A 43,549-nucleotide genomic window follows, 5' to 3' on the forward strand; every position below is an offset into this window, starting at 1 on the left:
GAGTCTCGGGAGAGATGGGGGTTCGCTGACGACCGAGAGACGGAAGCCCGCGTCGGTGAACGCATCCGTCATCGCATGCAACGGCCGGTGCCAGTAGGTCAGCTCCGTGCTGTGCCCGTCGAACGTGCACTCGTCTGACCAGCGCGAGAGGGCGAAGTAGTCGGAGCCCGGGTTCACTGCAGTGTGGACGATCGGGTGGTTCACGGACAGGAGGAGGCGGCCGCCTGGCCTCAGGACTCGTCGCAGCTCAGCCAAGGGCGCAGTCCAGTCCTGCAGGTAGTGCAGACCAGGGACACGACGACGTCGTCGAACGCACCGTCGGCGAAGGGAAGCGGCTCGCTGAGGTCGGCCACCAGCAGCGTGGCGTCCTCGCCCAGCCGCCGTTCGGCCAGCTCGACCATCGCCGGGCTGGAGTCGAAGCCGGCCACGATGGCCCCTCGCTCGCGAAGCGCCGCGGACAAGGGACCTGAACCGCAGCCGGCATCGAGGATTCGTCGACCGGAGTAGCGCTCCGCGAAACCGTCGTAGTGATCGGCCTCCACAGGCTGCCTCCCAAGCAGGACGGGAGCACGATCCTGCCATGCAGGCCGAGACACCCCTACCCTGCCGCGCAGCGTCGCAGTCGGACGCGTGCTCATGCCGCTGATCAGGCCTCCGTCGACAACCATCGTTGTCCGGGCGACGTGCCCCGAGCAACCGGCCGAGGACTACGGGCCGCCCGACGGTCAGGCCGTCAGCGCCGCGGCCACCCGGCGGACCCGCTCCGGGTGGGTGAGCACGTCGACGCCGTCCACGTACTGGTCGACCGCGCCGAGCGGCGGGCGGGCGCGCAGGGCCGGGTCGCCGATCGCGGCCCGCAGCGCGGCGGCGAACCGGCCGGCGTCGAGCACCAGGAACGGCCGGGAGTGGAACGGCCGCGCCGTCGGGTCGACCGGCGCGGTCAGCCCGGTGTCGTTGGTCCAGCCCGCCGCGGTCTCCCACGCCCGGACCAGCCCGGCCTGCCGGTCCGGCCAGCCGCCCGGACCGAGGGCGTCGGCCAGCGCCGCCACCACCGGCGCCGCCGCCGGCAGCCCGGCGAAGACGGTGCCGAGCCACTTGTCGTACGGGGGCCAGCGGCGGTGCAGCAGCAGGCCCAGCCGCATCAGGTCACGGGCCAGCCCGGCGGCGACCACCCGACTGCCCAGCTCGTCGCCGACCTCCGCGCACCGGCCGGCGAGGTGCTCGGCCTGCCCGACCCGGGCCCAACCGGCGGCCAGCACGTGCCGCCACACGTCGTCCGGGTACCAGGCCAGCCGGGCCCGGGCGGCGGTGAGCGCGCCGTCGAGGCCGTCGTGGAAGACCGCGCCGCCGGTCAGCTCGGCGAGCCGCTGGGTCGGGGTGGCCAGCCAGTCGTCGACCGTGACGCCGGCGGCCGGGTCGAAGCCCAGCCGGCCGCGCAGCCAGCCGGCGCGCTCGTCGACCGTGATTCCGTGCCGCTCTCCGGCGGCGTCGGCCGCGCCCAGCCGGGTGTCCGGGCCGCCGGCGAAGCGGGTCGGCCAGCCGAGGAACTCCGCCGGCAGGTCCGCGTCGAGAACGGCGCGGACCGCCGCGACGTCGCCGGGCTCGCCGACGAGGAGCTGCAGGCGCGGACCCCAGTCGTGGTCGGTGGAGCGCGCGGTGTCCAGGCCGAGCAGCTCCGAGCCGCCGTCGAGCAGCGCGGCGGCGTACCGCAGGCCGGGCAGCCGGCGGCCGAGCAGCGGCGCGACCACCTCGTCGTGGAAGCGGCGGGCCAGCGTCAACCCGGGTACGAACGCCATCCCCGCAGTCTGCCCCCCGCGAACCGGCCGGCCCACCCGTTATCGGCTCCGGCCCGGGTCGCCGCCGATAGCCTTGAATCCGGCGGCTGACGGGAGGACGACGGTGGCGGTGGACCGGGCGGTGCTACGGCGACGCCGGCTGCTCGGCGCCGGCATCCTCGCCCTGGTCGGGCTGGCCCTGCTCGCGCTCGGCCTCACCGTCGCCAACGGTCCGCTCGCCGGGGTCGAGGTGGTGGTCGCGATCGTGCTGCTGGTGGCGAGCTACGCCGTGCAGTGGCTGGCCCGACGCGAGACGCTCTACCGGCACGACGACGAGGGTTGAACCGGCCCGTCCCGGCGTCCCCCGTGTCGTCGTAGGGCTGTGCCAGGCTGTCCGGGTGGCAGACCAATCCCCGATCCTGCTGATCGACGCGCCCAGCCTCTACTTCCGGGCCTACTTCGGCATTCCCGAGTCGGCCGCGAGGGATGCCGACGGCCAGCCGGTCAACGCCGTCCGCGGCTTCCTCGACATGCTCGCCCAGCTCGTCCGCACCCGACGGCCGGACCGGATGGTCTGCGCGCTGGACCACGACTGGCGGCCGGCGTGGCGGGTGGAGCTGCTGCCGTCGTACAAGGCGCACCGGGTGGCGCCGGAGGGCGGCGAGGAGGTGCCGGACACCCTCTCCCCGCAGGTGCCGGTGATCCTGGAGGTCCTCGAGGCGATCGGGATCACCGCGACCGGCGCGACCGGCTACGAGGCCGACGACGTGCTCGGCACGCTCTCGGTGACCCAGCCGGGCCCGGTGGAGGTGGTCTCCGGCGACCGGGATCTGTTCCAGCTGGTCGACGACGCCCGCCGCGTGCGGCTGCTCTACATCGGGCGCGGGGTGGCCAAGCTGGAGGACTGCGACGACGCGGCGGTGCGGGCCCGCTACGGCGTCCCCGCCGACCGGTACGCCGACTTCGCGGCGCTGCGCGGCGACCCCAGCGACGGGCTGCCCGGGGTGCCCGGGGTGGGCGAGAAGACCGCCGCCCGGCTGATCGACCGGTACGGCGGACTGCCCGGCATCCTGGCCGCGCTGGACGACCCCGCGTCGGGCTTCGCCCCCGGGCTGCGCGCCAAGCTGCTCGGGGCGCGGGACTACCTGGCGGTCGCGCCGAAGGTGGTCGAGGTGGCCCGGAACGTACCGCTGCCGGAGCTGCCCACCGCGCTGCCGCACGCGCCGGCGGACCCGGAGCGGCTGCTGGCGCTGGCGCAGCGGTGGAACCTGGCCGGTTCCTGCCGGCGGCTGGTGGACGCGCTCGCCGTCCGTTCCTGATCACCCGCGGGCACGCCGAATCACCCGCGGGTACGCCGAGGGGCGGCGGTCCCGACGACCACCGCCCCTCGCCACGCACGCGGGTCAGCGCCGGGGGGTGTCCGCACTCCGGCGGGACGGGAACGGGGTGCCCGGCTGTCCGAGGGTGCCCCGGCCGCGCAGGCCCACCGGGTCCGCGGTCGGCTCCGGCGTGACCGTCGCCGGCGCTCCGGCGGCCCGGCCGTCCAGGTACGCCGCCCCGGCGAGGTCGTCGTCGGTGGGCGCGGCGAGCAGGGCGTAGACCAGACCCACCACCACGAAGATCACCGCGAGGACGATCGGCACCAGCAGGGTGCTGACCCCGGCGCCGGCCAGCTCGCCGCGCCGGTCGTGCAGGTGCACCGAGAGCGCGCTCATGCCGGTGAAGTGCATGCCGTTGACCGCGATCCCCATCAGCAGCGCGGACGCGGCGATGGCGAGCCCTCGGCGCACGGTCATCGCCAGCCAGAGCGCCACCGTGGCGGCGACGATCGCGATGAGCACCGAGAGGGCGACCCGGCCGCCGTCGTAGTCCAGGTCGCCGTCCAGTCGCATGGCGGCCATGCCGGTGTAGTGCATCGCGGCGACGCCCGCGCCGGTGAACAGGCCCCCGACGAGCACCCGCGCCGCGTTGAGCCGGCCGGTGCCGACGATGGACAGGCCGATGCCGACCGCCACCACGGCGATGACCGTGCTGGCCACGGTGAGCGGCACGTCGTACCGGATCCGGGTGCCGTCCACGGCGAAGCCGAGCATCGCCATGAAGTGCATCGCCCAGATCGCGGTCCCGCCGATCGCCCAGGCCGCGAGCAGGCCCCACCAGATCCGCTGGCCCGAGGTGGACGCGGTGCGGATCCGGCCGGCGCAGACCAGACCGAGGGACGAGCCGAGCACGGACAGCGCGTAGCTCAGCGCGGGCGTGATCCACCCGTACTCAAAGTGATTGATTTCCGCCACGACGGCTATTCCCCCCACTCGTTACCGGCGCGTAGAAACCGCGCCGCAGCAATGATCAGGGAGGCCCGGAGCAGGCACGACAGCACCCCCCACAGTGTTCGGGGGGCGCTGTCGTGGTGACCGTGCGATGCGTCGATTGACCGCTGGCGGTGACCGAAAGTGACGGTCAGGCGGAGGTGTGGTAGGCCAGCACGCCCCGGTTGACCGCGGCGATCGCCTGCCGCGCGGTGGCCCGCAGCTCGGTCGACGCGCCGCCGGAGTCGGCGAGCTGACCGAGCAGGTCGACCACCTGCCGGGACCAGCGGACGAAGTCCCCGGCCGGCATCTCCCCGTCGATCTCGTGCCCGCTCGCCAGCACCTTGGCCAAGGCCTCGCCCCGGGCCCACCGGTAGATCGGCCAGGCGAAGCCGAGGTCCGGTTCCCGGGTGACGGCGAGGCCCCGATTGGCCTCGTCCGCCTCGATGTCGCCCCAGAGCTTCAAAGTCTCGTCGACCGCGTCGGCGACCGGGCCGCGCGGCAGCGACGCCCGCTCGTCGACGTCGCGGCGGGCCTCGAAGACCACCACCGACACCGCGGCGGCCAGCTCGGACGGGGAGAGCCCGTCCCAGACGCCCCGGCGCAGGCACTCGGCGACCAGCAGGTCCGCCTCGGTCCAGATCCGGCCGAGCATCCGGCCGGCGTCGGTCACCGCGCCGTCGGCGGCGAGGTAGCCCCGGGCGGTGAGCAGCGCGACGATCCGGTCGAAGGTGCGGGCCAGCGAGCCGGTCCGCCCGGCCACCCGCTGCCGCAGTTCCTCGGTGTCGTTCTCCAGCCGGCGCCGCCGCTCGGCCCAGCGGGCGTGCTCCTCCCGCTCCGGGCAGCCGTGGCACGGGTGGTTGCGCAGCTCGGTGCGGAGCTGGCTGAGCCGGTGGTCCTCGCCGGCGGCCTGCCGGCTCCGGCCGCCACGCCGCCCGCCGTGCCGGTCCAGACCGGTCCCGCTGACCTCGGCGGCGAGGTCCCGCCGGGCGCCGGGCGAGCGGTGGTTGAAGTGCTTCGGCACCCGGATCCGGGCCAGCACCTCCGCCGGGGTGGTGAAGTCGCCGGGGCTGACCCGCCCGGCCCAGCGGTCCTGGGTGAGCACCAGTGGGCGGGGCTCGCCGAAACCGCCGGTGGCCGGGTCGAGGACCACGGCCAGGCCGGCGCGGCGCCCGGACGGCACCCGGATCACGTCGCCTACCCGCAGCCGTTCCAGCGACGCCACCGCGGCGGCCTTGCGCTGGGTCTGCCCCTGCCGAGCGATGGCCCGCTCCCGGTCGGCGATGGCCATCCGCAGGCCGAAGTACTCGTCGAAGTCGCCGTGGTGGCAGGCCGACTCGGCGGCGTACGCCTCGATGGTCTCGGTGTTGCGCTGCACCTGCCGGGCCAGGCCGACCACCGACCGGTCCGCCTGGAACTGCGCGAACGACGATTCCAGCAGCGCCCGGGCCGGCTCCGCGCCGACCGTGCCGACCAGGTTGACCGCCATGTTGTACGACGGCCGGAAGCTGGACCGCAGCGGGTAGGTGCGGGTGGAGGCGAGCCCGGCCACGTGCCGCGGGTCGGTCTCCGGCGACCAGACCACCACGGCGTGCCCCTCGACGTCGATGCCCCGCCGCCCGGCCCGGCCGGTGAGCTGGGTGTACTCCCCCGGGGTCAGGTCGACGTGCGCCTCGCCGTTGTACTTGACCAGCCGTTCGAGCACCACGCAGCGGGCCGGCATGTTGATGCCCAGCGCCAGCGTCTCGGTGGCGAAGACCGCCTTGACCAGGCCGCGGACGAAGAGCTCCTCGACGACCTCCTTGAACACCGGCAGCATCCCGGCGTGGTGGGCCGCCAGGCCGCGCTCCAGCCCGTCGAGCCACTCCCAGTAGCCGAGCACGGTCAGGTCCTCGCCGGGGATGGCGGTGACCTTGCTCTCCACCACCTGGCGGATCTCCGCGCGCTCCTCCGCGGAGGTGAGCCGCAGGCCGGCGGCGAGGCACTGCTGCACGGCGGCCGCGCAGCCGGCCCGGCTGAAGATGAACAGGATCGCCGGGAGCAGCCCCTCCCGGTCGAGCCGGTCGACGATGTCCGGCCGCATCGGGCCGCGCCAGCGCGGGCCGCGCCGCCCGCTGCCGGGGCCGGCGCTGCGCCCCTCGCCCAGCTCCAGCCGGCGCATCGTGTCCCGGGTGTAGCGCAGCAGCTCCGGGTGCACGTCGTGCTTGCGGGCCGCGTCGGCGTCGTGGAACAGGTCGAACATCCGCTTGCCGACCAGCATGTGCTGCCAGAGCGGCACCGGCCGGTGCTCGCTGACCACCACGGCGGTCTCGCCGCGCACGGTGACCAGCCAGTCGGCGAACTCCTCGGCGTTGGACACGGTCGCCGACAGCGAGACCAGGGTGACCGAGGCGGGCAGGTGGATGATCACCTCTTCCCAGACCCCGCCGCGGAACCGGTCGGCGAGGTAGTGCACCTCGTCCATCACCACGTAGGCGAGGCCCCGCAGGGTGCTGGAACCGGCGTAGAGCATGTTGCGCAGCACCTCGGTGGTCATCACCACCACCGGGGCGTCGCCGTTGATCGCGTTGTCGCCGGTGAGCAGGCCGACCTGCTCGGCGCCGTACCGGTCGACCAGATCGTGGTACTTCTGGTTCGACAGCGCCTTGATCGGGGTCGTGTAGAAGCACTTGCGCCGGGTGGTCGGGCCCGCGGCGCCCTCGGCCGCCGCCGGCTCGCCGGGCGTCCCGCGCAGGGCCAGGTGTACGGCGAACTCGCCGACCACGGTCTTGCCGGCGCCGGTCGGGGCGCAGACCAGGACGCCACTGCCCCGCTCCAGGGACTGGCACGCCTCCCGCTGGAAGTCGTCGAGATCGAACCCCAGATCGGAGGCGAACTCGTCCAGCGCCGGGAACTGTGAGGCCTGCGCGGCCCGGCGGCGCGCCGCGGCGTACCGCTCGGCGGGGCTCGACATGTCTCCAAGATTAGTTGGTACCGCCGACGAACACCGGCCAAGGCCGTCCGGCAGGGCGGTCGGAGGGGATCGGTAGGGTGCACGACGTGCCGGATCATGCCGAACCGACCGATGCCTCGCGCGGCGCCGACGACGCCGTCCGCCCGGGCGCGTCCCGTCGCCCCGTGGAGGCAGTCCTCTTCGATTTCCACGGCACCCTCGCGCAGGTGGAGGAGCCCCGCGACTGGGTGCTGGCCGCCGCGGCGGCGTGCGGGGTGGAGCTGGACCGGGTGCGGGCCACCGCGCTGGCCGACCGGCTGCTGACCGCGGGGCGGGCCGGCGGGCCGCTGCCCGCGCGGGTGCCGCCCCGGCTGGCCGAGCTCTGGGCCGACCGGGATCTCTACGAGCACGCCCACCGGGGGGCGTACACCGGGCTGGCCGAGACGGTGGACGCCGGCATCGACGGGTTCGCCGAGGCGCTCTACGAGCGGGTGCTGGTCCCGGAGGGCTGGGTGCCCTACCCGGACACCCCGGCCACCCTGACGGCGCTGCGCGAGCGCGGGGTACGGGTGGCGGTGGTGAGCAACATCGGCTTCGACATCCGGCCGCACTTCGCCGCCTGGGGGCTCGACGGGCTGGTCGACGCGTACGCCCTGTCGTACGAGGTGGGGCGCTGCAAGCCGGATCCGGGGATCTTCCTGCGGGCGTGCGGGATGGTGGGGGTGGATCCGGAGCGCGCGCTGATGGTCGGCGACACCCCGGCCGACGCCGGCGCGGTACGGGCGGGGTGCGCGGTGCTGGTGCTGCCCTGCGCCGAGCCGGGGCGGGCCAACGGCCTGGGCGCGGTGCTCGACCTGGCCCTGCCCTCCTGAGCAGCCCTTATCACCGCTAACCCGATCTTGTTGCTCGCGTTACTGCGCGCCGCTAACAGCCGGAGGTTACCGTCGTTGTCGTGACGGACACGTCGTCCCGGGACCGGATCGTGCGGGCCGCCGCCGCCCTGCTCGCGGAGGGCGGCCGGGCGGCGGTCACCACCCGAGCGGTGGTGCGGACCGCCGGCGTGCAGGCCCCGACCATCTACCGCCAGTTCGGCGACATGGCCGGGCTGCTCGACGCGGCGGCCAGCTACGGCTTCGCCGCGTACCTGCACGCCGAGGCGGCGCGCGAGCCGGCCGACGACCCGGTGGACGACCTGCGTCGCGGCTGGGACCTGCACGTCGGCTTCGGGGTGGCCAACCCGGCCTTCCACGCCCTCATGTACGGCGACCCGCGCCCGGGCGTGCGACCCACCGCCGCCCGGGTGGCCGCCGACATCTTCGGCCAGCTCGTCGCGCGGGTCGCCGAGGCGGGCAGGCTGCGGGTCGGCGTCGACCGGGCCGCCGAGATGGTGCACGCGGCGAGCTGCGGGGTCGCCCTCACCCTGATCCAGGGCGGCGACCCGGGTCTCTCCCCCGCCACCCGGGAGGCGGTGCTCGCCGCCGTCTGCGCCGACAGCCCGGCCGCTCGCGCCGTCCGCCCGCCGGACCGGGCGGTCCGGCACGCCGTCGCGCTCCGCACGGCCCTGCCCGAGCTGGCCGGCGACCTGACCGCCGCCGAGCGGGCGCTGCTCGCCGAGTGGCTGGACCGGCTCACCGGGGCGTAGTCCACCGCCCGCCCGGCCCGCGCACCCGGATCCCTCTCCGGTCGAACCCCGCGACGAGTGTCGTAGCATGCGGTCTCCAGGGCCAGCGGTCACCGGGAGGACGCGATCCTGCCACGTCAGGTGCTCGACACCGCGCTCGTCCCCGAGGCCGACCGTTTCGACCGGTGGATGGACGTCGCCGTCGGCGACAACCCGATGAGTATCGCGGTCGACGCGGACGGGCCGTTCGAAGCCTTCGCGCAGCTGATCGACCTCGGCGGGGTGCACCTCGCCTCGTTCCGGTACCCCACGCTGCGACTGAAGCGGACCGCCCGGCAGATCCGGCAGGCCGACCCGGGGCTGTTCCAACTCGCCCTCCCGATCGCCGGCTTCAGCGCGATCAGCCAGGCCCGCAACACCGCCAGCATCGAGCGGACCGGGTTCACGTTCTTCGACACCTCCCGGCCGTACGAGGCGGAGCACCGGGCGGGCGACGCCCGGCCGACGTCGACGATCTGCCTCAACATTCCCCATGACCTGCTGCCCCTGCCCGCCGCCACGGTGAACCGGCTGCTGGCCACCGCGATGCCGGCCGACCGCGGGATGGGTGTGCTGCTGGCGCAGTTCCTCCGGCAGGTGGCCGGCCACCCCGACCAGTACGGGCCGGACGACGTCGCGCAGCTCGGCAGGACCGCCCTCGATCTGGTGAGCGCCATCCTGGTACGCCATGCCGACGCCGAGGGCGAGCTGACACCCGACACCCGCCACCATGCGACCCGGCTGCGGATCGAGGCCTTCATCGAGCGGCATCTCGCGGACCCCGCGCTCGATCCCCGCGCGGCCGCCGCCGCCCACCACGTCTCCCTGCGGACCCTGCACCGCCTCTTCGCCGACGGCGACGAGACCGTCGCCCAGTCCATCCGCCGGCGTCGCCTCGAACGCTGCCGGCGTGACCTGCGCAATCCGCTGTTGGCGGGCCAGCCGATCCAGGTCGTCGCCGCCCGCTGGGGCTTCCCCGACCCGGCACACTTCAGCCGAAGCTTCCGCGCCGCGTACGGCGTCTCCGCGCGGGACTACCGCGCCGGAGCGGCGCCCGCCACCGTGCCGGACGCCGGCCGGGGCCCGGATCGGGCGGCGGACTAGCGTCGCCGCCATGACGACCAGCCGAGCCACGTCCCCGCCCGCCGCCCGCCCCCGGACCGACGGTCACCTCGGGGCGGTCGCGCTGGTGCTCGGCGGGGCGCTGTCGGTGCACACCGGCTCGGCGCTCGCCGCGCTGCTCTTCCCCCGCGTCGGGGTGGCCGGCACGGTCACCCTGCGGCTGGCCATCGGTGCGCTGCTGATGCTCGCGGTGTGCCGACCCCGGCTGCGCGGCCACGACCGGGCCGCCTGGCTCTCCGTGGTCGCCTTCGGGCTCGCCCTGGCCGGGATGAACTCGGTCTTCTACCAGGCCATCGAGCGGATCCCGCTCGGCCCGGCGGTGACCCTGGAGGTGCTGGGACCGCTCACCCTGTCGGTGCTGACCGCGCACCGGTGGACCGCCTGGTGCTGGGCGGGGCTCGCCCTCGCCGGGGTCGCCCTGCTCGGCCAGGGCGGCTTCGACCGGTTGAACCCGCTCGGCGCGGGCCTGGCGCTCGGCGCGGGAGCGCTCTGGGCGGCGTACATCGTCTGCTCGGCGCGGGTCGGCGGCCACTTCCCCCGCGCCGACGGACTCGCCCTGTCCCTCACCCTGGCGGCCGTGGTCACCCTGCCGATCGGCCTGGTCGACGCCGGGACCCGGCTCTGGCACCCGGGAGTGCTGGGACTCGGCGCCGGGCTGGCGTTGCTCGCCTCAGTGCTGCCGTACACCCTGGAGCTGCTGGCCCTGCGCCGGCTGGCCACCTCGACCTTCGCGGTGCTGATGAGCCTCGGCCCGGCACTCGCCGCGCTCGCCGGCTGGCTGATCCTCGACCAGGCGCTGCATCCGGTGGAGGTGCTGGCGATCGGCCTGGTCGTCGCCGCCAGCATCGGCGCGGTACGGGCCGGCGCGCCCCGCGGGAACGCCGCGCCGGTCGCCGAAGGGCCGGTCGCCGAAGGGCCGGACGGGCAGCTCAGCGCAGCAGTCGCACCGCCGCCGGCACGGCGCTGATCCGCACCGGCAGGTCCAGCGCCCGTTCCCCGTCGGCGTACGTGGTGATGCCCTCGGCCGCCAGCTCCACGGTGCGGGCGCGGTAGCTGGTCACCAGCGGGTGCGCCACGTGCGTACCGGCGTAGATGCGCGGCTTGACCCGCATCAGGGTGCGCCGGTCGAACCGACCGCCGACCACCACGTCGAGCAGCCCGTCGGTGGGGTCGGCGTCCGGGCAGATGCGCATCCCGCCGCCGTAGCTGGCGCAGTTGCCGACGGCGACGAGGACCGCGTCCAGGCGGTGCTCCTCGCCGTCGAGGCGCAGCGTGTAGGCGCGCGGGCGCAGCCGGGCCAGCTCGACCAGGATGGCCAGGTCGTAGCGGCGGGGACCACGCGGCCAGCGCATCCGGTTGGCCCGCTCGTTGACGATCGCGTCGAAGCCGGCGGCGAGCACCGCCCCGTACCAGCGGTCGGCGCCGGCGGCGGTGGTCATCCGGGCCAGGTCGACCGGGCGGCTGCGGCCGTCGCGCAGCGCCGCGGCGATGACCCCGACCGCGGCGAGCGGGTCGGCGGGGAAGCCGGTGTCGACCGCGAAGTCGTTGCCGGTGCCGGCCGGGACCGGCCCGAAGGGCACCGCCGTACCCGCGACCGCCTGCAACGCCCGGTGCACGGTGCCGTCGCCGCCCACCGCGATCACCGCACCGGCGCCGTCGGCCACCGCGGCGTGGCACGCCGCCTCGGCCTCGTCCGGGGTACGCGCCGTCAACAGCTCCACCGGCCGGCCGGCGGCGGCGAGCCCGTCCAGCAGCCGGGGCAGCAGGCCACGGTGCCGACCCCGGCCCGCGGTGGGGTTGGCGAGCACGGCGACGGGGCCGGCGGCAGGGTGATCGTCTGCGGTCACGGCGAGCACGGTACCGGTACGGCGGACGCCGCCTACCAGGGGCGGCGTCACGCGATGTGGTCACCCCTGGCTGTGCCGCCGCGCGGCAGCCTGGCGACGGAGTTCGTGCCGGGCCAGGGCGTTCTTGTGCACCTCGTCGGGTCCGTCGGCGAAGCGCAGGGTCCGGATGTGGGCGTACGCGGCCGCGAGCGGGAAGTCCTGGGAGAGGCCGGCGGCGCCGTGCACCTGGATCGCCTTGTCCAGGATCCACTGGACGGTCCCGGGGGTGGCGATCTTGATGGCCTGGATCTCGGTGTGCGCGCCCTTGTTGCCGACCGTGTCCATCAGCCAGGCCGCCTTGAGCACCAGCAGGCGCAGCTGCTCGATCCGCACCCGGGACTCGGCGATCCAGTCCCGGATCACCCCCTGCTCGGCCAGCGGCCTGCCGAAGGCGATCCGCTGCTCGGCGCGGGCGCACATCAGCTCGACGGCCTGCTCGGCGACGCCGATGGAGCGCATGCAGTGGTGGATGCGGCCGGGACCGAGCCGGGCCTGCGCGATCGCGAAGCCGTCGCCCTCGGCCCCGATCAGGTTCTCGACCGGCACCCGTACGTCATGGAACTCCAGCTCGGCGTGCCCGCCGTGGTCGTGGTCGTCGTACCCCAGCACCTCAAGGCCCCGCTTGATCACCAGGCCCGGGGTGTCCCGCGGAACCAGCACCATGGACTGCTGACGATGCCGCTCGGCGTCCGGGTCGGTCCTGCCCATGACGATGAGGACCCGGGCGTTCGGGTTCATCGCGCCGGTGATCCACCACTTGCGGCCGTTGATCACGTACTGGTCGCCGTCCCGCTCGATCCGGGTGGCGATGTTCGTGGCGTCGGAGGACGCGACGTCCGGCTCGGTCATGGCGAACGACGACCGGATCCGGCCCTCCAGCAGCGGCTCCAACCACTGCTTGCGCTGCTGCTCGGTGCCGAACATCGCCAGCACCTCCATGTTGCCGGTGTCCGGGGCAGCGCAGTTCAGGGCGGCGGGCGCCAGGTGGCTACGTCCGGTGATCTCCGCCAGCGGGGCGTACTGCAGGTTGGTCAGACCGGCCCCCTGCCCACCCGGCAGGAAGAGGTTCCACAGCCCGCGCTTCCGCGCCGCGGCGCGCAGCTCCGCGAGCACGGGCACCGCGTCCCAGGCCCAGCGGTTGCCGAGCTGCCCGAGCTGCTCGTGGAAGGCGTGCTCGGCCGGGTAGACGTGGCTGTCCATGAAGTCCAGGAGGTTGTCGCGCAGCCCCTCGGTCCTCGGGTCCAGGGCGAAGTCCATCAGTGCTCCTTGAGGTAGGTCAGGCCCGCGTCGAGCAACAGCTCGGTCACCTCGCCCACGCGCTCGAAGCCGGAGCCGACGGTCTGGCCGCGCAGGTGGCGGTAGTGGATGCCCTCGAGGATCGCGGCCAGCTTGAAGGCCGCCAGCCCGAGGTGGAAGCCGAGCGGCGGGAGGGGACGGGTGCTGCTGGCGGCGTACCGGGCGAGGATCTCGTCCTCGGTGAGGAAGCCGGGCGCGGAGGAGGCGTCGGCGACCGCCCCCTCGACGAGCCGCCCGAGACGCTGGTAGAGCACCAGCAGCGCCAGGTCGGTCAGCGGGTCGCCGAGGGTGGCCATCTCCCAGTCGATGACGGCCGCGAGGTGGTCGCGGTCGTCGGTGAGGACGTTGTCGAGGCGGTAGTCGCCGTGCACGATGCCCGGCGCCGACCCGGTCGGCACGCCGGACGCCAGGCGGGCGGCCAGTTCCTCGGCGGCCGGCAGGTCCCGACAGTACGACGCGTCGAGCTGCCTCCTCCAGCGACTCACCTGCCGGGCCAGGAAGCCGTCGGGCCGGCCGAAGTCGGCCAGCCCCACGGCCGCCGGGTCGACCGCGTGCAGGGCGGCCAGGGTGTCGACCAGCCGGGTCGAGATGACCCGGGTACGTTCCGGACCGAGCCGCTCGAGTTCGGCCGCCTGCCGGTACGCCGTACCGCCGACCCGCTCCATCAGGTAGAACGGTGCGCCCAGCACGCCGACGTCCGTACAGAGCGCGTAGGTCGTCGGCACCGGCACGTCGGTCGTCCGCAGCGCCGACATGACGCGGTACTCCCGGGTCATGTCGTGCGCGGTGGCCAGCACATGCCCCAGTGGCGGCCGCCGGAGGATCCAGGTCTGCCGCCCGTCACCGATCTCGTAGGTGAGGTTGGACTTCCCACCCGCGATCAGCCGGGCGGTCAGGTCCCCGGCCGCCCCGGGGACCGAGGCGGCCAACCAGTCCGCGAGCCGGGCCAGGTCGACACCGGGTGGATCCGGTGGTGCGGAGGCGGTCACGGCACCAGGATGCTGACGGTCTCGACCACGCAGGCCGGCTTCTCGGCGCCGGCCCGCTCGACGGTCACCTTCGCCGTCAGCTGGTAGCCACCGCCGCCGGGCACCAGCGACAGCAGCTCCACCCCGGCACGCACCTCGGAGTCGACGGGGACCGGCGAGGGGAAGCGGAGCTTGTTGGCGCCGTAGTTCACGCCCATGGTCAGCCCCTCGATCTTGTACACCTGCCAGACCAGCATCGGCACCAGCGACAGGGTGAGGTAGCCGTGCGCGATGGTGCTGCCGAACGGGCCGTGCGCCGCCTTCGCGGGGTCCACGTGGATCCACTGGCGGTCACCCGTCGCCTCGGCGAAGGCGTCGATCTGCTGCTGGGTGACGGTGTGCCAGTCGGAGTAGCCGAGGTGGGTGCCGACGGCCCGCTCCAGCTCTGCGATGCCCTGGAAGACCTTCATCATCTCTCCTTTCCCGGTCGGGCCGTCGGCCCGCCGGCGACGTACACCACCCGGCCGACGGTGACGCCGTCGGCGAGCTCCTGCACCCCGTCGGCCACCTCGTCGAGCGCGAGGCGTCGGCTGACCAGGGGCCGGACGGCGCCCCGGGCGGCCAGCGCGGTGAGGTCCCGATGGCATTCGGCGACGGCCGCCGGGTCGTGGCGGTGGTACAGGCCCCAGTGCAGGCCGACTATCGAGTAGTTCTTCACCAGGGCGTGGTTGAGCGCGGCGGACTGGATCTGACCGCCGGCGAAGCCGACCACGAGGATCCGGCCCTCGAAGGCGACGCACTTGGTCGACCGCTGGTAGGTCTCGCCGCCCACGGGGTCGTAGACGACGTCGGCGCCCCGACCACCGGTCTCGGCCTTGACCACCTCGACGAAGTCCTCGTCTCGACGGTCCACCACCACGTCGGCGCCGAGCGCCCGGGCCACCGCCGCCTTCTCCGGACCCCCGACGACGCCGATCACCCGGGCGCCGGCCGCCTTGCCCAGCTGGACGGCGGCGCTGCCGACGCCGCCGGCCGCGGCGTGCACCAGCAGCGTCTCGCCCGCGCGCAGCCCGGCCCGCCGGTGCAGGCCGAACCAGCCGGTCTGGTATCCGATGTAGAGCGAGGCCGCCTCGGCGTCGTCGAGCTCCGCGGGCGCGGGGAACGTGGTCGCCGCATCCAGCAGCGCGAACTCACCGAACCCGCCGAACGGGAGCACCGGGCCGCCGAGCACCCGGTCGCCGACGGCGAACCCGTCGACACCCGCGCCGAGCGCGACGACCTCGCCACACAGCTCGACGCCCGGGGTGAACGGGAGCTCCGGCTTGACCTGGTACGTGCCACGGCACATCAGGACGTCCGGGAAGTTGGCCGGACAGGCCAGCACCCGTACCACGAGCTGCCCCGGACCCGGCTCCGGGTCGGCCACGTCGACGAGCCGCAGCACGTCGCGGGGCTCACCGAGCTCGCCTACCCGCCATGCTCTCATCGGGATGCCCCCTGGTCCTCGAGTCGCCGCTGGAGCTTGTTCATGCCATCGAGCCAGCGGTCGGTGTCGGCGGCGCGGTGTGCGTAGTAGCTGGCCACCTGGGGATGCGGCAGGACGAGGAACCGGTCGTCGTGCAGGGCCTGCCACGTCGCCTCGGCGACGTCCTCGGGGGTGAGCGCCGCGTCGTGGCTGAGCAGTTCCTGCAGCGGCCCGGCGTCGTCGAGCATCCGGGTCCGCACACCCTGCGGGCAGATCGCCTGCACCACGACGCCGCGGTGCCGGTAGGTCGCCGACAGCCACTCGGCGAACGCCACGCAGGCGTGCTTGCTGACCGAGTACGTCGGACTCCCGAGCATCGTGAGCAGCCCGGCCGCGGACGCGGTCACCACGAACCGACCGGAGCCCCGCTCGACCCAGCCGGGCAGCAGCAGTCGCGCGGCCCGCACGTGGGCCATGACGTTGACCTCGTGGCTGGCGGCCCAGTCCTCCTCGGTGGCCCCCAACCCGTCGCCACGGTCGATTCCGGCGTTGCCGATCCAGACGTCGATGCCGCCCAGGTGGCCTCGGGCCGTCTCGACCAGCGCCGCGACGCCCTGTTCGGCGGCGGCGTCGCCGGGAGCGGGGTGGCCACCGATCTCCTCGGCGACCCGGATAGCCGCCTCGGCGTCGAGGTCGTTGACGACGACCCGCGCGCCCTCGGCCGCGAGTCGGGTGGCCAGCGCACGGCCGATGCCGCGGCCGGCGCCGGTGACGACGACGCCCTTGTCCCGTACCGGCATCAGACACCTCCGGTCAGGGTGACGCCGCCGTCGACCACCAGCAGCTGACCGGTCATCCAGGCGGCGTCCGCGGAGAGCAGGAACGCGACGACGCTGCCGATGTCATCGGGGACGCCGAGCCGTTTGAGCGGGTACGCCGCGGCCACCTGCTCCTCGCGGCCCTCGTACAGGGCGGTGGCGAACCTGGTCTTCACCACGGCCGGGGCGACCGCGTTCACCCGGATGTCCGGGCCGAGCTCCACGGCGAGCTGCTGGGTGAGGTGGGCGAGCATCGCCTTGCTGGCCCCGTAGAAGCCGATGCCGGGCGCGGGCCGGATGCCGGCCACCGAGGAGACGTTGACCACGGCGCCGCCGTGCTCCTTCATCCAGCGCCGATGGGCCTGCTGCACCCAGGACAGGGCGGCGAGGCAGTTCACCTCGAAGATCTTGCGGGCCACGGCCAGGTCCAGCTCGACCATCGGGCCGTACGTCGGGTTGATGCCGGTGTTGTTGACCAGCAGGTCGACGCTGCCGAAGGTGTCGACCGCGCGGGTGACGACCTCGGCCTGGTGGTCGGCATCGTCGGCGTGGCCGGCGATGCCGAGCGCGTGCTCCGGGCCCAGCCGGGCGACGGCCTGGTCGAGCGCCTCCTGCCTGCGGCCGGTGACGACGACCTTGGCGCCTTCGGCGACCAGCCGCTCGGCGATGGCCAGGCCGATGCCCCGGCTGGCACCGGTGACGATCGCCGTTCGTCCGGTGAATCTCGTGGAGATCGCTGCGGCTTCGGACACGGGCCTCCCCTTCGGGGTTACTAAGCGCTTGCTTACGTTAGGCTCGGTGAAGTGTGCGACGCCACAGTGGCCGCCGTCAACAGGTCCGGCCCGCCGGCCGGCGCCCGGCGCCGTGGTATCAATGCCCGACCAGGCAGGACAGGACGGAGGCGCGTTGACCGACACCGCCGAGCACTCCCGCGCCGACGCGACCCGCGCCCGGCTGCTCGAGGCGGCCGTCAGCGCGTTCGCCGAGCGCGGCTTCCACGGCACGACGACGCGCGACATCGCCGCCGCGGCCGGGCTCAGCCCGGCCGCGCTCTACGTGCATCACAGATCCAAGGAGGAGCTGCTCTACCTGATCTCACGGTCGGGACACGACCACGTGCTGCGGCTGGTGCAGGACGCGATCGCGTCGTCCGAGGACCCGGCCACGGCGCTGCGGCGGGTGGTCCACGCCTTCGTCGTCTCGCACGCCCGCGACCACACCCGTACCCGCGTCGTGAACTACGAGCTCGCCGCGCTCAGCCCCGAGCATCACGCCGAGATCCGTGCCCTGCGCCACCGCATCGAGCAGGCGTTCCGCCAGCTCGTGGAGGCGGGCGTCGCCGCCGGGGTCTTCGACACGCCGGACCCGCGGATGGCGGGAGCGGCCCTGCTGTCCCTCGGCGTCGACCTCGGCCGGTGGTACCGGGACGACGGCGGCTGGAGCCCGGAATACATCGCGGGCCAGTACGCCGAGATGGCGCTGCGCATCGTCGGCGCCCGCTGAGTCGATGTCGACGCGTTGGCGCAACGGTTCCTCGAGAGTCGCCATGTTTCGGCCACACCGTCAGGGAACGCGTTCGCCTGCACTCTTTGCTGCATGAGCCGGTACCGGCCCCCGACAGCGTTCGAGGTGCAGAGGCGCCGACTTGTCCGGTTGCGACACGCCACGCCGAACAACTCATTGGCCCGCTCACACCAGGACGCGCCAAGGGCACACGAACAGTGGCGAACGCGAAGCCTTATCTTTATTCAGTTGCTTGGCGGCTGTTGATCTTAGAGGGCCCCCGTTCATGCTCGCCTTCGCGCTGCTCCGTGGACCCGGACACCACGAGTCGGTTCGCCGAGGTTCATCTACGAGAGAAAAAGCGTTGGACGGCCATGTCGAGAACTGGCGACTGGCTCCGTCCCCGCAGTGAACCTGACCAAGATGGGTCGCACCAGCACAGAGGAGAAGCACCATGGCCAAGTACTTGCTGCTCAAGCACTACCGCGGCGCTCCGGCTCCGGTCAACGACGTGCCCATGGACCAGTGGACGCCGGAGGAGATCTCGGCGCACGTGCAGTACATGAACGACTTCGCGGCCCGGCTCGAGAAGACCGGCGAGTTCGTCGACGGCCAGGCGCTCGCCCCCGAGGGGACGTTCGTCCGGTACGACGGTGAGGGACGCCCGCCGGTCACCGACGGCCCGTTCGCCGAGACCAAGGACCTCATCGCCGGCTGGATGGTGATCGACGTCGACGGCTACGAGCGCGCCCTCGAGCTGGCCGGGGAACTGTCAGCCGCCCCTGGGGCGGGCGGGAAGCCGATCCACGAGTGGCTCGAGGTGCGCCCGTTCCTGACCGAGCCGCCCACCATCACGGAGTGACCTGATGGACGAGGCCCTGCTCCGCAGCCTCACGCCGAGCGTGCTCGGGATCCTCGTCCGCCGCGGAGCCGACTTCGCGGCGGCCGAGGACGCCGTGCAGGACGCGCTGGTCGAGGCGATCCGCGTCTGGCCGGCCGACCCGCCGCGGGACGCGAAGGGCTGGCTGGTCACCGTGGCCTGGCGCCGGTTCCTCGACGCGACCCGGGCGGACGCCACCCGCCGCCGGCGTGAGGACCTCGTCGACGAGGAGCCGGCACCCGGGCCGGTGCCCGCGGTGGACGACACGCTTCAGCTCTACTTCCTGTGCGCCCACCCGTCGCTGACGCCGTCGTCCGCGGTCGCGCTCACGCTGCGCGCCGTCGGCGGGCTGACCACCCGCCAGATCGCCCAGGCCTACCTGGTGCCCGAGGCGACCATGGCGCAGCGCATCAGCCGAGCCAAGCGCACCGTCTCCGACGTGCGGTTCGACCAGCCCGGCGACGTCGCCACCGTGCTGCGCGTCCTCTACCTGGTCTTCAACGAGGGCTACTCCGGCGACGTCGATCTCGCCGCCGAGGCCATCCGGCTCACCCGGCAGCTCGCGGCCGCGATCGACCACCCCGAGGTGGCGGGGCTGCTCGCCCTCATGCTGCTGCACCACACCCGGCGTGCCACCCGGACCGCGCCCGACGGCAGCCTGGTGCCGCTCGCCGAGCAGGACCGCGGCCGATGGGACACAAATTCGATCGCCGAGGGCGTCGAGATCCTGCAGGCGGCCCTCGCCCGCGACCGGCTGGGCGAGTTCCAGGCCCAGGCAGCCATCGCGGCACTCCACGCCGACGCGCCCACCGCCGAGGAGACCGACTGGGTGCAGATCGTCGAGTGGTACGACGAACTCGCCGGCCTGACCGACAGCCCGATCGTCCGGCTCAACCGCGCAGTGGCCGTCGGCGAGGCCGACGGACCGCGCGCCGGGTTGGCGGCGCTCGCGGCGCTGAACGACTCACTGCCCCGCCACGCGGCGGTGGCGGCGTACCTGCACGAGCGCGACGGCGACCTGGCGACGGCGGCCCGGCTGTACGCCGAGGCGGCCCAAAAGGCGCCCAACCTCGCCGAGCGCGACCACCTGACGCGCCAGGCCGCCAGGCTCAACGCCCACCGGTCTCGCTGACGCGCGACGAACCTGCCGTCGACGTGGATGGTTAGTCTCGGAGGTGCTCGCCACGACTAGGAACGGCGGAAACGGCGTGACGGACCACTTGCAGGTGCCGGTTTGGACCCTGGCGACGGAACCCGAGAGGGTCTCGCTGGCAGCCCAGCTTCCCGTGGATCACGAGGGGATGAACCCGGAGCGGCTTGCCGGGCTGCGGCAGGCGCTCGCCGCGTTTCTCGACACGCCGCTCGTCACGGTGGAGGCATATCCGCTTCCCGCAGAGGCGCACCTTCGAGGCGGAAGGCTCCTCGACGCCGCTTCGCCTCTCGCCATGGAACTCCGGAACCTGTTGTTGAAGGCGCCGGCGAACGCCTTTACGAGCGCGGCCGGCGCCGCGACGTCGACGGAGACGCTGTACCGCATGGTGGTGCCGAGGACGGTGGCGGCGCAGCTCGGTGAAGGCCTGGTCCGGTCCATGCCGTCCAATGCCGCCGTCGGCGGCATCTACAGCGACATCCTCGGCAAGGCGGGGATCGTGAAGAAGGCGACCTTCGTTCCGGTGGTGGCCGACGGGTCCCGTCCAGGCGCTACCGCGGCGGTGAGCGGCACCGCAAGAGCCGCAACTGGCGCCGGTATGGTCACCGCTGCAGCATCCTTCGTTCTCCTCGCCGTCGCCACCGCCGCGAGCGTGTACGCCGAAGAGCAGCGCCGCAAGGCCATGGAGAGAGTCACCGAGCTTCTCGAGGAGCTGACCGCCGACAATCTCGACGCGGAGCGCGATCGCCTCAACGGCGCGACGGCAGCCGTCGAGAGAGCGACCGCGCTCCTGCTCGACAAGGGTGAGGCCGGACATTCCTTGGGCCTGGACGCCGCGGTGCACACCGTCGACACCGCGATCGCCGCGGCCACACGCAGGGCCGGCACATGGCGGGCGAAACTCGCAGCGTTCTCTTCCGAAGGTGTGGAGATCGCTGACCTCATCAAGGCCCTCCCCGGGATTGACCAGCCCAACGGCGCCTTCCGCGTCGAGCTCCGGCTCGCCTCGCTGGCGATCGCCACGAAGCGACGTGTCGCGGTTCTCCAAGCTGTGGAGCACGCCCAGAAGTCCCCGGAGCTCGACTTCCATCGCTTCACGGCGATGCTGCAGAATGAGCAGCGAAGCGTGGACGAACTCCAGGGCGAGCTGCGCGCGCTCCTGGTCGACCTAGCGGAACTCCGGCTCCGTGCTCCCACCAAAAGCTTCACGGACCGCCTGCTGACGCAAGGCGAAGTGAACAACCTGCTCGCCTGGCCGGGCCGCCTGCGGCAACTGGCGGGCGAGGAGTCGGTGGCTGCCTCGGAGCTTCCCGATGTCGAGATCGGCCTCGTCCAGCGGGCGGACGGGAAGGTACTGGTTCTGCCCGCGGAGGCTTTGCCACGCGATCACGCCGCCTGAGCCGACTGCCGACACTCCGGGTTCAGCGGCTCCTGTGCGGGGCCGCTGATCTGCAGAGGGGTGTGCGTTGTTCCTAAGGACTCGTACGACCATCCCGTGCTGCACGACGCGTTCGGGGCCGGGTTCAGCCAGGTGGCAGAACCAGAGCATCCGCTTCGACGCAGGGAGTTCTGTTCGGTGATCAGCTGTGGCGAGGGCCCGCTGCACCAGCTCGGCGGTTACGCGTGCCCGGTGCAGGGCGACGTCGAGTACGAGGTCGCGCAGGCGGCACTGGGCGGCAGCGTCGACTGGCGAGACCACGCACTCGCCTCCGAAGCCAGCCGATGGCTGCTACTAGCCCAGTTCGACAGCGACGGCAACGCGAACATGATGTGGGGCGACGTCGGCATGCTCTACTGGCTCATCCGACCCGACGACCTCGCTGCCCAGCGATTCGACCGAGCCATTTTCACCTGGCAGTGCTGCTGACCGCGGTCTGCGGCAGATGTGCTCATCTGACCTTGTCCTGGGATCGCTGGATGCGGGCACGGCGAGAATCGACGCGCGTCCCCGCGCTGGCCCCGGCCTGCTCTGCCAATCCGAGAGTCCGTACAGTCGCGTGGTGAACATGGAGCAGGTCCGGCAGGCATATGCGTCCGTCGCGGAGCTCTACATCGGGCTGTTCGGTACAAGTCAGAAGGTACACGTTGACGACCTCGCCTTCATCGGGCGACATCTGGCCGGGCGACCTGGCACGGTGCTCGATCTGGGCTGCGGGCCTGGCCATATCACCGATTACCTTCGCTCGCTGGGCGTCAACGCAACGGGAATTGACATCGTCCCCGAGTTCATCGCCCATGCGCAGGCAGCCCACCCGAGCGGTAGCTACCAACTCGGGTCGATGGAAAATCTCGCCGTTGCCAACCACTCCATCGCCGGCATCCTGGCCTGGGGCTCGTTGATCCATCTGCCGCCGCAAGATCTCGACGGCGTGCTCGCTGAGTTCCGGCGAGTAACGGCCCCGGCCGGAACGTTAGTGCTTGGTCTCTTCGTAGGTGACGAGGTCGCCGCCTTCGACCACAAGGTCGTTACCGCCTATCGCTGGCCCGTTGACGAGTTCTCCGAGCGACTGGCACGAGCCGGCTTCACGGAAGTTGAGCGCCTGCAGCGGCCCAGCGAAGGCACTCATCGGCCACACGCCGCCATCGCGGCAATCGCGACCGAAGGGTGAGCTGAGTCGGCGAGCCTCCGTGCACTCACATCGGCAGTTTCGTACGTGCACCACCCGCCGGGCTCTCAACGCCCGACCAGCGGTATGAGCGGATGGTCCTGGGTATTGCCAGATGTGAGCCGTACCGCGCCACCGCGTACACGTCGCCGGATGGGCTGTTGTCGGCGTCGCCGATGGGGGTTGTCCATGGCAGAGGGATCTACCGGGCCGTATGTGGCCAGGTTCGGCTTCGTTCCCATGACGGCGCTTGCACTCCTGTTCGCGCCAGCGGCGGTGTGCGGCGGGATTGCCCTGGACCCCGGGCGCGACTTGCCCGAAGCGCTGTTCCTATGGCTGTGGAAGCTGCTGCTGATCGTGCTGTTCGGCGGTGGCGCTCTGTGGCTGCTGCTCGCCGCGCTCAGCCGACGGGTCGCTCTGCGGGTCGATCGGGACGGCGTCACCCTGGCAACGCCTTCGTTTCTCAGGTGGTGGGGAAACAGAGCCGACATCGACGTGCCATGGCGGGACATCGCTGCGGTGGTTCTCTTCTACCAGTACGTCCGGTGGCCGGCCCGGATCCTGTACCTGGGCCTGCAGTTGCACCCGAGTGCATCTGCGCCAGCCGGCGCCGCTCGCGCCGGATCGTTCGAACACTGGTCACTGGAGCGGTTTCTTCCCCATGTGCCGGTGGAGGCGAGCAGTGTGAGCCGCCAGGTCAACGGCTGGCGGCTAGACCGACGTCGATTGGTCGCCGCCGTCCGGACATACGCGCCGGATGTGCCGGTGATCGAGTTGGATGAGCAGGGATCATCCCGCGATCTTCGTCTCGCCTACCCCGAGACCTGAACATCCGCTCGTCGGCACAACAGGACGTCGAGTCGCGCGTCCACTGCTCACCGCGCGGTCGGCGGCTTCCGCGACCCGGGCGCCTGCGGTGGCGTCGTCGGTTCGCCTCTTTCGCCCCGGCGGGTGGACCTTGGTCAGAAGGCGATGCGGACCTTCAGCGCGGTCCGCTCGTCCATCGCCCGGTAGCCCTCGGGCACCCCGTCGAGGCCGACGGTGCGGTCGAACACCGGCGACGGGTCGATGGTGCCGTTCAGCACGTCCGCGAGCAGCTCCGGAATGTACGCCCGGGCCGGGGCGACGCCACCGCCGAGGGCCACGTTGCGGCCGAACATCTGACCGATGTCCACGCCGGCGCTGCCGCCGTGCGGCACCCCGACGTAGCCGACGGCGCCGCCGTCGCGGGTGATCGAGATCGCCGTACGCATCGACTCCTCGGTGCCGACCGCCTCCAGCACCGCGTGCGCGCCCTGTCCCTTGGTCAGCTCCTTCACCGCCTCGATCGCCGCCTCGCCCCGCACGGCGACCACGTCGGTGGCGCCGAAGGAGCGGGCGATGTCGGTGCGGGCGGTGTGCCGGCCCAGCGCGATGATCTGCTCGGCGCCCAGTCGGCGGGCCGCCAGCACGCCGCAGAGCCCGACCGCGCCGTCACCGACCACCGCGACGGTCGCGCCGGGGCGGACTCGGGCGGCCAGCGCGGCGTGGTGCCCGGTCGACATCACGTCGGAGAGCGCGAGCATCGCGGTGAGCAGCCGCTCGTCCCCGGCGGCCTCGGCCGGGAGCTTCACCAGCGTGCCGTCGGCGAACGGGACGCGCACCGCCTCGCCCTGCCCGCCGTCGGAGCCCTCCGAGCCCCAGAACCCGCCGTGCGGGCAGGAGGTGTGCAGCCCCTCGCGGCAGAAGTCGCAGACCCCGTCGGACCAGACGAACGGCGCCACCACCAGATCGCCGACCCGCACCGACGTCACGTCGGCGCCCGCGGACTCGACCACGCCGAGGAACTCGTGCCCGATCCGCTGGCCCGGCTGCCGGGCCGCCACCCCCCGGTACGCCCACAGGTCGCTGCCGCAGATGCAGGCGGTGACCACCCGCACCACGGCGTCGGTGGACTGCCGGACGACGGCGTCCGGGACGTCCTCGACGCGGATGTCGTTCGGTCCGTGGATCACGGTGGCGCGCAAGCTGACCATCCTTCGGCAAGGCATCGGGTAGGGGTGTGCCGTCCGTTTCCGGCCCCGGCACCCGCCGACACGACGGTAGACCCGGCATCGCCGGGCGCCAACGCGTCGCGGTGGTGTGGTGGCGGGCGTCACGACTGCGGCGACGCGAGGCGCGGCGGTCGGGTGGTCACAGGTCGGCAAACTTTGGCGGTCCCGCCGTCGGACGACGGCCGGGGTGGAGGGAACGGCTGGGTGCGAGACGACTTCCCGCGTTATCTGGCCAAGGAGATGGACGCCGCCGACCCGCTCGCCGAGCTGCGCGACCGGTTCGTGATCGGCGACGAGGACCTGGTCTACCTGGACGGCAACTCGCTCGGACGGCTGCCTGCGGCCACCCCCGACCACCTGGCCCGACTGGTCCATGAGGGCTGGGGCGACCGGTTGGTCCGGGGCTGGCCGACGTGGATCGAGTGGGCCGGGCGGATCGGCGACCGGCTCGCCGCGCACGCCCTCGGCGCCCGCCCCGGGGAGGTGGCGATCTCCGACTCCACCTCGGTGAACCTCTACAAGCTGGCCGCCGCCGCGCTGGACGCGGCGGGCGACCGCCGGACCATCCTCGTCGACGCCGAGGACTTCCCCACCGACCGGTACATCCTGCAGGGGCTGGCGCAGGCGCGCGGACTGACCCTGCGCGCGCTGCCGTCCGACCTCGACGAGGGGCTCGACCTGGACGTGCTGCGCGACGCCCTGGACGACGACGTCGCCCTGGTGGTGCTCTCCGCCGTGTCGTACCGGTGCGGGGCGCTGCTGGACATGGCCGCGGTCAACGAGGCCGCCCGGTGGGTCGGGGCGTCCGTGCTGTGGGACCTGTCGCACGCTGTCGGGGCGGTGCCCATCGACCTCGCCGGCACCGGCGCCGACCTCGCCGTCGGCTGTACCTACAAGTACCTCAACGGCGGTCCCGGCGCGCCGGCCTTCCGCTACGTCCGGCAGGAGCTCCAGGCCCGGCTGCGCCAGCCGATCCAGGGCTGGTTCGGCCAGCGCGAGCAGTTCCGGATGGGGCCCGCGTACGACCCGGCGCCGGGCCTCGACCGCTTCCAGGATGGGCACCCCGCCGGTGCCGGCCATGGCCGCCCTCGACCCGGCGCTGGACGTGCTCGCCGAGGCCGGCATCGACCGGGTACGGGACAAGGGGCGCCGCCTCGGCGAGACGATCGTGACGCTCGCGGACGCCTGGCTGGCCCCGTACGGCTTCACCGTCGCCTCCCCGCGCGACCCGCGGCGGCGCGGCGGTCACGTCGCGCTGCACCACCCGGAGGCGCTGCGGGTGCCCCGGGCGCTGGCCACCGAGGGGCGGGTGGTCGGCGACTACCGGGCACCGGATCGGCTGCGGCTCGGCCCGGCGCCCCTCTACACCCGGTTCGTCGACGTCTGGGACGCGATGGACCGGCTGCGGGACATCGCCGAGCGGCGGTCCTGGGAGCGGGTGCCCGGCGAGGCCTCCCGGGTCACCTGAGCCGCCACCGGGCGAGAGCGGGATCCGACGCGGTGGGCAGCAGCGCCCGACAGTGGTTCGATGGGCGCCATGGCACATCCGGTCATCATGACCATCGACGACGACCCCGTGGTCTCCCGCGCGGTGGCCCGCGACGTCCGCCGCCGCTACGGCGACCGCTACCGCGTGGTCCGGGCGGACTCCGGCGCGGCGGCGCTGGACGCGCTGCGGGAGATCAAGCTGCGCGGCGAGCAGGTGGCGGTGCTCGTGGCCGACCACCGGATGCCGGGGATGACCGGCATCGAGTTCCTCGAGGCGGCGATGGACCTCTTCCCCACCGCCCGCCGGGTGCTGCTCACCGCGTACGCGGACACCGACGCGGCGATCGACGCGATCAACCTGGTCGACCTGGACCACTACCTGCTCAAACCGTGGCACCCGCCGGAGGAGAAGCTCTACCCGGTGCTCGACGGGCTGCTCGACGCCTGGGCGGCCAGCCCCGACGCGGGCACCGACGAGGTCCGGGTGGTGGGCCACCGGTGGTCGGCACCCTCCTTCAAGGTCCGCGACTTCCTGGCCCGCAACCTGGTGCCGTACCGCTGGCTGCTGGCCGACGAGCCGGAGGGCGGGCGGCTGCTCGCCGCCGCCGGGGCGGGCGCGGCGGACGTGCCGCTGGTGGTCACCGCGGACGGCAAGGCGCTGACCAGCCCCACCGAGGCGGAACTGGCCGCCCTGGTCGGGCTGACGGTGGCCCCGGCCGCCGACTTCTACGACCTGGTGGTGGTCGGGGGCGGGCCGGCCGGGCTGGGCGCCGCCGTCTACGGCGCGTCCGAGGGACTGCGGACCGTGCTGGTGGAGCGGAGGGCGACCGGCGGCCAGGCGGGGCAGAGCAGCCGGATCGAGAACTACCTCGGCTTCCCGGACGGGGTCTCCGGCGCGCAACTGACCGACCGGGCGCGCCGGCAGGCGGTGAAGTTCGGCGCCGAGCTGATCAGCACCCGCGAGGTGGTCGGCCTGACCGACGCCGGGTCGACGCGGCTGCTGCGGTTCGCCGACGGCGACGAGATCGCCGCGCACACCGTGGTGCTGGCCACCGGGGTCTCCTACCGGCTGCTGAACGCGCCGGGCCTGGCCGAGCTGACCGGGCGGGGCGTCTTCTACGGTTCCACCGCCACCGAGGCGCCCAGCTGCGTCGACCAGGAGGTCTACGTCGTCGGCGGAGCCAACTCGGCCGGCCAGGCGGCGATGCACTTCGCCCGGTACGCCACCCGGGTGCACGTGCTGATCCGGGGCGCCGATCTGACCGCCTCCATGTCGCACTACCTGATCGAGCAGTTGGAGCAGAACGACCGGATCGAGGTGCACCCGCACACCGTCGTGGCGGGCGGGTCGGGCGGGGAGCACCTCGAACGGCTCACCCTCTGCGACACCCGCACCGGGCAGGCCCGCACCGTGGACGCGTCCTGGCTGTTCATCTTCATCGGCGCCGAACCGCGCACCGACTGGCTGGACGGGGTACTGGTCCGCGACCGGCGGGGCTTCGTGGTGACCGGGCCAGACCTGGTCAGCGGGGGTCGGCGACCGCCGGCCTGGACGCTCCCCCGCGACCCGTACCACCTGGAGACCAGCCTGCCGGGGGTGTTCGCCGCCGGCGACGTACGGGCCGAGTCGGTCAAGCGGGTCGCCTCCGCCGTCGGCGAGGGGGCGATGGCCGTCTCGCTGGTGCACCGCTACCTGGAGGCACAGTGAGTACGGACCGTCTGACCCCCGCCGGGCTACGCACCCTGTTCCTCTTCTCCGCGCTCGACGACGGGCAGCTGGACTGGCTCGCCGAGCACGGGCGGGTCGAGCGGCGCGCCGCCGACACCGTGGTCTACGCCGAGGGTGAGGAGGCGACCTGCTTCTTCGTCCTGCTGCGCGGCACGGTGGCGATGAGCCGGCGGGTACGCGGCGACGACGTCGAGGTCACCCGCACCGACCAGCGCGGCGTGTACGGCGGCGCCACCCAGGCGTACCTGGGCGAGCAGGTCGAGCAGGTCTACCGCAACACCCTGCGCGCGATCGACGAGGCCGAGTTCTTCGTGCTGCCGGCGGAGACCTTCGCCGACGCGGTGCGGTCCTGGTTCCCGATGGCCATGCACCTGCTGGAGGGGCTCTTCTTCGGCATGCGCGACAGCCAGACCATCGTCGGTGAGCGGGAACGGCTGCTGGCGCTGGGCTCGCTGTCGGCGGGCCTGACCCACGAGCTGAACAACCCGGCGGCCGCCGCGGTGCGGGCCACCTCGGTGCTGCGGGACCGGGTCGCCGGGATGCGGCACAAGCTGGCGATGATCGCCGACGGGCGGTTGGACGGGCGGGCCCTGCACCGGCTGGTCGAGTTGCAGGAGGAGGCGGTCGCCCGGGTCGCGACGGCGCCGGAGCTCTCCGCGATGGCCGCCTCGGATGCCGAGGACGAGCTGGCCGACTGGCTCGACGACCGGGGGGTCGAGGGCGGCTGGGAGCTGGCCCCCACGCTGGTCGGCGGGGGCCTCGACGTGGCCTGGCTGGTCCGGGTTACCGAGGCGGTCGGCCCGGCCGACCTGGCGTCGGCGGTGCGCTGGCTCAGCTACACCGTCGAGACCGAGCTGCTGATGCGGGAGATCGACGAGGCGGTCACCCGGATCTCCGGGCTGGTCGGCGCGGCCAAGCAGTACTCCCAGCTGGACCGGGCGCCGCACCAGGTGGTCGACGTGCACGAACTGCTCGACGCCACGCTGGTGATGTTCAAGGCGAAGATCCCCGCCGGGGTGCGGCTGGTCCGGGAGTACGACCGGAGCGTGCCGCCCGTCCCGGCGTACGCCGCCGAGCTGAACCAGGTCTGGACGAACCTGATCGACAACGCCCTCGCCGCGGTGGGCGAGACGGGCACGGTGACGGTGCGTACCGGTGTGGCCGGCGAGCAGCTCGCGGTGGAGGTCCACGACACCGGCCCGGGTATCCCGGCCGACGTGCGCCCCCGCATCTTCGAACCGTTCTTCACCACCAAACCGGTCGGCGCGGGCACCGGCCTCGGGCTGGACATCTCGTACCGGATCGTGGTCCACAAGCACCACGGCGACATCCGGGTGGAGTCGGTGCCCGGCGCCACCACCTTCCGGGTGCTGCTGCCGCTGCGGGAGCAGGCGGCGGTGCCCGGGGTGGGGTGAGCCGGCCGCCGGTCAGCGCAGGCCGGCGGCGATGGCGTCGACGAGCAGCGCGCCGAGGATCCGCGCCAGGGTGGCCTGGGCGTCCGGCACGTCGAGCCCCATCGCGTCGCGCATCATCGACCACGCCGACCAGGTGCTCGCCACGGTCAGGGCGTCGAGCAGCCGCTCCCGCTCCGGTCCCGCGTGCGTCAGCTCCGGGCCGAAAACCTTCTCGATCTCGGCGCGTACCCGGGCGATGTTGCCCTCGCGGTTGCGCCGCAACTGGGGTGAGAAGGGCTCGCGCAGGGCGGACGCGCGCGCGGTGGGGGCCAGCGCCTCCAGCATCCGGGCGCGCTGGGCGCAGAACTCGCCGATCCGCAGGGTCAGCGGGAGGTCCGGCGGGATCGGGCGGAACAGCGCCTCCTGCCGCTCGCTGACAAGCCGCCCGGTGGCGGCGAACAGGGTCTCCATGTCCTTGAAGTTGGTCCACAGGGTGCGCAGCGACACCCCGGCGCGGGCGGCGATGATTTCCCCGGTGGGTTTGAGGTTCCCCTCGTCGATCAGCGCCAGGTGCGCGTCGACGATGGCGCTGCGGGTCCGCTCGGCCCGCGCCGCGCGCCCGTCCACCCGCGCCGGCACCTCGGCGTCCACGTCGATCATGTGACAGTCCCCCGTCGGTACGGCCGGCCGTTGCGGAGAAACCGCGTCGGAAGTGTATCGACGGCCGCCGGTGGGCGACCCGCGCCCGTCGGTACGTCCGGGCCCACGGGCCGCCCCATCGCTGCGGCGGCCCGCTGCCCGTGCCGCGAGGTCACGTCGTCGGGATCGCGTCCGCCGGCGGCGTGCTCGGGGCCTCGGTGAACTCCTTCACCGCACCGTCACCGTCGTCGGTGGTCCAGGTCGGACCGAAGTAGCTCTGTACGCCGTTGGCGACCTTGTTCATCCGGACGCCGCTGTAGCCGGCGTGCACGTCGTCGGCGTACCGGAAGGGGGTCAGGCCGGGCCCGGAGAAGCCGCCCTTGCGCACCGCCTCGACCAGCTTCTCCCGGGTGAGGTCCTTGCCGGCCGCCTGCAACGCCTGCACGAAGGTGTACGCCATCGAGTAGCCGTACACGGCGTTGCCGTCGATCGGGTTGGCCGCGTTGTACTGCTGGTGGATCTTGGTGAACTCCTGGATCCACGGGTTGGCCGCGTCGTTCGCCATCGGCAGGTAGTTGTCGGCGATCATGCCCTCCAGGATCACCTTCTTGTCCCCGAGCTGCTTGGCCAGCGTGGTGTAGTCGGCGCCCACGTTGGACACCACCCACTGCGCCTTGAACCCCTGGCCGGCGGCCTGGCCCATGGCCAGCGCGGTGAAGCCGGGGATGCTGGCGGAGATCACCACCTGGCAGCCGGCCGCCTTCAGGGCCCCGATCGCCGGGCCGACCTGCTGGTTGGTGGTGGTGTAGGTCTGCTTGGCCGCCACCGGCCCGAGGATCTTCTCGACGCCGGCGAGGGAGTCACGGCCGAAGTCGTCGTTCTGCCCGAAGTGGCACACCTTGGCGCCGGGGAACTGCTGCTTCACGAAGGTGGCGAGGATCTTGCCCTCGACCGTGTAGTCGGGCTGCCAGCCGAAGGTGGTCGGGTACTTGTCGGGCTGATTCCAGTTGCGGCTGCCGGAGGAGACGAACAGGTCGGGCACCTTCTGCGCCTTGACGAACTCCAGCACGTTGGTGTGGGTGGGCGTGCCGAGCCCGCCGAGCAGTGTGAAGACCTTGTCCTGCAGGACGAGCTTGCGGACCACGTTGTCGGTGTTCGCGGGGTTGTAGCCGTCGTCCATCACCTTGTAGACGATCTTCCGGCCGTTCACCCCGCCCTTGCTGTTCACGTGCTCGAAGTACGCCTTGGTGGCGGCGGAGATCCGGGAGTAGCCGGGGGCGGCGGGGCCGGTGAGCGGCTGATGGGTGCCGACGAGTATCTCGGTGTCGGTGACGCCCGGGACGTTCTCGGCCGCCTGCTGCTCGTCGTCGGCGCAGGCGGACGCGCCGACCAGCAGGGCGAGGGCGGTGGCGGCCGCGAGAGCGCGGCGTGCGGTGGGATGCATGGTTCTCCATTCCGGTACGACGGGTGCGAACGGGTGGGCGGAACCGGGTGGGTCAGCGGCGCGGGGGCCGTCGGCCCGGCGCGAGGCGTGCGGTGAGAGTGCGGGCGGCGCCCTGCAGCCCCCCGGGGGCCACGAGCATGACGACGATGAGGATCAGACCGAACACGGCGAGGGCGAGGTTCCCCTCCAGCCGCTGGGCCAGGCCCGACGGCAGGGTGAAGGTGTCGGTGACGAGGCTCGGCAGGTCCTGCAGCGCGACCAGCAGGACGGCTCCCCAGACCGCCCCGGCGAGGCTGCCCAGGCCGCCGATGACGATCGCCATCAGCAGGAACAGGGACAGGTCGAGGGAGAACTTGCCCGGCGCGACGGTGCCGGTGAGCACGGCGTACACCCCCCCGCCCAGGCCGGCGCAGGCGGCGCTGACCACGAAGGCGAGGACCTGGTTGCGGGCCACGTGCAGGCCGGCGAGCCGGGCGGCCACCTCGTCGTCGCGGACGGCGCGCAGCGACCGGCCGAACCGGCTGCGCACCAGGTTGGCCATCAGCACCATCGTCACCAGCGCGGCGAGCAGCGCGATCCAGGCGAGCCAGCGCTCCGGCTGGAAGTACGCGCCGAGGAACGCCGGCGGCGTCTCGGCCGGGAAGCGCAGGCCCTGCTCCCCGTTGAACACGTCGGTGAAGATGGTGGTGATCGCCGGGACCAGCGTGGCGACGGCGAGGGTAACGCCGGCCAGGTACGGTCCGCGCAGCCGGGCGGCGGCCAGCCCGATGACCAGTCCCGCCGCCGCGGTGACCACCGCGGCGAGCAGCAGGGAGAGCGGCAGGATCCACCGGCCCTGCACGCTCCGCTCCTCGAAACCCTGCTGCACCAGGGCGACCGTGTACGCGCCGGTGGCCATCAGCGCCCCGTGCCCGAGGGAGAGCTGGCCGTTGAGTCCGACCAGGACGGTGTAGCCGGCGGTCACGCAGAGGAACGCGCAGACCCGCGCCACCTGGAGGTTCTGATACGGGGGCAGCTGGTTGGTGACCAGCACGACCGCGGTGCCGGCGAGCACCGCCACGACCAGGTGGCGCAGCAGGGTCGACCCCTGGCCGGCGGCGTGCGGCGCGCCGGGCAGCAGCCGGCGCAGCGGGGACCGCGCCGGCCGCGGCGGGACGGTGGGCGCATCGGGCCGGGTGGCGGTCACACGTGCCTCGCTCTCACGCCGGAGAAGAGCCCCCCGGGCCGGACCAGCAGGACCGCCAGCAGCAGGACGAGGATCGCCAGTGGCGTGGTGTCGGGGCCGAGGTAGCCCGTGACGTACGACAGGATCAGCCCGACGAGCAGGCCACCGACCACCGCGCCGGCCGGGCTGTCCAGGCCGCCGACCACGGCGGCGGTGAACGCCACGACGAAGACCAGGTCCATCGCGTGCGGATGCAGCCCCAGCCCGGTGGGGACGACCAGCATCCCGGCGAGGGCGCCGACCGCGCCGGCCAGCGCCCAGCCGACGGTCAGCATCCGGGACACGTTGACGCCGAGCAGCCGGGAGACCTCCGGCGCGAAGGCGGAGGCCCGCATCCGCAGCCCGATCGGCGTCCGGGTGAACAGCAGCGCGAGCAGGACCACGACCACGATGGCCGCGCCGAGGACCCACAGGTCGTACGGGGACATCGCGGCGACCCCGCCGACGGAGAGCGCGTCGGTGTCGAAGGGTGCGGCCGCCGGCCGGTACTCGTTGCCGAAGACGATGCCGAGCACCGCCTGGATCAGCAGCACCAGGCCGAGGGCGACGATGACGTCGTTGAGCGGGTTGGCGTGGCCGACGAAGCGCATCAGCACCCGTTCGACCAGCGCGCCCAGCGCGAGCCCGGCGAGGACGGCCGCGCCGAGGCCGAGCCAGTACGAGCCGGTGGCGGTCACGACGGCGTAGCCGACGTAGGCCGTCGCCACCGCCATCGCGCCCTGCGCGAAGTTGACCAGACGGGCCGCCCGCCAGATGAGCACGAGGGCGAGGGCGAACGCCGCATAGACGGCGCCGGTGGACAGTCCGTCGAAGGTGAGGAACAAGAACCGGTCCAACCGTGGATCCTTCCTACTCCGGCGGGGTGGGGCGGGTCAGAACCCCAGGTACGCGTGGCGGAGCTGCTCGTCGTCGCGCAGCCGCTCGGCCGGGGTGGCCATGACGATCCGGCCCAGGGACATGACCACGCCCTGGTCGGCTATCCGCAGGGCGCTGCGCACGTTCTGCTCGACGAGCAGGACGGTCAGCCCGCTGTCGGTGCAGAGCTGACGCAGCAGCGCCATGATCTGGGCGGTCACCCGGGGCGCGAGCCCGAGGGACGGTTCGTCGAGCAGGAGCAGCCGGGGGCGGGCGATCAGCGCCCGGCCCAGGGCGAGCATCTGCCGTTCCCCGCCGGAGAGCTGGTGCCCGGCGTGTCCTCGGCGCCGGGCCAGCGGCTCGAAGAGCTGGTACACCTCGTCCTGGGCCCGCCGGGCGTCGGCCCGGTCCCGGCGCCACAGCCCGCCGAGGCGCAGGTTCTCCTCGACGGTCAGTTCGGCGACGACGCCGCGGCCTTCCGGCACGTGCGCCAGACCGCGCCGCACGAGGTGTTCGACGCGGACGCCCCGCAGGTCGGCGCCGTCGAAGCGGATCCGGCCGGCGGTCGGTCGGAGCAGGCCGGACAGCGTGCGCAGCAGGGTGGTCTTCCCGGCGCCGTTGGCCCCGAGCACGGCGGTGACGGTGCCGGCGGGCACCTCGAGGGTGAGCTCGTGCAGCACGGGCACCGGGCCGTAGCCGGAGCTGAGCTCGTCGACCTCCAGCAGGGCGCTCACGACCCGGCTCCCGCTCCGCCGACCTCGGCCGGCACGTCGGCGCCGAGGTACGCCTCGGTCACCAGCGGGTCGTCGCGCACCTGCTCGGGACTCCCGGCGGCGATGACCCGGCCGAAGTCCAGCACCACGATCTCGTGGCAGACGGACATCACCAGGTCCATGTGGTGCTCGACGAGCATGATCGAGCAGGCGCCGCCGGCCCGGTCGGGCAGCGCCGTGACGAGGTCGGCCAGCTCGGTGATGTCCTCGGCGCCGAGGCCGCCGGCCGGTTCGTCGAGCAGGAGCAGCCGGGGCCGGGCGATCAGGGCGCGCGCGAGGGCGACCCGTTTGCGCACCGCGTACGGCAGGGTGGCGGGGCTCGCCGCGGCGTGCTGCGCGACGCCCAGCTCGCCGAGCAGGTCGAGGGCCTCGTCCCGGAGCCGCCGTTCGTCCCGGTCGCTGCGGGGCAGTCCGAACAGGGCGGTGGCGAAGCCGGCCCGGGCGGCGTGGCTGGCGCCGGCGACGACGTTCTCGACGACGGTGAGGCCGGGGAAGAGGCCGACGCCCTGGAGGGTGCGGGCGATGCCCAGCCGGGTGAGCCGGTGCGGGCGCGGCCGGAACGGCTGGTCGTCCAGGGTGAGCGAGCCGCTGGTCGGCGGGACGAAGCCGCAGACCACGTTGAACAGGGTGGTCTTGCCGGCACCGTTCGGGCCGATCACCCCGACGATGCGGCCGGGCGGCACCCGCAGCGAGACGTCGTCGAGGGCGACCAGCCCGCCGAACCGCACGCCGACGTGGTGCAGGGCCAGGTCGATGCCGTCGGAGCGGGCTTCGGAGGGTGGTGGGCTCATCTTCACCTCGGCAAGGACGCGGCGGCGGGGGATGCGCAGAGCGACTCGGGCGAAGCATGGGACTGGTTATGACACCGGCAGTGTACTTTTCGAGCGTCGTTCGTCAATATCATCGTTACCGCGTCGCAACGTACTCCTGGTCAGGAGCCCGGTGGCGATTCGGCGCGCGATGGCTCTTGCACTCGCTGTGCATGATTCGCACCGCGCGACTGTGGGGTCGCTGGCTCCGCGCCGCGCTCACCGGACGCCAGGATCCGCCGCGGCACCTCCACCAGCATCGTCTCGATCTGCGCGTCGGTGACGCCGCGTTCGCGGACGTACGGCAGCACCTCGGCGCCGATGTGCAGGTAGTGCCACTGGGGCAGGAAGGGCAGCACCGCCGGGTCGATCCAGTCGAGGTGGCAGGAGGCGTCCTGAGACAGCACCATGCTGCCGGCGTAGCCGCGCCGGCACATCTCGACGAGGGTGTCGGCCCGCGCCTCGAACGTGGTGGCCAGGTTGATCCCGAAGCGGTCCATGCCGAGGACGAACCCCGCGTCGGCCAACTCGGCGAGGTGGTCGCAGTCGGTGGTGTCGCCGCTGTGGCCCAGCACCACCCGGCCCGGGTCGACACCCTCGGAATCGCAGAGCACCCGCTTGACCGCCAGCCCGGTGCGCGACCCGGGATGGGTGTGCACGGTGATCGGCGTACCGGTGCGGTGGTGGGCCCGGGCGACGGCGCGCATCACCCGCTCGACCCCGGGCGTCAGGCCCGGCTCGTCGATCGCGCACTTGAGCATGCCGGCGCGCACGCCGGTGCCGGCGATGCCCTCGGTGATGTCGGCGACGAACATGTCCACCATCGGATCGGGCAGCTCCACGCCGAGCGCCGCGTTGAGGGCCGGGCCGCGGTGGTGGAAGTAGAACGGCACGCTGTCGTACGTGTAGACCCCGGTGGCCACCACGATGTTCAGCTCGGGTACCTGGTCGGCGACCCGCTGGATCCGCGGGATGTAGCGACCCAGGCCGACCACCGTCGGGTCCACGATGGTCCGGACGCCCTGGGCGGCGAGCGCGCGCAGCTTCCGCACCGCGTCCGCGACCCGGCCCTCCTCGCTCCCCCACTCCTGCGGATAGTTCTGCTGCACGTCCGCGGTGAGGGTGAAGATGTGCTCGTGCAGGTAGGTGCGGCCCAGCTCGGAGCTGTCGACGGGCCCGCGCACGGTGGCCACCTGGCCCATCAGCTCAGCTCCCCCTTCAGCTCCCGCTTGAGCAGCTTTCCGGTCGGCCCCTTGGGCAGCTCCTCGACGATCCGCACCTGCCGCGGGTACTTGTACGCGGCCAGCCGCTCCCGGCAGTACCCGATGATCTCCTCCGGGGTGACCTCCGCGCCCGGCCGGACGCTGAGCACCGCCACGACCTCCTCGCCCAGCTTCTCGTCGGGCCGCCCGATCACCGCGGCCTCGACCACCGCCGGGTGGGCGTAGAGCACCTCCTCGATCTCCCGGGGGTAGACGTTGAAGCCGCCCCGGATGATCATGTCCTTCTTCCGGTCCACGATGAACAGGTAGCCGTCCTCGTCGGCGTACGCCAGGTCGCCGGTGTGGAACCAGCCGCCGCGGAACGCCTCGGCGGTGGCCTCCGGGTTCTTGTAGTAGGCCTTCATCACGTTGTGGCCGCGCACCACGATCTCGCCGACGTGCTCGGGCCCGGGCGGCAGGGGCCGGTCGAGGTCGTCGACGATCCGGGTCTCCACGCCCCAGATCGGCTTGCCGATGGAGAGCACCTTGCGCTGCGCGGCGCTGATGTTGAACGTGGTGGTGCTGGCCGTCTCGGACAGGCCGTACCCCTCCAGCACGACGACGCCGGGGAACTTCTCCTCGAAGGCCCGGATGACCTCGCCGGGGATGGCCGCACCGCCGGAGACGCCGACCCGCAGCGAGGAGAGGTCCCGGCCGGTGAGGTCGGCCTGGTTGAGCGCGAAGTACATGGTGGGCACGCCGGAGAAGATGGTGCAGCGGTGCCGCTCGACGGCGTCGACGACCGGCCCCACCTCGAAGCGCGGCACGAGCACGACGGTGCCGCCGTAGCGGACGGCCACGTTGAGCACGCTGGAGAGGCCGAAGACGTGGAACAGCGGCAGCACGGCCAGGCCGATGTCGTCGTCGCGGAAGCCGAACAGCTCGCCCCCGACGGTGCAGTTCATGTAGAGCTGGAAGTGGGTCAGCTCGGCGCCCTTGGGCCGGCCGGTCGTGCCGCTGGTGTAGAGCAGCACGGCGGTGTCGTCGGCGTTGGTCGGGGCGATCTCACCGGTGTCGGCGGCCGCGTACAGCTCGTCGAAGTGCCGGGTGCCGTCGGGCCGCCGGTCGCTGCCGGGCAGGTTCACCACGTACGTGGTGACGCCGTCGACCTCGGCGGCCCCCTTGACGGCCTCGTCGGCGAAGAGCTCGAAGGTGACCAGGACCCGGGTGTCGGAGTCGGCCAGGTGGTAGGCGATCTCACCGGCGCGCAGCAGCGGGTTGAGCGGGACCATCACCAGGCCCGCCTTGAGGATCGCGAAGTAGCTGAAGAGGAACTGCGGCACGTTCGGCAGCTGCACCGCCACCTTGTCGCCGGGGAGCAGCCCCGCGGCGAGCAGGGCGGCGGCCACCCGGCCGGAGATCTCGTCGACCTGGGCGTAGCTGAACGTCAGGTCACCGAGGTGGCACAGCGGCTTGTCCGGGTGGGCCCGGCGGGGCTCCCGGAGGATGGTGGCGAGGTTGAAGCTCATCTGCGCTCCTCCTGTGTGGCGACTCCCGCGCCGACGAAGCGGCGCATAGATCGACGTGACAGCCTCTCTACCCCCGGGTCCACCTGGCGTCAAGGCATCACGAGACCGCCGTCGACCGGCACGGTGACCCCGGTGACGTACGACGAGGCGTCGCTGGCCAGCCAGACCAGGGTGGCCGCGAGCTCCTCGTGCTCGCCGAGCCGCCCGGCCGGGGCCAGCGCCTTGACCATCTCGAAGGTGCTCTGCTCGAGCTGGTCGCTCATCTCCGAGGCGAAGAAGCCGGGGGCGAGGCAGTTGACCCGGATGCCCTTGCGGCCGGTCCACTGGGCGGCCAGGTCGCGGGTCAGGCCGATCAGGCCGGCCTTGCTGGCGGCGTACGCGGCCTGCGGGATGCCGCCGGGGCGCAGCCCGATGACGCTGGAGATGTTGACGATCGCGCCGCCGTGCTTCGCCGCCCGGGCGAAGGCCTGGGCCATCCAGTAGCAGCCCATCAGGTTGACGTCGACCACCGAGCGGAACTGCTCCGGCGTCTCCCGGGTGGCGGGCACCGCGGTGCCGACGCCGGCGTTGTTGACCAGCACGTCGACCCGGCCGAACGTCTCGATCGCGGTGGCGATCAGGGCGTCGCAGTCCTCGGGGCGGCTGACGTCGGTGGGGCGGGCGGCGTACCGGCGACCGGCGGCCTCGACCAGCGCGCCGGTCTCCGGCAGCCGGTCGGCGCGACGGGCGCCGAGCACCACGTCGGCGCCGGCCTCGGCGAGGGCGCGGGCGAAGGACACCCCCAGGCCGGACGAGGCGCCGGTGACCACGGCGACCTTCCCGTCGAGGCGGAACCGGTCCATCACGCTCACCCTGGGACTCCTCACGTCCGTCCTACCGCACACCTGGACGCCGTACCGACCAGCCGGTATGTTCGGCGTCCGGCGACGGTAGCGAGCCGCCGACCGGCCCGTCAATGGGGAGGCAGCCATGGACTTCGAACCGACCGCCAAGGCCACCGAGCATCTGAAGCGGCTCCAGGAGTTCATGGACGAGCACGTCTACCCGGCCGAGCCGGTCTACGCCGCCCAGCGCGCCGAGCTCACCGCCGCCGGCCACCGCCACCACCTCCCCGCCGTGGTCGAGGAACTCAAGGCCGAGGCCCGCCGCCGGGGGCTGTGGAACCTCTTCCTGCCCGCGATCTCCGGGCTGTCGAACCTGGAGTACGCCCCGCTGGCCGAGCTGACCGGCCGCTCCATCGAACTCGCCCCCGAGGCGATCAACTGCGCGGCGCCGGACACCGGCAACATGGAGATCCTGCACATGTTCGGCACCCCGGAGCACCAGGAGCGCTGGCTGCGCCCGCTGCTCGACGGGGAGATCCGCTCGGCGTTCGCGATGACCGAGCCGGACGTCGCCTCCAGCGACGCCACCAACATCTCCACCCGGATCGAACGCGACGGCGACTCGTACGTCATCAACGGCCGCAAGTGGTGGACCACCGGCGTCGCCGACCCGCGCTGCCGGATCATGATCGTGATGGGCAAGACCGACCCCACCGCGGACACCCACCGGCAGCAGTCGATGATCCTGGTCCCGGTGGACACCCCCGGCGTCGAGGTGGTGCGCTCACTGCCCGTCTTCGGCTACCACGACCAGCACGGCCACGGCGAGGTCGTGTTCACCGACGTCCGGGTGCCGGCGTCGCACCTGCTCGGCGAGGAGGGCGGCGGGTTCGCCCTGGCCCAGGCCCGGCTCGGCCCCGGCCGCATCCACCACTGCATGCGCGCCATCGGGCTGGCCGAGCGGGCGCTGAGCCTGATGGTGCACCGCGCCACCACCCGGGTGGCCTTCGGTCAGGAACTGGCCCGGCAGGGCGTGGTGCAGCAGCAGATCGCCGAGTCGCGGATGGCCATCGAGCAGGCCCGGCTGCTCACCCTCAAGGCGGCCTGGATGATCGACCGGTACGGCGCCAAGGCCGCCCGGACCGAGATCGCCGCGATCAAGGTGATCGCGCCCCGGGTGGCGCTGGAGGTCCTCGACCGGGCCATCCAGGTGCACGGTGGAGCCGGCGTCTCCGACGACGTCCCCCTGGCCTCGATGTACGCCGGCGCCCGCACCCTGCGCATCGCCGACGGCCCGGACGAGGTACACGTCCGCGACGTGGCCCGCCGCGAGATCCGCCGACAGCTGGAGTCGCGGTGACCGTGGCGGCCACCGGCCGGCGACGGGCGCCGCGCGGCTCCGCCCGCCAGAGCATCGTCGCCGCCGCCACCGAGCTGTTCGCCCGCCGCGGCTACGAGGCCACCAGCGTGCAGGAGATCGTCGCGGCGGCGGAGGTCACCAAGGGCGCCCTGTACCACTGGTTCGGCTCGAAGTCGGAGCTGCTCACCAGCATCTACCGGGAGCTGCTCGCCGAGCAGACCGCCCGGCTGCGGGCGATCGCCGACGGTCCCGGGCCGGTCGAGGAGCGGCTGCGCGACGCGGCCCTCGACGTGGTGACGCACACCGCGGCGCACCTCGCCGAGCTGACCGTCTGGGCGCGGTCGGCGCACCTGCTCGACGACGAGCAGGCCGAGGCGACCCGCCGGGAACGGCGCCGCTACCACGACCTGTTCCGTGACCTGGTACGCGAGGGGCAGGCCACCGGCGCGGTCCGCGCCGACGTCTCCGCCACGGTGATCACCCACACCTTCCTCAGCGCCCTGGGCAACACCCACACCTGGTTCCACCCGGACGGGCCGCTGACCTTCGAGGAGGTCGGCCGGCAGTTGGTGGCCCTCTTCGTCGGCGGCCTGCGCGATCCGGGCGCGGCCGGGGACCACGCGCGGGCCCCGACGACGCCGTGAGCGGCGACGAGGATCGGAGCCCGCTGGCCGAGGTGCACCGGCGCCAGGCCGGGCTGCACGACGCGGTTCGGGCCGAGGCGACCGCGAAGCGGCACGCGGCGGGCCGGCGCACCGTCCGGGAGAACCTGGCGGACCTGGTCGACGAGGGCAGCTGGCTGGAGTACGGCGGGCTGGCCGTGGCGGCGCAGCGCTCCCAAAGGCCGCTCAACGAGCTCGCCGAGACGACCCCCGCCGACGGAGTCCTGGTCGGCACGGGCCGCATCGACGGGGTACGCGTCGGCGCGGTGGCCTACGACTACACCGTCCTCGCCGGCACCCAGGGGGTCACCGGGCACCGTAAGACGGACCGCCTTCTCGACCTGGCCGCCCGGGAGGAGCTGCCCGTGGTCGTCTTCGCCGAGGGCGGCGGTGGTCGCCCGAGCGACACCGACCATCCGACGGTGGCCGGGTTGGAGCTGACGACCTTCGCGTCGCTGGCGCGGCTGCGCTCGCTGCGGGTCGGCATCGCCGCCGGCTACTGCTTCGCCGGCAACGCGGCGCTGCTGGGCATGTGCGACGTCACCATCGGCGTCGCCGGGGCCAGCATCGGCATGGGCGGACCGGCCATGGTGACGGCCGCCGGACTCGGCGCCGTCACCCCCCAGGACATCGGCCCGCTCGACGTGCACCTGGCCAGCGGTGCCGTCGACGTGGCGGCGGCCGACGACGCCGACGCGGTCCGGCTCGCCCGCCGCGTCCTCGGGTACGCGGACCCGACACCGACCGGAGGCGGCTGCGCCGACCAGCGCCGGCTGCGCGATGTGCTGCCGGAGAACCGGCGCCGCGCCTACGACGTCCGCGACGTGCTGCGACTGCTCTGCGACGTCGACTCGGTGCTGGAACTGCGGGCGCGCCACGGCCGGTCGCTGGTGACCGCGCTCGCCCGCCTGGGCGGACATTCGGTCGGCGTGATCGCCAACAACCCGCTGCACCGCGCCGGGGCCATCGACGCCACCGCCGCCGCCAAGGCCACCCGTTTCCTGGGGCTCTGCCAGCGGCTGGCGCTGCCCGTGGTGAGCCTCTGCGACACCCCGGGGATCATGGTCGGCCCCGACGCCGAACGGACCGGTTTGGTTCGCGCCGTCGGCGACCTGTTCACCGCCGGCGCGTCGCTGCGCACCCCGCTGCTGACCGTGGTCCTGCGCAAGGCGTACGGGCTCGGCGCCATGGCGATGGCGGGCGGGAGCTTCCACACGTCCCGGCTCACGATCGCCTGGCCGACCGGCGAGATCGGCGCCATGGGGCTGGAGGGCGCGGTCCGCCTCGCGCACCGCCGGGAGCTGGAGGCGATCCCCGACGAGGACACCCGCAGACGCCGGTACGACGAACTGGTCGCCGCTGCCTACGAGCGCGGACGGGCGCTCTCCGCGGCGGCCAGCTTCGAACTCGACGACGTCGTCGACCCGGCGGACACCCGGGACCGCCTCCTCGCCGCGCTGCCCTGACCCGCGCCGCGCCCCGCGGCCACCGCCGCCGGCCACTTCGACGTATCGACATGTTGCGAAGGCGCTACCGACCCCCGTAATCTCAGTGGGAGCGCTCCCGAATCTCGACCGGACGTCGACGGCGAGGTCGCGACCGCCCGCGGGCGCCGTACGGATCAGTGGCGAGGGATGGGCACCACGCCACGTGATCCAGCGACGCGGGTGCGACCACCCACTGCCACCCGCGGAGAATGAGACGGTCCCATGACGAAGATCCCCCGCCCGGCGCGGCGGCACCTGCTCGCGATCACCGCCGCCGCCCTCACCCTCGGCGCCTCGGCGCTCCTGCCGCTCGCGAACGCCTCGGCGGCGACCGGCTGCACCGTCGGATGGTCGACCAGTTCCTGGACGGGCGGGTTCACCGCCAACATCACGATCACCAACCTCGGGGACGCGGTCACCGGCTGGACCCTCGGTTTCCGCTTCCCCGACGCCGGCCAGCGGGTCGGCCAGGGCTGGTCCGCGACGTACCAGCAGAGCGGTCAGGACGTCACCGTGCGCAACGTGGACTACAACGGCTCGCTGGCCACCGGCGCCAGCACCGCCATCGGGTTCAACGGCACCTGGACCACCGCCAACCCGGCGCCCACCTCGTTCACCCTCAACGGGACGACCTGCACCGGCGGCACGACGCCGACGACGCCGCCACCGACCACCACTCCCCCGACCACTCCACCGCCCACCACGCCACCGCCCACCACCCCGCCGCCGACCGGTACGACGCCGGTGGCGATCAACGGGCAGCTGCGGGTCTGCGGGGTCAACCTCTGCAACCAGTACGGCAAGCCGATCCAGCTGCGCGGCATGAGCACCCACGGCCTGCAGTGGTTCGCCCAGTGCTACAACGACGCGTCCCTGGACGCGCTGGCCACGGACTGGCGCGCCGACCTGCTGCGGATCGCGATGTACGTGCAGGAGCAGGGCTACGAGACCGACCCCACGGGCTTCACCAACCGGGTGAACAGCCTGGTCGACGAGGCCGGCGAGCGGGGCATGTACGCCCTGATCGACTTCCACACGCTGACCCCGGGCGACCCGACGTACAACCTGGAGCGCGCCAAGACCTTCTTCGCCGCCGTGTCGGCCCGCAACGCCAGCAGGAACAACGTGATCTACGAGATCGCCAACGAGCCGAACGGCGTGAGCTGGCAGACCATCAAGAACTACGCCGAGCAGGTCATCCCGGTGATCCGGGCCAACGACCCGGACGCGGTGGTCGTCGTCGGCACCCGCGGCTGGTCCTCGCTCGGGGTGTCTGAGGGCGGCAACTCCACCGAGGTGATCAACAACCCGGTCAACGCCGGCAACGTCATGTACACGTTCCACTTCTATGCGGCCTCGCACAAGGACGCGTACCGGGCCGAGGTGGAGCGAGCCGCCGCCCGACTGCCGCTCTTCGTCACCGAGTTCGGCACGGTCACGTACACCGGCGGCGGCACGTTCGACAGCGCCAGCAGCACCGCCTGGCTGGACCTGCTGGACCGGCTGAAGATCAGCTACGCCAACTGGACGTACTCCGACGCCAACGAGAGCAGCGCCGCGTTCCGACCCGGCACCTGCTACGGCGGGACGTACGCCGGCACCGGCGCGCTGACCGAGTCCGGGACCTTCCTGCGCAACCGCATCCGCACCCCGGACACCTTCCCGACCAGCTGAACCCGGCCACCACCGCAGTGGCGCCCCCGCCCCACCCCGGACGGGGGGCCAC

Annotated in this window: 42 protein-coding genes and 1 pseudogene (1 of these 43 only partly in view); 22 read left to right on the forward strand and 21 right to left on the reverse strand. The window is 73.0% G+C overall.

Going from position 1 to position 43,549, the window contains the following annotated elements; genetic code table 11:
- Positions 1 to 138 carry the 3' end of an IS110 family RNA-guided transposase gene (locus AC5RWQ_RS25150; RefSeq protein WP_494285113.1) on the forward strand. It extends 1,164 nt beyond the left edge of the window, so the window shows 138 of its 1,302 coding nt (coding positions 1,165–1,302); its start codon lies off the left edge, out of view; the stop codon is at positions 136 to 138.
- Positions 139 to 230: 92 nt separating this feature from the next.
- On the opposite strand, the gene AC5RWQ_RS25155 is transcribed toward AC5RWQ_RS25150, so the two are convergent.
- Together AC5RWQ_RS25155 and AC5RWQ_RS25160 are read right to left on the reverse strand one after the other, a co-directional pair.
- The gene (locus AC5RWQ_RS25155) at positions 231 to 668 is read right to left on the reverse strand and encodes a class I SAM-dependent methyltransferase (protein ID WP_494285114.1); all 438 of its coding nucleotides are present in this window, start codon (positions 666 to 668) and stop codon (positions 231 to 233) included.
- Positions 669 to 725: 57 nt separating this feature from the next.
- Positions 726 to 1,796, reverse strand: a complete 1,071-nt coding sequence (locus AC5RWQ_RS25160) for a DUF4037 domain-containing protein (RefSeq protein WP_494285115.1) — start codon at positions 1,794 to 1,796, stop codon at positions 726 to 728.
- Positions 1,797 to 1,899: 103 nt separating this feature from the next.
- Here AC5RWQ_RS25160 and AC5RWQ_RS25165 point away from each other — a divergent pair, with 103 nt between their 5' ends.
- Together AC5RWQ_RS25165 and AC5RWQ_RS25170 are read left to right on the forward strand one after the other, a co-directional pair.
- Positions 1,900 to 2,118, forward strand: a complete 219-nt coding sequence (locus AC5RWQ_RS25165; RefSeq protein WP_494285116.1) for a hypothetical protein — start codon at positions 1,900 to 1,902, stop codon at positions 2,116 to 2,118.
- A gap of 55 nt (positions 2,119 to 2,173) precedes the next feature.
- A complete protein-coding gene (locus AC5RWQ_RS25170; protein ID WP_494285117.1) occupies positions 2,174 to 3,094 on the forward strand; it encodes a 5'-3' exonuclease in 921 nt (306 codons plus the stop codon).
- An 84-nt stretch (positions 3,095 to 3,178) separates the two neighbouring features.
- Here the strand turns inward: AC5RWQ_RS25170 and AC5RWQ_RS25175 are convergent, their stop codons facing one another.
- The gene (locus tag AC5RWQ_RS25175) at positions 3,179 to 4,069 is read right to left on the reverse strand and encodes an MHYT domain-containing protein (protein ID WP_494285118.1); all 891 of its coding nucleotides are present in this window, start codon (positions 4,067 to 4,069) and stop codon (positions 3,179 to 3,181) included.
- A 166-nt stretch (positions 4,070 to 4,235) separates the two neighbouring features.
- Positions 4,236 to 7,037, reverse strand: coding sequence for a DEAD/DEAH box helicase (locus tag AC5RWQ_RS25180; protein WP_494285119.1), 2,802 nt, complete (start codon positions 7,035 to 7,037; stop codon positions 4,236 to 4,238).
- An 86-nt stretch (positions 7,038 to 7,123) separates the two neighbouring features.
- On the opposite strand from AC5RWQ_RS25180, the gene AC5RWQ_RS25185 reads away from it, so the two are divergent.
- The 4 genes from AC5RWQ_RS25185 to AC5RWQ_RS25200 all read left to right on the forward strand — a co-directional run bounded on the left by AC5RWQ_RS25185 (position 7,124) and on the right by AC5RWQ_RS25200 (position 10,765).
- Entirely contained in the window at positions 7,124 to 7,888 is a 765-nt protein-coding gene (locus AC5RWQ_RS25185; protein WP_494285120.1) for an HAD family hydrolase, read from the forward strand.
- A gap of 80 nt (positions 7,889 to 7,968) precedes the next feature.
- Positions 7,969 to 8,658, forward strand: a complete 690-nt coding sequence (locus AC5RWQ_RS25190) for a TetR/AcrR family transcriptional regulator (RefSeq protein ID WP_494285121.1) — start codon at positions 7,969 to 7,971, stop codon at positions 8,656 to 8,658.
- A 120-nt stretch (positions 8,659 to 8,778) separates the two neighbouring features.
- A complete protein-coding gene (locus tag AC5RWQ_RS25195) occupies positions 8,779 to 9,780 on the forward strand; it encodes an AraC-like ligand-binding domain-containing protein (protein WP_494285122.1) in 1,002 nt (333 codons plus the stop codon).
- A gap of 10 nt (positions 9,781 to 9,790) precedes the next feature.
- A complete protein-coding gene (locus tag AC5RWQ_RS25200; RefSeq protein ID WP_494285123.1) occupies positions 9,791 to 10,765 on the forward strand; it encodes an EamA family transporter in 975 nt (324 codons plus the stop codon).
- Here the strand turns inward: AC5RWQ_RS25200 and AC5RWQ_RS25205 are convergent.
- The 7 genes from AC5RWQ_RS25205 to AC5RWQ_RS25235 are packed head-to-tail and all read right to left on the reverse strand — an operon-like array spanning position 10,728 to position 16,983.
- Complete coding sequence (locus tag AC5RWQ_RS25205) at positions 10,728 to 11,654, reverse strand: diacylglycerol kinase family protein (protein ID WP_494285157.1); 927 nt, start codon at positions 11,652 to 11,654, stop codon at positions 10,728 to 10,730. The genes AC5RWQ_RS25200 and AC5RWQ_RS25205 overlap by 38 nt on opposite strands.
- Before the next feature lie 51 nt (positions 11,655 to 11,705).
- Entirely contained in the window at positions 11,706 to 12,941 is a 1,236-nt protein-coding gene (locus AC5RWQ_RS25210; RefSeq protein ID WP_494285124.1) for an acyl-CoA dehydrogenase family protein, read from the reverse strand.
- Positions 12,941 to 13,969, reverse strand: coding sequence for a phosphotransferase family protein (locus AC5RWQ_RS25215; RefSeq protein ID WP_494285125.1), 1,029 nt, complete (start codon positions 13,967 to 13,969; stop codon positions 12,941 to 12,943). The genes AC5RWQ_RS25210 and AC5RWQ_RS25215 overlap by 1 nt, the downstream gene beginning before the upstream one ends.
- Positions 13,966 to 14,418 (reverse strand): MaoC family dehydratase, encoded by a 453-nt coding sequence (locus tag AC5RWQ_RS25220; RefSeq protein WP_494285126.1) that lies wholly within the window; start codon positions 14,416 to 14,418, stop codon positions 13,966 to 13,968. Before AC5RWQ_RS25220 ends, AC5RWQ_RS25215 begins: the two co-directional genes overlap by 4 nt.
- Positions 14,418 to 15,434 (reverse strand): NADPH:quinone oxidoreductase family protein, encoded by a 1,017-nt coding sequence (locus tag AC5RWQ_RS25225; RefSeq protein WP_494285127.1) that lies wholly within the window; start codon positions 15,432 to 15,434, stop codon positions 14,418 to 14,420. The genes AC5RWQ_RS25220 and AC5RWQ_RS25225 overlap by 1 nt, the downstream gene beginning before the upstream one ends.
- Positions 15,431 to 16,213 (reverse strand): SDR family oxidoreductase, encoded by a 783-nt coding sequence (locus AC5RWQ_RS25230; RefSeq protein ID WP_494285128.1) that lies wholly within the window; start codon positions 16,211 to 16,213, stop codon positions 15,431 to 15,433. The genes AC5RWQ_RS25225 and AC5RWQ_RS25230 overlap by 4 nt, the downstream gene beginning before the upstream one ends.
- Complete coding sequence (locus tag AC5RWQ_RS25235) at positions 16,213 to 16,983, reverse strand: SDR family oxidoreductase (RefSeq protein WP_494285129.1); 771 nt, start codon at positions 16,981 to 16,983, stop codon at positions 16,213 to 16,215. Before AC5RWQ_RS25235 ends, AC5RWQ_RS25230 begins: the two co-directional genes overlap by 1 nt.
- Positions 16,984 to 17,137: 154 nt before the next feature.
- Here AC5RWQ_RS25235 and AC5RWQ_RS25240 point away from each other — a divergent pair, with 154 nt between their 5' ends.
- The 7 genes from AC5RWQ_RS25240 (at position 17,138) to AC5RWQ_RS25270 (ending at position 23,198) form a co-directional block, all read left to right on the forward strand.
- Positions 17,138 to 17,734: a TetR/AcrR family transcriptional regulator gene (locus AC5RWQ_RS25240; RefSeq protein ID WP_494285130.1), complete on the forward strand. Its 597-nt coding sequence runs from the start codon at positions 17,138 to 17,140 to the stop codon at positions 17,732 to 17,734.
- Positions 17,735 to 18,188: 454 nt separating this feature from the next.
- Positions 18,189 to 18,596 carry a YciI family protein gene (locus tag AC5RWQ_RS25245; protein ID WP_494285131.1) on the forward strand — a complete coding sequence of 136 codons (408 nt, stop codon included), beginning with the start codon at positions 18,189 to 18,191 and terminating at the stop codon, positions 18,594 to 18,596.
- A gap of 4 nt (positions 18,597 to 18,600) precedes the next feature.
- Positions 18,601 to 19,746: an RNA polymerase sigma factor gene (locus tag AC5RWQ_RS25250; RefSeq protein ID WP_494285132.1), complete on the forward strand. Its 1,146-nt coding sequence runs from the start codon at positions 18,601 to 18,603 to the stop codon at positions 19,744 to 19,746.
- 76 nt (positions 19,747 to 19,822) lie between these two features.
- Positions 19,823 to 21,163: a hypothetical protein gene (locus AC5RWQ_RS25255; protein ID WP_494285133.1), complete on the forward strand. Its 1,341-nt coding sequence runs from the start codon at positions 19,823 to 19,825 to the stop codon at positions 21,161 to 21,163.
- Positions 21,164 to 21,259: 96 nt separating this feature from the next.
- Entirely contained in the window at positions 21,260 to 21,631 is a 372-nt protein-coding gene (locus AC5RWQ_RS25260; protein WP_494285134.1) for a DUF1963 domain-containing protein, read from the forward strand.
- Between the two features lie 133 nt (positions 21,632 to 21,764).
- Positions 21,765 to 22,373, forward strand: coding sequence for a class I SAM-dependent methyltransferase (locus tag AC5RWQ_RS25265; RefSeq protein WP_494285135.1), 609 nt, complete (start codon positions 21,765 to 21,767; stop codon positions 22,371 to 22,373).
- 213 nt (positions 22,374 to 22,586) lie between these two features.
- Positions 22,587 to 23,198 carry a hypothetical protein gene (locus tag AC5RWQ_RS25270; RefSeq protein WP_494285136.1) on the forward strand — a complete coding sequence of 204 codons (612 nt, stop codon included), beginning with the start codon at positions 22,587 to 22,589 and terminating at the stop codon, positions 23,196 to 23,198.
- Positions 23,199 to 23,332: 134 nt separating this feature from the next.
- Here the strand turns inward: AC5RWQ_RS25270 and AC5RWQ_RS25275 are convergent, their stop codons facing one another.
- Positions 23,333 to 24,376, reverse strand: a complete 1,044-nt coding sequence (locus AC5RWQ_RS25275; RefSeq protein WP_494285137.1) for a zinc-dependent alcohol dehydrogenase family protein — start codon at positions 24,374 to 24,376, stop codon at positions 23,333 to 23,335.
- A 267-nt stretch (positions 24,377 to 24,643) separates the two neighbouring features.
- Here AC5RWQ_RS25275 and AC5RWQ_RS25280 point away from each other — a divergent pair.
- The 4 genes and pseudogenes from AC5RWQ_RS25280 to AC5RWQ_RS25295 all read left to right on the forward strand — a co-directional run.
- A pseudogene (locus AC5RWQ_RS25280) lies at positions 24,644 to 25,312 on the forward strand (aminotransferase class V-fold PLP-dependent enzyme); the annotation flags it as partial.
- A 145-nt stretch (positions 25,313 to 25,457) separates the two neighbouring features.
- Entirely contained in the window at positions 25,458 to 25,871 is a 414-nt protein-coding gene (locus AC5RWQ_RS25285) for a kynureninase/PvdN C-terminal domain-containing protein (protein WP_494285138.1), read from the forward strand.
- Between the two features lie 69 nt (positions 25,872 to 25,940).
- Positions 25,941 to 27,599, forward strand: coding sequence for an NAD(P)/FAD-dependent oxidoreductase (locus AC5RWQ_RS25290; RefSeq protein WP_494285139.1), 1,659 nt, complete (start codon positions 25,941 to 25,943; stop codon positions 27,597 to 27,599).
- Positions 27,596 to 29,035 carry an ATP-binding protein gene (locus AC5RWQ_RS25295; protein WP_494285158.1) on the forward strand — a complete coding sequence of 480 codons (1,440 nt, stop codon included), beginning with the start codon at positions 27,596 to 27,598 and terminating at the stop codon, positions 29,033 to 29,035. Before AC5RWQ_RS25290 ends, AC5RWQ_RS25295 begins: the two co-directional genes overlap by 4 nt.
- 12 nt (positions 29,036 to 29,047) lie before the next feature.
- Here the strand turns inward: AC5RWQ_RS25295 and AC5RWQ_RS25300 are convergent, their stop codons facing one another.
- From AC5RWQ_RS25300 to AC5RWQ_RS25340, 9 genes are all read right to left on the reverse strand, one after another.
- On the reverse strand, positions 29,048 to 29,674 hold the full coding sequence (locus AC5RWQ_RS25300; protein WP_494285140.1) for a TetR/AcrR family transcriptional regulator: 627 nt from the start codon (positions 29,672 to 29,674) through the stop codon (positions 29,048 to 29,050).
- Positions 29,675 to 29,825: 151 nt separating this feature from the next.
- On the reverse strand, positions 29,826 to 31,097 hold the full coding sequence (locus AC5RWQ_RS25305; protein WP_494285141.1) for an ABC transporter substrate-binding protein: 1,272 nt from the start codon (positions 31,095 to 31,097) through the stop codon (positions 29,826 to 29,828).
- 52 nt (positions 31,098 to 31,149) lie between these two features.
- Entirely contained in the window at positions 31,150 to 32,283 is a 1,134-nt protein-coding gene (locus AC5RWQ_RS25310; RefSeq protein ID WP_494285142.1) for a branched-chain amino acid ABC transporter permease, read from the reverse strand.
- The gene (locus AC5RWQ_RS25315) at positions 32,280 to 33,158 is read right to left on the reverse strand and encodes a branched-chain amino acid ABC transporter permease (RefSeq protein ID WP_334489166.1); all 879 of its coding nucleotides are present in this window, start codon (positions 33,156 to 33,158) and stop codon (positions 32,280 to 32,282) included. Before AC5RWQ_RS25315 ends, AC5RWQ_RS25310 begins: the two co-directional genes overlap by 4 nt.
- Positions 33,159 to 33,194: 36 nt before the next feature.
- Positions 33,195 to 33,911: an ABC transporter ATP-binding protein gene (locus AC5RWQ_RS25320; protein ID WP_494285143.1), complete on the reverse strand. Its 717-nt coding sequence runs from the start codon at positions 33,909 to 33,911 to the stop codon at positions 33,195 to 33,197.
- On the reverse strand, positions 33,908 to 34,741 hold the full coding sequence (locus AC5RWQ_RS25325; RefSeq protein WP_494285144.1) for an ABC transporter ATP-binding protein: 834 nt from the start codon (positions 34,739 to 34,741) through the stop codon (positions 33,908 to 33,910). Before AC5RWQ_RS25325 ends, AC5RWQ_RS25320 begins: the two co-directional genes overlap by 4 nt.
- 140 nt (positions 34,742 to 34,881) lie before the next feature.
- Positions 34,882 to 35,961, reverse strand: a complete 1,080-nt coding sequence (locus AC5RWQ_RS25330; RefSeq protein WP_494285145.1) for a phosphotriesterase family protein — start codon at positions 35,959 to 35,961, stop codon at positions 34,882 to 34,884.
- The gene (locus tag AC5RWQ_RS25335; RefSeq protein WP_494285146.1) at positions 35,961 to 37,490 is read right to left on the reverse strand and encodes a long-chain-fatty-acid--CoA ligase; all 1,530 of its coding nucleotides are present in this window, start codon (positions 37,488 to 37,490) and stop codon (positions 35,961 to 35,963) included. Before AC5RWQ_RS25335 ends, AC5RWQ_RS25330 begins: the two co-directional genes overlap by 1 nt.
- A gap of 89 nt (positions 37,491 to 37,579) precedes the next feature.
- Entirely contained in the window at positions 37,580 to 38,332 is a 753-nt protein-coding gene (locus AC5RWQ_RS25340; RefSeq protein WP_494285159.1) for an SDR family NAD(P)-dependent oxidoreductase, read from the reverse strand.
- Positions 38,333 to 38,459: 127 nt separating this feature from the next.
- Between AC5RWQ_RS25340 and AC5RWQ_RS25345 the strand changes: the two genes are divergently transcribed.
- From AC5RWQ_RS25345 to AC5RWQ_RS25360, 4 genes are all read left to right on the forward strand, one after another.
- Positions 38,460 to 39,674: an acyl-CoA dehydrogenase family protein gene (locus tag AC5RWQ_RS25345; RefSeq protein WP_494285147.1), complete on the forward strand. Its 1,215-nt coding sequence runs from the start codon at positions 38,460 to 38,462 to the stop codon at positions 39,672 to 39,674.
- Positions 39,671 to 40,318, forward strand: a complete 648-nt coding sequence (locus AC5RWQ_RS25350) for a TetR/AcrR family transcriptional regulator (RefSeq protein WP_494285148.1) — start codon at positions 39,671 to 39,673, stop codon at positions 40,316 to 40,318. Before AC5RWQ_RS25345 ends, AC5RWQ_RS25350 begins: the two co-directional genes overlap by 4 nt.
- The gene (locus AC5RWQ_RS25355) at positions 40,315 to 41,802 is read left to right on the forward strand and encodes an acyl-CoA carboxylase subunit beta (protein ID WP_494285149.1); all 1,488 of its coding nucleotides are present in this window, start codon (positions 40,315 to 40,317) and stop codon (positions 41,800 to 41,802) included. The genes AC5RWQ_RS25350 and AC5RWQ_RS25355 overlap by 4 nt, the downstream gene beginning before the upstream one ends.
- 243 nt (positions 41,803 to 42,045) lie before the next feature.
- Complete coding sequence (locus AC5RWQ_RS25360; protein WP_494285150.1) at positions 42,046 to 43,497, forward strand: cellulase family glycosylhydrolase; 1,452 nt, start codon at positions 42,046 to 42,048, stop codon at positions 43,495 to 43,497.
- Positions 43,498 to 43,549 lie beyond the last annotated feature (52 nt).

It is taken from the genome of Micromonospora sp. BS32, from assembly GCF_059089345.1.

What these genes read in the sequence shown, in the direction of transcription:
- AC5RWQ_RS25155 (WP_494285114.1), bottom strand. Translation starts at nt 668, where the DNA reads ATGGTTGTCGACGGAGGCCTGATCAGCGGCATGAGCACGCGTCCGACT.
- AC5RWQ_RS25160 (WP_494285115.1), bottom strand. Translation starts at nt 1,796, where the DNA reads ATGGCGTTCGTACCCGGGTTGACGCTGGCCCGCCGCTTCCACGACGAG.
- AC5RWQ_RS25180 (WP_494285119.1), bottom strand. Translation starts at nt 7,037, where the DNA reads ATGTCGAGCCCCGCCGAGCGGTACGCCGCGGCGCGCCGCCGGGCCGCG.
- AC5RWQ_RS25200 (WP_494285123.1), top strand. Translation starts at nt 9,791, where the DNA reads ATGACGACCAGCCGAGCCACGTCCCCGCCCGCCGCCCGCCCCCGGACC.
- AC5RWQ_RS25210 (WP_494285124.1), bottom strand. Translation starts at nt 12,941, where the DNA reads ATGGACTTCGCCCTGGACCCGAGGACCGAGGGGCTGCGCGACAACCTC.
- AC5RWQ_RS25220 (WP_494285126.1), bottom strand. Translation starts at nt 14,418, where the DNA reads ATGAAGGTCTTCCAGGGCATCGCAGAGCTGGAGCGGGCCGTCGGCACC.
- AC5RWQ_RS25225 (WP_494285127.1), bottom strand. Translation starts at nt 15,434, where the DNA reads ATGAGAGCATGGCGGGTAGGCGAGCTCGGTGAGCCCCGCGACGTGCTG.
- AC5RWQ_RS25230 (WP_494285128.1), bottom strand. Translation starts at nt 16,213, where the DNA reads ATGCCGGTACGGGACAAGGGCGTCGTCGTCACCGGCGCCGGCCGCGGC.
- AC5RWQ_RS25245 (WP_494285131.1), top strand. Translation starts at nt 18,189, where the DNA reads ATGGCCAAGTACTTGCTGCTCAAGCACTACCGCGGCGCTCCGGCTCCG.
- AC5RWQ_RS25250 (WP_494285132.1), top strand. Translation starts at nt 18,601, where the DNA reads ATGGACGAGGCCCTGCTCCGCAGCCTCACGCCGAGCGTGCTCGGGATC.
- AC5RWQ_RS25285 (WP_494285138.1), top strand. Translation starts at nt 25,458, where the DNA reads ATGGGCACCCCGCCGGTGCCGGCCATGGCCGCCCTCGACCCGGCGCTG.
- AC5RWQ_RS25290 (WP_494285139.1), top strand. Translation starts at nt 25,941, where the DNA reads ATGGCACATCCGGTCATCATGACCATCGACGACGACCCCGTGGTCTCC.
- AC5RWQ_RS25300 (WP_494285140.1), bottom strand. Translation starts at nt 29,674, where the DNA reads ATGATCGACGTGGACGCCGAGGTGCCGGCGCGGGTGGACGGGCGCGCG.
- AC5RWQ_RS25305 (WP_494285141.1), bottom strand. Translation starts at nt 31,097, where the DNA reads ATGCATCCCACCGCACGCCGCGCTCTCGCGGCCGCCACCGCCCTCGCC.
- AC5RWQ_RS25325 (WP_494285144.1), bottom strand. Translation starts at nt 34,741, where the DNA reads ATGAGCCCACCACCCTCCGAAGCCCGCTCCGACGGCATCGACCTGGCC.
- AC5RWQ_RS25330 (WP_494285145.1), bottom strand. Translation starts at nt 35,961, where the DNA reads ATGGGCCAGGTGGCCACCGTGCGCGGGCCCGTCGACAGCTCCGAGCTG.
- AC5RWQ_RS25335 (WP_494285146.1), bottom strand. Translation starts at nt 37,490, where the DNA reads ATGAGCTTCAACCTCGCCACCATCCTCCGGGAGCCCCGCCGGGCCCAC.
- AC5RWQ_RS25340 (WP_494285159.1), bottom strand. Translation starts at nt 38,332, where the DNA reads ATGGACCGGTTCCGCCTCGACGGGAAGGTCGCCGTGGTCACCGGCGCC.
- AC5RWQ_RS25345 (WP_494285147.1), top strand. Translation starts at nt 38,460, where the DNA reads ATGGACTTCGAACCGACCGCCAAGGCCACCGAGCATCTGAAGCGGCTC.
- AC5RWQ_RS25360 (WP_494285150.1), top strand. Translation starts at nt 42,046, where the DNA reads ATGACGAAGATCCCCCGCCCGGCGCGGCGGCACCTGCTCGCGATCACC.